51 protein-coding genes (1 of these 51 running past the window's edge) are annotated in these 56,489 nt (G+C 71.9%); 20 read left to right on the top strand and 31 right to left on the bottom strand.

The window, feature by feature from the left end; genetic code table 11:
- Positions 1–1,069 carry the 3' portion of a hypothetical protein gene (locus IO39_RS48220; RefSeq protein WP_043640505.1) on the top strand. The gene continues 581 nt to the left of window position 1, outside the view, so 1,069 of the gene's 1,650 nt are visible here — the last part of the coding sequence; its start codon lies beyond the left edge, outside the window; it ends in the stop codon at positions 1,067–1,069.
- A 123-nt stretch (positions 1,070–1,192) separates the two neighbouring features.
- Here the strand turns inward: IO39_RS48220 and IO39_RS48215 are convergent, their stop codons facing one another.
- Positions 1,193–1,921, bottom strand: coding sequence for a Mut7-C RNAse domain-containing protein (locus IO39_RS48215; protein WP_281200390.1), 729 nt, complete (start codon positions 1,919–1,921; stop codon positions 1,193–1,195).
- Positions 1,922–1,956: 35 nt separating this feature from the next.
- On the opposite strand from IO39_RS48215, the gene IO39_RS48210 reads away from it, so the two are divergent.
- Entirely contained in the window at positions 1,957–2,868 is a 912-nt protein-coding gene (locus IO39_RS48210) for a TAXI family TRAP transporter solute-binding subunit (RefSeq protein WP_043640501.1), read from the top strand.
- Here the strand turns inward: IO39_RS48210 and IO39_RS48205 are convergent.
- From IO39_RS48205 to IO39_RS48180, 6 genes are all read right to left on the bottom strand, one after another.
- Positions 2,847–4,187: a sensor histidine kinase gene (locus tag IO39_RS48205; protein WP_043640498.1), complete on the bottom strand. Its 1,341-nt coding sequence runs from the start codon at positions 4,185–4,187 to the stop codon at positions 2,847–2,849. The two genes, IO39_RS48210 and IO39_RS48205, sit on opposite strands and share 22 nt — an antisense overlap.
- Positions 4,184–4,849 carry a response regulator transcription factor gene (locus IO39_RS48200; protein ID WP_043640496.1) on the bottom strand — a complete coding sequence of 222 codons (666 nt, stop codon included), beginning with the start codon at positions 4,847–4,849 and terminating at the stop codon, positions 4,184–4,186. The genes IO39_RS48205 and IO39_RS48200 overlap by 4 nt, the downstream gene beginning before the upstream one ends.
- Before the next feature lie 9 nt (positions 4,850–4,858).
- A complete protein-coding gene (locus IO39_RS48195) occupies positions 4,859–6,175 on the bottom strand; it encodes an MFS transporter (protein ID WP_043640966.1) in 1,317 nt (438 codons plus the stop codon).
- Between the two features lie 272 nt (positions 6,176–6,447).
- Positions 6,448–8,595 (bottom strand): glycoside hydrolase family 6 protein, encoded by a 2,148-nt coding sequence (locus IO39_RS51745; protein WP_084774758.1) that lies wholly within the window; start codon positions 8,593–8,595, stop codon positions 6,448–6,450.
- A gap of 49 nt (positions 8,596–8,644) precedes the next feature.
- Complete coding sequence (locus tag IO39_RS48185) at positions 8,645–9,637, bottom strand: GNAT family N-acetyltransferase (protein ID WP_052424320.1); 993 nt, start codon at positions 9,635–9,637, stop codon at positions 8,645–8,647.
- Positions 9,638–9,750: 113 nt separating this feature from the next.
- Positions 9,751–9,996, bottom strand: coding sequence for a DUF2630 family protein (locus IO39_RS48180; protein ID WP_043640493.1), 246 nt, complete (start codon positions 9,994–9,996; stop codon positions 9,751–9,753).
- 38 nt (positions 9,997–10,034) lie between these two features.
- On the opposite strand from IO39_RS48180, the gene ddaH (IO39_RS48175) reads away from it, so the two are divergent.
- Both ddaH (IO39_RS48175) and leuA read left to right on the top strand, forming a co-directional pair.
- On the top strand, positions 10,035–10,781 hold the full coding sequence (ddaH, locus tag IO39_RS48175; RefSeq protein WP_043640490.1) for a dimethylargininase: 747 nt from the start codon (positions 10,035–10,037) through the stop codon (positions 10,779–10,781).
- 252 nt (positions 10,782–11,033) lie between these two features.
- Positions 11,034–12,740, top strand: a complete 1,707-nt coding sequence (leuA, locus tag IO39_RS48170) for a 2-isopropylmalate synthase (protein ID WP_043640488.1) — start codon at positions 11,034–11,036, stop codon at positions 12,738–12,740.
- A 90-nt stretch (positions 12,741–12,830) separates the two neighbouring features.
- Here leuA and IO39_RS55735 read toward each other — a convergent pair whose 3' ends face one another.
- Together IO39_RS55735 and IO39_RS48165 are read right to left on the bottom strand one after the other, a co-directional pair.
- Positions 12,831–13,001: a hypothetical protein gene (locus IO39_RS55735; RefSeq protein ID WP_157549913.1), complete on the bottom strand. Its 171-nt coding sequence runs from the start codon at positions 12,999–13,001 to the stop codon at positions 12,831–12,833.
- A 109-nt stretch (positions 13,002–13,110) separates the two neighbouring features.
- Positions 13,111–13,803 (bottom strand): TetR/AcrR family transcriptional regulator, encoded by a 693-nt coding sequence (locus IO39_RS48165; protein WP_043640486.1) that lies wholly within the window; start codon positions 13,801–13,803, stop codon positions 13,111–13,113.
- A gap of 124 nt (positions 13,804–13,927) precedes the next feature.
- On the opposite strand from IO39_RS48165, the gene IO39_RS48160 reads away from it, so the two are divergent.
- The 3 genes from IO39_RS48160 to IO39_RS48150 are packed head-to-tail and all read left to right on the top strand — an operon-like array spanning position 13,928 to position 16,125.
- Entirely contained in the window at positions 13,928–14,281 is a 354-nt protein-coding gene (locus tag IO39_RS48160; protein ID WP_043640483.1) for a YrdB family protein, read from the top strand.
- A gap of 3 nt (positions 14,282–14,284) precedes the next feature.
- On the top strand, positions 14,285–15,196 hold the full coding sequence (locus IO39_RS48155) for an NAD-dependent epimerase/dehydratase family protein (protein WP_043640480.1): 912 nt from the start codon (positions 14,285–14,287) through the stop codon (positions 15,194–15,196).
- Positions 15,193–16,125 carry a Gfo/Idh/MocA family protein gene (locus IO39_RS48150; RefSeq protein WP_043640477.1) on the top strand — a complete coding sequence of 311 codons (933 nt, stop codon included), beginning with the start codon at positions 15,193–15,195 and terminating at the stop codon, positions 16,123–16,125. The genes IO39_RS48155 and IO39_RS48150 overlap by 4 nt, the downstream gene beginning before the upstream one ends.
- Here IO39_RS48150 and IO39_RS48145 read toward each other — a convergent pair.
- The 4 genes from IO39_RS48145 to IO39_RS48130 form a co-directional block, all read right to left on the bottom strand.
- Positions 16,109–16,924, bottom strand: coding sequence for a trypsin-like serine peptidase (locus IO39_RS48145; protein ID WP_043640474.1), 816 nt, complete (start codon positions 16,922–16,924; stop codon positions 16,109–16,111). The genes IO39_RS48150 and IO39_RS48145 overlap by 17 nt on opposite strands.
- 66 nt (positions 16,925–16,990) lie before the next feature.
- Entirely contained in the window at positions 16,991–17,995 is a 1,005-nt protein-coding gene (locus tag IO39_RS48140) for an acetamidase/formamidase family protein (RefSeq protein ID WP_043640472.1), read from the bottom strand.
- A complete protein-coding gene (locus IO39_RS48135; protein ID WP_043640469.1) occupies positions 17,992–19,359 on the bottom strand; it encodes an APC family permease in 1,368 nt (455 codons plus the stop codon). The genes IO39_RS48140 and IO39_RS48135 overlap by 4 nt, the downstream gene beginning before the upstream one ends.
- A 51-nt stretch (positions 19,360–19,410) precedes the next feature.
- Entirely contained in the window at positions 19,411–20,490 is a 1,080-nt protein-coding gene (locus IO39_RS48130; protein WP_043640466.1) for a substrate-binding domain-containing protein, read from the bottom strand.
- Positions 20,491–20,538: 48 nt separating this feature from the next.
- On the opposite strand from IO39_RS48130, the gene IO39_RS48125 reads away from it, so the two are divergent.
- Positions 20,539–20,985: a MarR family winged helix-turn-helix transcriptional regulator gene (locus IO39_RS48125; RefSeq protein WP_043640464.1), complete on the top strand. Its 447-nt coding sequence runs from the start codon at positions 20,539–20,541 to the stop codon at positions 20,983–20,985.
- A gap of 77 nt (positions 20,986–21,062) precedes the next feature.
- On the opposite strand, the gene IO39_RS48120 is transcribed toward IO39_RS48125, so the two are convergent.
- Positions 21,063–21,266, bottom strand: a complete 204-nt coding sequence (locus IO39_RS48120) for a hypothetical protein (RefSeq protein ID WP_043640462.1) — start codon at positions 21,264–21,266, stop codon at positions 21,063–21,065.
- 169 nt (positions 21,267–21,435) lie between these two features.
- Positions 21,436–22,713: a Glu/Leu/Phe/Val family dehydrogenase gene (locus tag IO39_RS48115; RefSeq protein ID WP_084774754.1), complete on the bottom strand. Its 1,278-nt coding sequence runs from the start codon at positions 22,711–22,713 to the stop codon at positions 21,436–21,438.
- A gap of 213 nt (positions 22,714–22,926) precedes the next feature.
- On the opposite strand from IO39_RS48115, the gene IO39_RS48110 reads away from it, so the two are divergent.
- Positions 22,927–24,486 carry an alkaline phosphatase D family protein gene (locus IO39_RS48110; RefSeq protein ID WP_052424318.1) on the top strand — a complete coding sequence of 520 codons (1,560 nt, stop codon included), beginning with the start codon at positions 22,927–22,929 and terminating at the stop codon, positions 24,484–24,486.
- A 275-nt stretch (positions 24,487–24,761) separates the two neighbouring features.
- Here IO39_RS48110 and rocD read toward each other — a convergent pair whose 3' ends face one another.
- From rocD to IO39_RS48095, 3 genes are all read right to left on the bottom strand, one after another.
- The gene (rocD, locus tag IO39_RS48105; RefSeq protein WP_043640456.1) at positions 24,762–25,976 is read right to left on the bottom strand and encodes an ornithine--oxo-acid transaminase; all 1,215 of its coding nucleotides are present in this window, start codon (positions 25,974–25,976) and stop codon (positions 24,762–24,764) included.
- Between the two features lie 2 nt (positions 25,977–25,978).
- Entirely contained in the window at positions 25,979–26,776 is a 798-nt protein-coding gene (gene ddaH / locus IO39_RS48100; protein ID WP_084774796.1) for a dimethylargininase, read from the bottom strand.
- Between the two features lie 124 nt (positions 26,777–26,900).
- Positions 26,901–27,416, bottom strand: coding sequence for an Lrp/AsnC family transcriptional regulator (locus tag IO39_RS48095; RefSeq protein WP_084774751.1), 516 nt, complete (start codon positions 27,414–27,416; stop codon positions 26,901–26,903).
- A 94-nt stretch (positions 27,417–27,510) separates the two neighbouring features.
- On the opposite strand from IO39_RS48095, the gene IO39_RS59550 reads away from it, so the two are divergent.
- On the top strand, positions 27,511–29,862 hold the full coding sequence (locus IO39_RS59550) for a GH1 family beta-glucosidase (RefSeq protein WP_084774749.1): 2,352 nt from the start codon (positions 27,511–27,513) through the stop codon (positions 29,860–29,862).
- Positions 29,863–30,099: 237 nt separating this feature from the next.
- Here the strand turns inward: IO39_RS59550 and IO39_RS48085 are convergent, their stop codons facing one another.
- The 3 genes from IO39_RS48085 to IO39_RS59345 form a co-directional block, all read right to left on the bottom strand.
- Positions 30,100–31,488 (bottom strand): glycoside hydrolase family 16 protein, encoded by a 1,389-nt coding sequence (locus IO39_RS48085; RefSeq protein ID WP_043640451.1) that lies wholly within the window; start codon positions 31,486–31,488, stop codon positions 30,100–30,102.
- 229 nt (positions 31,489–31,717) lie between these two features.
- Positions 31,718–32,440 (bottom strand): DUF5941 domain-containing protein, encoded by a 723-nt coding sequence (locus IO39_RS59350; protein ID WP_043640449.1) that lies wholly within the window; start codon positions 32,438–32,440, stop codon positions 31,718–31,720.
- The gene (locus IO39_RS59345; RefSeq protein WP_043640446.1) at positions 32,437–33,978 is read right to left on the bottom strand and encodes a CDP-alcohol phosphatidyltransferase family protein; all 1,542 of its coding nucleotides are present in this window, start codon (positions 33,976–33,978) and stop codon (positions 32,437–32,439) included. Before IO39_RS59345 ends, IO39_RS59350 begins: the two co-directional genes overlap by 4 nt.
- A 151-nt stretch (positions 33,979–34,129) precedes the next feature.
- Between IO39_RS59345 and recO the strand changes: the two genes are divergently transcribed.
- Both recO and IO39_RS48065 read left to right on the top strand, forming a co-directional pair.
- A complete protein-coding gene (gene recO, locus IO39_RS48070) occupies positions 34,130–34,864 on the top strand; it encodes a DNA repair protein RecO (protein ID WP_043640444.1) in 735 nt (244 codons plus the stop codon).
- The gene (locus tag IO39_RS48065) at positions 34,807–35,634 is read left to right on the top strand and encodes an isoprenyl transferase (RefSeq protein ID WP_169789251.1); all 828 of its coding nucleotides are present in this window, start codon (positions 34,807–34,809) and stop codon (positions 35,632–35,634) included. The genes recO and IO39_RS48065 overlap by 58 nt, the downstream gene beginning before the upstream one ends.
- A gap of 97 nt (positions 35,635–35,731) precedes the next feature.
- Here IO39_RS48065 and IO39_RS48060 read toward each other — a convergent pair whose 3' ends face one another.
- Entirely contained in the window at positions 35,732–36,280 is a 549-nt protein-coding gene (locus IO39_RS48060) for a CGNR zinc finger domain-containing protein (protein ID WP_043640440.1), read from the bottom strand.
- 71 nt (positions 36,281–36,351) lie between these two features.
- Between IO39_RS48060 and IO39_RS48055 the strand changes: the two genes are divergently transcribed.
- Complete coding sequence (locus IO39_RS48055) at positions 36,352–37,254, top strand: DMT family transporter (protein WP_043640437.1); 903 nt, start codon at positions 36,352–36,354, stop codon at positions 37,252–37,254.
- 23 nt (positions 37,255–37,277) lie between these two features.
- Here IO39_RS48055 and IO39_RS48050 read toward each other — a convergent pair whose 3' ends face one another.
- From IO39_RS48050 to IO39_RS48010, 9 genes are all read right to left on the bottom strand, one after another.
- The gene (locus tag IO39_RS48050) at positions 37,278–37,661 is read right to left on the bottom strand and encodes a Fur family transcriptional regulator (protein WP_043640434.1); all 384 of its coding nucleotides are present in this window, start codon (positions 37,659–37,661) and stop codon (positions 37,278–37,280) included.
- Positions 37,658–38,530: a metal ABC transporter permease gene (locus IO39_RS48045; protein ID WP_084774794.1), complete on the bottom strand. Its 873-nt coding sequence runs from the start codon at positions 38,528–38,530 to the stop codon at positions 37,658–37,660. The genes IO39_RS48050 and IO39_RS48045 overlap by 4 nt, the downstream gene beginning before the upstream one ends.
- Complete coding sequence (locus IO39_RS48040) at positions 38,530–39,333, bottom strand: metal ABC transporter ATP-binding protein (RefSeq protein WP_052424351.1); 804 nt, start codon at positions 39,331–39,333, stop codon at positions 38,530–38,532. Before IO39_RS48040 ends, IO39_RS48045 begins: the two co-directional genes overlap by 1 nt.
- Positions 39,330–40,295 (bottom strand): metal ABC transporter substrate-binding protein, encoded by a 966-nt coding sequence (locus IO39_RS48035; RefSeq protein WP_052424315.1) that lies wholly within the window; start codon positions 40,293–40,295, stop codon positions 39,330–39,332. The genes IO39_RS48040 and IO39_RS48035 overlap by 4 nt, the downstream gene beginning before the upstream one ends.
- Positions 40,296–40,417: 122 nt before the next feature.
- Positions 40,418–41,290: a formate dehydrogenase accessory sulfurtransferase FdhD gene (fdhD, locus tag IO39_RS48030; RefSeq protein WP_052424314.1), complete on the bottom strand. Its 873-nt coding sequence runs from the start codon at positions 41,288–41,290 to the stop codon at positions 40,418–40,420.
- 74 nt (positions 41,291–41,364) lie between these two features.
- Positions 41,365–42,207 carry a 2Fe-2S iron-sulfur cluster-binding protein gene (locus IO39_RS48025; protein ID WP_043640428.1) on the bottom strand — a complete coding sequence of 281 codons (843 nt, stop codon included), beginning with the start codon at positions 42,205–42,207 and terminating at the stop codon, positions 41,365–41,367.
- The gene (locus IO39_RS48020) at positions 42,204–44,012 is read right to left on the bottom strand and encodes an NAD(P)H-dependent oxidoreductase subunit E (protein ID WP_043640424.1); all 1,809 of its coding nucleotides are present in this window, start codon (positions 44,010–44,012) and stop codon (positions 42,204–42,206) included. The genes IO39_RS48025 and IO39_RS48020 overlap by 4 nt, the downstream gene beginning before the upstream one ends.
- Before the next feature lie 4 nt (positions 44,013–44,016).
- Entirely contained in the window at positions 44,017–45,918 is a 1,902-nt protein-coding gene (locus IO39_RS48015) for a molybdopterin oxidoreductase family protein (RefSeq protein WP_043640421.1), read from the bottom strand.
- 38 nt (positions 45,919–45,956) lie between these two features.
- Positions 45,957–46,934 carry a 2-dehydropantoate 2-reductase gene (locus tag IO39_RS48010; RefSeq protein WP_043640417.1) on the bottom strand — a complete coding sequence of 326 codons (978 nt, stop codon included), beginning with the start codon at positions 46,932–46,934 and terminating at the stop codon, positions 45,957–45,959.
- Positions 46,935–47,010: 76 nt separating this feature from the next.
- Here IO39_RS48010 and IO39_RS48005 point away from each other — a divergent pair, with 76 nt between their 5' ends.
- From IO39_RS48005 to IO39_RS47975, 7 genes are all read left to right on the top strand, one after another.
- Positions 47,011–48,201 carry a molybdopterin molybdotransferase MoeA gene (locus tag IO39_RS48005; RefSeq protein ID WP_043640413.1) on the top strand — a complete coding sequence of 397 codons (1,191 nt, stop codon included), beginning with the start codon at positions 47,011–47,013 and terminating at the stop codon, positions 48,199–48,201.
- Positions 48,202–48,316: 115 nt separating this feature from the next.
- Complete coding sequence (locus tag IO39_RS48000) at positions 48,317–49,987, top strand: thiamine pyrophosphate-binding protein (protein WP_245642691.1); 1,671 nt, start codon at positions 48,317–48,319, stop codon at positions 49,985–49,987.
- 13 nt (positions 49,988–50,000) lie between these two features.
- A complete protein-coding gene (frc, locus tag IO39_RS47995; protein ID WP_043640408.1) occupies positions 50,001–51,224 on the top strand; it encodes a formyl-CoA transferase in 1,224 nt (407 codons plus the stop codon).
- Entirely contained in the window at positions 51,224–53,335 is a 2,112-nt protein-coding gene (locus IO39_RS47990) for an acetate--CoA ligase family protein (RefSeq protein ID WP_043640405.1), read from the top strand. Before frc ends, IO39_RS47990 begins: the two co-directional genes overlap by 1 nt.
- Positions 53,336–53,415: 80 nt before the next feature.
- Complete coding sequence (locus tag IO39_RS47985) at positions 53,416–54,906, top strand: Nramp family divalent metal transporter (protein ID WP_052424313.1); 1,491 nt, start codon at positions 53,416–53,418, stop codon at positions 54,904–54,906.
- Positions 54,906–55,409 (top strand): hypothetical protein, encoded by a 504-nt coding sequence (locus IO39_RS47980; RefSeq protein WP_043640402.1) that lies wholly within the window; start codon positions 54,906–54,908, stop codon positions 55,407–55,409. Before IO39_RS47985 ends, IO39_RS47980 begins: the two co-directional genes overlap by 1 nt.
- An 8-nt stretch (positions 55,410–55,417) precedes the next feature.
- On the top strand, positions 55,418–56,395 hold the full coding sequence (locus IO39_RS47975; RefSeq protein WP_043640946.1) for a TerC family protein: 978 nt from the start codon (positions 55,418–55,420) through the stop codon (positions 56,393–56,395).
- Positions 56,396–56,489 lie beyond the last annotated feature (94 nt).

Genomic DNA, 56,489 nt, shown 5'->3' with positions numbered 1-56,489 from the left:
CATGCTGGTCTACGACCTCGGCGACGGCGCCCCCGCGCTGCGGGGCACGATCGACGGCGACGAGTGGCGCATGGACCACCTGCGCGACCTCACCCTGAGCTCCGACGGCGGCACCCTGTTCAGCGCGGCCGGCACCCCCGGTCACTTCACCAGGTACGACACCAGGACCCTGGCGGCGACCGGCACCTACGGCGACGGCTGGGACGGGTACCCGTCCGCCGTGGCGCTCGGCTCGGACGGCGCGTACGTCGCGGCGGGACGCCAGTGGGGCAGCACCGACCTCACCCTCTACGACGCCGCGACGGGCGCGGAGCTGTTCGCGGCCGACCAGCCGGACGCCGAACTGCTCCCGGACGGCGTCGCGTTCTCCGGCACGGACGTCTTCGCGCTGCTGCGCAGCTCCACGGACCGGCTGCTGCTGTGGCGGGTGACGGGCGTCGCGCTACCGGCCACCAAGCTCACGGTGACGGCCCCCGCGGACGCGTACGTCGGCTCTCCGATCACCGTCGAGGGGCGGCTCACCCGCGCCGACGGCGAGGCGCTCGGGCTCAAGCCGCTCACGGTGATCCAGTACCTGCCCGGCTGGACGAAACTGCCGATCACCGGCGTGACGACGCGGCAGGACGGCACGTTCACCTTCCAGGACACGCCCGTCTTCGAGCTGCCGCCGTACATCGGCGAGGTGTTCTACTGGGTGTTCTGGGACGGCGACGACGGCCACCGCCGCAGCAGCGCCTCCGTCATGGTGACGGTCAAGCGCGAAGCCACGCTCACCCTGACAGGGCCGCAGTCCGGTGTCGCAGGCACGGCCGTGGAGCTGAGTGGCGCCCTGACGGCGGGCGGCAGGCCGCCCTCCCCGGGGTCCACGCTCACCGTACAGCGCACCCTGTACGTCAAGGGCACCAGCGGTAAGACCGTCAAGCTCCCGTCGGTGAGGGTGAACGCCGACGGCACGTACGCGTTCACCGACACGCCCGCCAACGCCGGCAGGTACAGCTACCTCGCGAGCTATGCGGGGGACGGCGGGACCGGACCGGCCCAGGCCACCCATCAGATCATCGTCAAGTAGATGACCATCCGGCCATCGGCGTCTACGCTGTGGCTCTTGGAAGCTCCCGGCCGCGGATCAAGGCGGCCGGGCCGCGCCGTTCGGCCGGCGGCGTCTACCGGAGCCGGTTCGCCGGTCGCGCTGTTACCCGGTTCTTGCCGTGGTTCCGGCCCAGGTTCGGGCCGACCGTACGATCTCCTCCAGGTGGCCGCTGTGGGCGCCGTGCCAGTAGACCTGGCCGCAGGAGGCGCAGCGGCCGTAGGCGTCGTAGTTGCGGCGGGTGCCGGCCTCCAGCACGGGCTCGACCTCGTCCTTCGTGACCGGCGCCAGGACGCCGTTGCAGGCCGTGCAGCGGGTCCACGGGCGCAGTGGCGGGGCGAAGCGCTCCAGGAGGTCGCGGAGCTGGTCGTCGGGGGCCGAGCCGCGCACGTACGCGCCCAGCCACAGCGCGCGGCGGCGCAGCAGGCCGCGGTCCTGCGTGAGCAGCACCCGCCGCTCCTCGTTGGCCTGCACCACCAGCGCCGGGTCGTCCATGTCGTTGTGGTAGGCGGTGTCGATGCCCAGCAGGCGCAGCCGCCGCGCCAGCGTGCCCAGGTGCACGTCCAGCAGGAAGCGCGGCTCGTGGGGGAGTTGCTGGGGCCGGGGGACGGGGTGCACGTCCACCACGTCGCCGGGAACGAGCTGGTACGAGGGCGGCACGCCCCGGCCGGCCACCACCATGGGGCCGACCTCGGTCAGCGGGACGCCGATCGACTCGACGTGGTGGCCCAGGGTGGAGGTGGTGCCGGCGGTCACGTCCTGCCACTCGTGGCGGCGGCCGGCGGGCAGGAACATCCGCAGTTCGGGGGCGATGCGCAGGCGGGCGGTCGTCACATCGTCCATTCTGTTCCACCGGCTAACGTGAATTCATGTCGATATCCCGCCGTTCCCTGCTCGGGGCGATCGCCGTGGCGGCGATGTCCGGGTGCTCACAGGGGGATGACGGGCGGCGGGAGCTGCGACTGGCGACGGGGCTGGCGGGCGGGCCGTACCGGCCGCTGGGCGACCGGCTGGCCGAGGAGCTGCGGCGCGCCGGGGTGCGGACGCGGGTGATGGGGACCGCCGCGAGCGTGCAGAACCTCACCATGATGACCGACGGGCGCGCCGACGCGGGCTTCGCGCTGGCCGACAGCGCCGCCGACGCCGTACGCGTGCGCCACCAGCCCGTCACCGCGCTGGCCCGGATGTACATGAACTACGTGCACCTGGTCGTCCCCGCGACCTCGGGCGTCACCGAGGTGCGGCAGCTGTCGGGGCGGGCCGTGTCCATCGGCGTGGAGGGGTCGGGCACCGCGGTCACCGCCACGCGGGTGCTGGCCGCCGCCGGGCTGGAGCGCCCGCCCCGGGCCGTCCGGCTCAACCTGGACACCTCCGTCGAGGCGCTGCTGCGCGGGCGGATCGAGGCGTTCTTCTGGTCGGGCGGCGTGCCCACGCCCGCGCTGGCCGCCCGTGACGACCTCCGGCTGCTGCCGCTGGAGCCGCTGGTGCCGGTGCTGCGGCGCGCGTACGGGCCCGTCTACGAGCACGCCTCCGTGCCCGCGGGCGCCTACGGCGGCGCCACCTCCGTGCCGACCGTGGGCACCCCCAGCTACCTGATGTGCCGGGCCTCGCTGCCGGACGACCTGGCGTACACGATCACCGAGACCCTCTTCCTCGCCCGCGACCGTCTCCAGGCCCCGTCGGCCCCCGGCGGCCGGCTGGACGAGCGCTACGCCATCGGCACCGGCACCGTCCCCCTGCACCCGGGCGCCGCCCGCTACTACCGGTCGGTGTACGGCTGATGCGGTAGCTGGAGTTCCACGACCAGGCCGTGGGGCTCGGCGGGGAGCAGGCGCAGCGTGGCGCCGCACGATCGGGCCAGTTCGGTGGCGATGGCCAGGCCCAGGCCGCTGCCCGGGACGTTGGCGTGTGCGCCCGAGCGCCAGAAGCGGCTCAGGGCTTCAGCGCGTTCCTCCTCGGACAGCCCGGGGCCGTCGTCGGCGACCCGCAGCACCCCGTCATCCAGGGTGACGGTGACGGTGCCGTCCGGGGGGACGAACTTCTGGGCGTTGTCGAGGGCGATGTCGGCGATCCTGGCCGCGGCCTCCGGCACGACGGACTTCTCGGGAATGTCGGTGACCAGGTGGAGGTGCTTGGCGGCGTACACCTCGGTCCACGCCGCCAGCCGGGGCCCCAGCTCGACCTCTCGGCTCTCGACGCCCGCCCCCGCCTCCACCCTGGCCAGCGCCAGCAGGTCCTCCACCAGCAGCGTCAGCCGGTCCAGCTCCGCCATCGCCTCCTCGAACTCGGCCGTGCCCTCGCCGCGCAGATGCGGCTCCAGGTTCTCCAGCCGCAGCCCGAGCACCGTCAGCGGGGTGCGCAGCTCGTGCGAGGCGTCGGCCACGAACGCCCGCTGCCGCTCCATCGCCCCCGCCACCGCGTCGGCCATCGCGTTGAAGCGCTCCTCCAGCCGCCGCAGCTCCGAGGGCCCCACCCCGGGATGCGCCCGCGCGTCCAGCCGGCCCCGCGCGATCTCCCGCGTCGTGCGGTCCAGCTCGGTGACCGGCCGCAGGATCCAGCGGGCCAGCCTCCTGGCCGCGACCACCGAGGAGGCCAGCGCGGCCAGCGCCCCGAGTGCCACCGCGGCCCACACCAGCGTCACGTCCAGCCGCGCCCGGTCGGCCGGCGCCTGCAGCAGCACCACGCCGGACAGCTGCGCGTCCCGGCCGGCCGGCTCGGCCAGCAGCACCGTGGCCGGGCCGAACGGGGTGATCGTGGGCAGGTCCTCGGTCGTGCGGCCCGACAGGGCCAGGCGCAGCGCGTCGCGCTCGTCGGCCTCGAACCGGCCGGCGGTGAACAGCACCGAGCCGTCGCGGTCACGGACGCGGACGGCGGCGCCGTACAGGTCGGCGTAGCGGTTGATCTCGGCGACCAGCCCCGTGCGGTCGTCGTCGCGCGCCGCCTGGTCGGCCAGCTCCGCGAAGCGGGTGGCGTCGGCGCGGCGGTCGAGGAGCAGCCGGTTGGTCCGGTGGGAGGCGTAGGCCAGGCCCAGCGGCACCGCCAGCGCCGCCACCAGGAACACGATCAGCGTCGTGAACGTGACCACCAGCCGGGAGTTCACGCCGTCGAGCCCAGCCGGTAACCGGTCCCGCGCAGCGTCTCCACCAGGCCCGGCCGCCCGGTCTTGGAGCGCAGGTTGGCCACGTGCACGTCCAGCGAGCGCGAGGCCGACAGCAGCGGGTCGCCCCACACCTCGTCGAGGATCTCCTCCCTGCCGCGCACCACGCCGGGCTCGCGCGCCAGCAGCGCCAGCAGGTCGAACTCGCGCCGGGTCAGCGTCACCGGCTCGCCCGCCACCGTGACCTGCCTGCCCTCCAGGTCGATGCGGACGTCTCCGACGGTCACCACGTCGTCGCGCGGCGGGCGCGGGCGGGTGCCGCGCCGCACCACCGCCTCCATGCGCGCCATCAGCTCGACCGTACGGAACGGCTTGACCAGGTAGTCGTCGGCTCCCGACCGCAGGCCGCGCAGCACCTCGCGCTCCTCGGTACGGGCCGTCACCACGATCAGCGGCACCGCCGAGACCCGCCGCAGCCGGCGCAGCGCGTCGAGCCCGTCCATGTCGGGCAGCCCCAGGTCGAGCAGGACGAAGTCGACGCCCCCCGCCAGGCGGAGCGCGTCGACGGCCAGCCCCGCCCGGAGGACCTGATGGCCGTGCCGGGCCAGGGCGGTGGTCAGGGCGGAGGCGAGCCGATCGTCGTCCTCGACCAGGAGAACCCGCATACGCCCAGGTTAGACGCGGGAGACCGGCGCGTTCTCCATCGCCTGCTCGGCCCGGGAGAGGGCGGCGTCCCTGGTCTCCCGCATGGTCAGGTAGACGACGAGGGACACGGCGGCGCAGCCGGAGACGTACCAGAAGAAGCCGGACTCGATGCCGCTGTCCTTGAACCACAGCGCCACGTACTCGGCGGTGCCGCCGAACAGGGCGTTGGCGATGGCGTAGGGGAGCGCCACGCCGAGGGCGCGCACGTTCGTCGGGAACAGCTCGGCCTTGACCACCGCGTTGATCGAGGTGTAGCCCGTGACGATGACCAGGCCGATCAGCGAGAGCACCAGCGCGCCGCCGAAGCCCTGCGCGCCGCCGAGCGCCGTCATCAGCGGCACCGTGCTCAGCATCGACCCGATCCCGAACGTGATCAGCAGCGGCCTGCGCCCGATCCGGTCCGACAGCCCGCCCGCCAGCGGCTGCAGGCACATGAAGATGAACAGCGCGCAGAAGCTCACCAGCGTCGCGGTCTCCTTGGCCAGGCCGGCGGTGTTGGAGAGGTACTTGGTGAGGTAGGTGGTGTAGGTGTAGTACGCGACCGTGCCGCCCATCGTCAGCGCGATGACCAGCAGCGCCTCCTTCTTGTGGGCGAGCAGCTCCCTGATCGTGCCGCGCTCGCCGGACTGCCCGGCCTCCCGCTCCTCCTCGTCGTACGCCTCCGTCTCCAGGAGGTTGCGCCGCAGGTAGAACACGACCGCGGCGGCCGCCGCGCCCACCACGAACGGGATGCGCCAGCCGTAGGAGCTCAGGGCCTCCCTGGACATCGTGTTCTGCAGGATGATCTGCAGGCCGAGGCCGACGAGCTGGCCGGCGGTCATGGAGACGTACTGGAAGCTGGAGGCGAAGCCGCGCCGGCCCCGCGGGGTGGCCTCGGTGAGGTACGTGGCGCTGGCCGCGTACTCGCCGCCCACCGACAGGCCCTGCAGCAGGCGGGCCACGACCAGCACCAGCGCGCCGAAGTAGCCGACCGACTCGTACGTCGGCGCGATCGCGATCAGCAGCGCGCTGGCCGACATCAGGGTGACGGTGAGCGTGAGCGCCGCCTTGCGGCCCTTCCTGTCGGCGTAGCGGCCGAGCAGCCAGCCGCCCAGCGGGCGCATGAAGAAGCCGACGGCGAAGATGGCCGCGGTGTTGAGCAGCTTGGCCGTGTCGTTCCCCTCAGGGAAGAAGGAGGCGGCGAAATAGACGGCGAAACTGCTGTAGACGAACCAGTCGTACCACTCGACCAGATTGCCGACAGAGCCGCCGAGCACGGCCTTCCACGGCACGCGTGCCTTGCTCACGGAGCTCACGGACGAACCTCCTGGGGGGCTTCTGAGGGAGTCATTGCTGGTCAGAGCCTTATGCCGGAAGGTTGTTCGGACAAGGGAGCCGGGCCCAGATCTAACGTCCGCTTAACATGAGTTCTTTACGCCCCTTTAACGCGGGCGCAACCTGCGCGGGGTCGGCGCAGGTTCAGCGGCAGGGGCGGCACAGGGCCGGCACAGGGCCGGCACAGGGCCGGCGCAGGGCCGCCGCAGGGCCGCCGCAGGGCCGGCGCAGGGGCAGCGCGGGGTCAGCGCAGGGGCGGGACGGCGTTCTTCGCCCGTTCGAGCGCCAGCTCGCCCCACCACTCGCCGCTCGGCGGGGAGACCACGCCGCGCTCGGGGTCCTGCTCGCCGTCCGTGCCCCGCCGGCAGCGGCCGTTGGACGTGCCCGCGCGCGAGATCCACAGGTAGGCGTCGGCCAGCTCCTCGCCCGTCTCGGTCGTGGGCCGGTCGCCGACGCCCCGGCCCGGCGGGTTGCACCAGGTCTGCGGGTCCTCGTAGTGCTTGTCCGGGGCCCAGGAGCCCCGGCCGTTCCTACTGGTGTCGACCACGAAGTGCGGCATGGCCGCCGGGTCCACGCCGGCGTCCTGCGGGCACTCCTTCCCGCCCGTGGCCAGCCGGACGGCGATGCAGGCCGACAGCGCCTTGCCGTACTCGACGCTCTTGTCCGTGCGCTGGTAGCCGCCGGTGTTGACGAAGAACCCGTCGGCCTGCTCGATCCCGGCGTCGATCAGCCGCCCGGCCATGATCTCGGTGCCCGGCCAGTAGTCCTGGCTGCCGTCGAGGTAGACGGCCGTGTTCGGGTTGGCCTTGAGGGTGCGCACGGCCTGGCGGACGTCCTGGTAACGCTGTTGCGGCGAGCCCGGCCCGTCGCACTGCTCGGTGCCCGGCACCCTGACCAGGCTGCCCGGCTCCAGGATGACCACCGCGGGGGAGTCGCCGATCTGGCGGGCCACGCCGGCGACCCACTTCTGGTACGCGGGCATGGCCTCGGCGGTCGTGGGGTGGCACTCGTTGCCCGGCATGAAGCTCAGCAGGAAGACGGGGACCCCGCCCGCCTGCTCGGCCGCCGTGACCGTGCCGGCCACCTTCGCCCTGACCTCCGGCTGGTTGAGGCGGATGGCGTAGGGGACGCGGGCCAGCCTGCGCATCAGCTCGGCGTCCTGCGGGCGGTCGTCCTGCCAGAGGCTCGCCTGGCGGGCGGCGCCGGGCTCCTCGGGGGCGTAGAAGGTGACGCCGGGCCCGGCCCGCAGCGGGTTGCCGGTGGGCCGCGCGGAGCCGCGGGCGGTGGGGCTGCCGGCGGCCTGCTCCGCCGTTTCCGAGGGGCGGGCGCCGGTGGCCGGGCGGTCGTCGCGCAGGGCCACGGCGGCGGAGACGCCGGCCACCGCGACGAGCGCGGCGGCGGTGGCGGCCACCAGCCCGCGCCTGCGCCGTCCTGAAGACGAGGGCGCCTCTGGCGACGGCCCGTCCGTGGCCGGGGTCCGGCCGGGAGCGGCTCCCGTGGCCGGGGCGTGACCCTTGGGGAAGGCCGGGCCCGGGCCGCTCGGGGTGCCCGGGCCGCTCGGGGCGCTCGTGCCGGGGACGCTCGCACCGCCGGGGACGCTCGTGCCCCCCGCGCTCAGGCGGTCCATCAGGTCCTGGGCCGTCGGGCGGCCGGCCGGCTCCTTGGCCAGGGCCGCGGCCACCAGGTCGCGCAGCGGGCCGGACAGGCCGCGCAGGTCGGGCGGGTCGTTGACGATGCGCATGAGGACCGTGGGCACCGGCCCCGTGCCGAACGGCGGCGCGCCCCCGGCGGCGAAGGCGAGGGTGCCGCCCCACGAGAAGATGTCGGAGGCCGGGCCGACGGGGCCGCCCGCCACCTGCTCGGGCGACATGTAGACGGGCGTCCCCATGATCTCGCTGCTCATCTCCGCGTCGGCGAGCTGCGCGATGCCGAAGTCGATGACCTTGGGGCCCACCTGCGACAGCAGCACGTTGGACGGCTTGAGGTCACGGTGCACGACCCCGGCCCCGTGGATGGCGCGCAGGGCCATCGCCATCGCCGCCGCCAGGCCGTCCAGGGCCGAGCCCCGCAGCGGCCCGCCGGTCTCCACGGCGTCCCTGAGGCTGGGGCCCTCGACGTATTCGGTGACCAGGTAGGCGAGGTCCCCGACCACGTCGGCGTCCAGCACGGGAGCGGTGCAGAAGCGGGCGACCCGCTGGGCGGCGGCCACCTCGCGGGCGAAGCGCCACCGGAAGTCCGCCCGCGCGCCCAGCCTGGCGTGGATCAGCTTGACGGCCACCCGCGCCCCGTCGGGCGCCTGAGCCAGGTAGACGACCCCCATGCCGCCCTCGCCCAGCCGGCCGAGCAGGGTGTACGGCCCCACCTGCCGCGGATCCCCGTCTCTCAAGGTCATAGATCGTCAGGTTAACCCGCGAGCGCCGGATGCTGAATGGCCGTGGAGTTCACAGTGTGAGCCGCCACTCGTGCCACTCGTCGAAGAGCTCGAAGCCCATGGCCTCGTTGATGGCGAGCATGGGGGAGTTGGAGGTGGCGTTCCAGGTGATGACGCGTTCGACGTGGGGCTCCCGCTCCCGCAGCCAGAACAGGTTGGCCAGCTTGAGCAGCAGGCCCAGGCGGCGGCCCCGGTGCTCGCGCAGCACCGTCGTGTCACCCTGGCCGGCCCAGCCGTCGGAGCGGGCGGCGTCGAGCACGATGCGCGTGTAACCGGCGGGCGCGCCGTCGGAGTCGCGGCGGGCGATCGTGGTGTAGCAGGTCTGGCCGCCGGCGGGGATGCGCTCCTCGCGCACACGCAGGCGCTCGACGCTGAAGTCGGCCGCCTCGACGCCGCCGTCGCGCGGCGCGTCGTTCATGCCGCCCATGAGCGTGGCCAGGTCGGGCAGCAGCTCGGGGCCGGCCGGGCCGATCCAGCGCTCCAGGCTGTAGCCCTCGACCCGGGGCGTCAGGCGCTCCAGCGCCGCCCAGTCGGCCTTGCGCAGGTCGAGCGTGCGGCGCGCCTCGACGAGCGCCACCGTCATGCCGTGCGCGCGGGCGAAGCGGGCGCCGGCGCCGGTGGCGGGGGTCTCGGTGAGCAGGAGCGTGCGGCCGTGCGCGCGCACGCGGTCGAGCGCGTGCTCGAACAGCGCGCCGCCCAGCCCGCGGCCGCGGTGCTCGGGGCGTACGACGAGGGGGAAGACCCACGCCATGTGGCGGTTGTCGAGCCGGGAGAGCGACAGGGCGTAGCCGCCGGCCACCTTGCCGCCCTCGACCATCGCCCACGCCTCGGCACGCGCGCCGGGGGTGTTGAGGTAGATGTCGCGGCGGAACTGGGCGGCGGTCAGCCGGGGGCCGGCGTCGTCGGTGTGGCCGGACGCGTACGCGGTGTACAGGCCCGCCGACAGCTCGTCCTCCACGAGGTCGTCCGGCCGGTCGGCGATGGCGATGGGCTCGATCCGCATGTCCCCAGACAAGCGCATGCCCCCCGGCCTGGGCGAACGATTTTCCGCCTGCCGGCAGCTCCCGGCTCAGGTCCTCCTGCCGGCAGCTCCCCGCCTCTGGCCTTCCCGTCTTCCTACTGCCGGTAGTTCTCCACCTCGCCCGCCGGGCGGGCGGCCGCGCCGTCGGGGTCCTCGCCCGCGTTGCGCCGGGCCCGGCGCTGCCTGAGCAGGTCCCAGCACTGGTCGAGGGCCGTCTCCAGCTCCTTGATGCGCGCGTGCTCCTCGTCGGAGGTCACCTCGCCGGCGTAGAGCCGGTTGCGCAGATCGTGCTCCTCGGTGACCAGAGCACTGATCCTGGTCAGAATCTCGTCGTCCCGCATGCCCAAGACTCTAACCACTGCGTGATAGAACACGCCCTATGCCTGGTATCGCGCTGGTAAGGAAGCCCGGTCCGCGGATCGCCGAGGGCATCGTGACGCACATCGAGCGGCGGCCCGTGGACCACGAGCGGGCGGCCGTCCAGCACGACGCCTACGTGGCGGCGCTCGCCGCGGCCGGCTGGCGCCCGGTGTACGTGCCGCGCGCCGACGACCTGCCCGACGCGCCCTTCGTGGAGGACACCGTGGTGGTGTCGGGGCGGCTGGCCGTGCTGACCAGGCCGGGCGCGCCGGAGCGGCGGCCGGAGGTGGAGTCGGTGGCGCGGGTCGTGCGCGAGCTGGGCCTGAACTCGGTCAGGATCGCGCCGCCGGGCACGCTCGACGGGGGCGACGTGCTGCAGGTCGGCCCCACCGTGTACGTCGGCAGGTCCGCGCGCACCAACGACGACGGGATCACGCAGCTCACGGCCCTGCTGCCCGAGCGCGAGGTGGTGCCCGTGGGGCTGGGCGGCGTGCTGCACCTGAAGTCGGCGGTGACCGCGCTGCCCGACGGGACCTTCATCGGCGACCCCGCCCGTGCGGACCTGCCGGGGATGCTGGTGCCGGAGGAGGAGCCGGGCGCGCACGTGGTGCCGCTGGGCGGCGACCGGCTCCTGCTGGCCGCGTCGGCCCCGAAGACCGCCGCGATGCTCGAAAAGCGCGGCTATCTGGTGACGCGGGTGGATATTTCGGAGTACGAGCGGCTGGAAGGATGCGTGACCTGCCTCAGCGTCCTCGTCCCCGACTGATCTCCGGCCGGGCTCGACCGGTCCCTGATGGATCTCGCCGGTGCGGCAGGTTCCGCTCCCCGACGACGCCTTCTCAGGATCTGAGATCCGGGGCGGCGCATGGCGAGACGTCTGGTAGCGTGCATGACATGCTGTGCGGGCTCCTTCTTAGCTGCCGCGGCGGGGGCCTCTAAGGCCGGCTCCCTCGCCGCGGAGCCAGTCCTGCGCGTCGGCCGCTTCTTCTGAATGACCGACCGACGAGGAGCACCTGACATGACCGCTCAGCAGCCCAGCCGCATGCCGATCCACCGCTATCAGGCGTTCGAGCCCATCCGGCTGACCGACCGCACCTGGCCCGACCGGGTGATCACCAAGGCGCCCCGATGGTGCGCCGTCGACCTGCGCGACGGCAACCAGGCGTTGATCGACCCGATGGACTCCCACCGCAAGCTCCAGATGTTCGAGCTGCTGGTGCGCATGGGCTACAAGGAGATCGAGGTAGGCTTTCCCGCCGCCTCGCAGACCGACTTCGACTTCGTGCGGCAGATCATCGAAGAGGGCCGCGTCCCCGACGACGTGATCATCCAGGTGCTGACCCAGGCCAGGCCCGAGCTGATCGAGCGCACCTTCGAGTCCCTCCGGGGCGCCAAGCAGGCCATCGTGCACCTGTACAACTCGACCTCCACCCTCCAGCGCCGCGTCGTGTTCGGCCAGGACAAGGAGGGCGTCACCGCCATCGCGGTCGAGGGCGCCAAGCTGGTCAAGAAGCTGGCCGACGCCAGTGACGTGGACGTGTTCTTCGAGTACTCCCCCGAGTCGTTCACCGGCACCGAGCTGGAATACGCGGTCGAGGTGTGCGACGCGGTCAACGAGGTGTGGCAGCCCACGCCCGACCGCAAGGTGATCATCAACCTGCCCGCCACGGTCGAGATGGCCACCCCCAACGTCTACGCCGACCAGATCGAGTGGATGCACCGCAACCTCAAGCACCGCGACTCGATCGTGCTGTCGCTGCACCCGCACAACGACCGCGGCAGCGCCGTGGCCGCCGCCGAGCTGGGCTACATGGCCGGCGCCGACCGCATCGAGGGCTGCCTGTTCGGCAACGGCGAGCGCACTGGCAACGTCTGCCTGGTCACGCTGGGCATGAACCTGTTCTCCCAGGGCGTCGACCCCGAGATCGACTTCAGTGACATCGACGAGATCCGCCGCGTCACCGAATACTGCAACCAGCTGCCCGTGCACCCGCGCCACCCGTGGGGCGGCGAGCTGGTCTACACCGCCTTCTCCGGCTCCCACCAGGACGCCATCAAGAAGGGCTTCGAGCACCTGGAGCGCGACGCGGCCGAGGCCGGCGTGCCGGTGGACGAGTTCACCTGGGCGGTCCCCTACCTGCCGATCGACCCGAAGGACATCGGCCGCACCTACGAGGCCGTCATCCGGGTCAACAGCCAGTCGGGCAAGGGCGGCGTCGCCTACATCATGAAGGCCGACCACCAGCTCGACCTGCCGCGCCGGCTGCAAATCGAGTTCTCCAAGGTCGTGCAGGCGCGCACCGACAGCGAGGGCGGCGAGATCAGCCCGGCCGCGATGTTCGAGATCTTCCGCGACGAATACCTGCCCAACCCGGCCAACCGCTGGGGCCGCCTCAGCCTGCTGGCCCACCGGCACGAGTCCACGGTGGACGACAAAGACCGCATCAGCGCCGACGTGCGCCTCGACGGGGAGATCCGCGAGATCTCGGGCACGGGCAACGGCCCGATCTCGGCCTTCGTCGACGCCATCGCCGGGGTCGACATCCAGGCGCGGGTCCTCGACTACGTGGAGCACGCGATGAGCGCGGGCAGCGACGCCAAGGCGGCCTCCTACCTGGAGTGCGAGGTCGACGGCCAGGTGCTGTGGGGTGTGGGCATCGACGCCAACACCACGACGGCCTCGCTGAAGGCCATCATCTCCGCCGTCAACCGCGCCTCGCGCTGACATCACCGCGGTCAACCGCGCCTCGCGCTGACCACCACGACGGCCTCGGCCGCGTTCCCGTCGCACACGGGAACGCGGCCGAGTCGCCGTTCAGGCCACTCTTCGGGCAGGCGCTCGGGCCGGGGTCGCGTCGAGCAGGATGGCCGCCACCGCCAGCGACCTGCCCGCGGCCCGCACGGCGGGGGCCAGCGGGGGAGAGCCCGCCGCGATCAGCGGCAGGATCAGCGCCATGAGGATGGGCACGAGGAAGCCGCCCGCCATGGCGTCGCCGGGCGGCCCGGCGGGCCGGCCCAGGCAGCAGCGCCACGTCCGTGAAGCGCCCGAGCTCCTGTGATCTACGCGCCATGTATGCAGTAAAACTTAGTAAGTCTCACTGAACAAGTCCGATCGTCCGCGCCATCACCCGCATGGAGTGCCCGAAGACCGCGCCCCGGTCCCGCACCGAGTTGTTGAACTGGCCGAACACCTCGAAGCTCACCCACCCGTACAGCGCGGTCCACGACGTCACGCTCCGCCAGATGACCTCGTCGGGCACTCCGGGCATGAGCTCGCGGAAGCCGGCCGCCTCCGCCGCCAGCTCCGCGGGGGGCGCGCCGTCCGGCGGGCGCACCGCGCCGGCCTGCCAGGCGTCGGAGACGATGCGGCCCAGCACGGTCACGTCGCGCACCCGGGCCGCGATCGTGTCCTGCGGGGCCTGGTAGCCGGGCACGGGGGAGCCGTAGATGAGCGCGTACTCGTGCGGGTGCGCCACCGCCCAGTCGCGCACCGCGTGACAGGCCGCCAGCCACCGCCCCGTGTAGTCGTCGCGCGGGGTGGCCGCGTCGGCCTCCTCGACGGCCGCGCCGAGCGCGTCGTAGCCGTCGATGATCAGCGTGGTGAGCAGGTCGTCCCGGCTCGGGAAGTAGCGGTAGACGGCCGAGGAGACCATGCCCATCTCCCGCGCCACGGCCCGCAGCGACAGGCCGCCGGCCCCCTCCGTGGCCAGTTGCCGGCGGGCGATGTCGGTGATCTCTCTGGTCAGCTCGGCTCTGACGCGTTCTCTTGCGGTTCGGCTGGCTGTCATGTGCAGGAGATTATCAGAGCAGTGGATGGAAACGAGAGCACTGCTCTTGACGAGCGCTGCTCTCTTGCGAGAGCATTGCTCTCGCAAGAGAACGCGAGACCCGCCCGACCCCGAGGAGCCCGCCATGCTCACCCTGGCCAAGAACGCCAACGCCCTGCTGATGTTCGTGCTGGAGCTGGGCGTGCTGTTCTCCGTCGGCTACTGGGGATTCACGCTGGCCTCCGGCTGGACGGTCCGGTTGCTGGCCGGGCTCGGCGGCCCGGCGCTGTTCGTGACCGCCTGGGCGCTGTTCGGGGCGGGTGGCGGCGCGAATGCCACGTTCCCGCTCACCGGCCTGGGCCGCGCCGCGCTGGAGATCCTCTGGTTCGGCGGCGGCGCCCTGGCACTCTACGCCTCGGGACTGACCACCACCGCCGCCGTGTTCTCTACGTTGTTCGTCGTCAACGCGGTCCTCCGCATGGTCTGGAACGAGGTCTGATCCATGGGCAAGCACGTCGTCGTCGGCTCCGGCCAGGTCGGGTCACACGTCGCCGCCAGGCTCGTCGCCCGGGGGCACGAGGTCGTCGTCGTGACCCGGTCGGGCGGCGGCCCCGAGGGCGCGGTCAAGGTGGCCGCCGACATCTCCGACCCCGCCCGGCTGGCCGAGGCCGCCCGCGGGGCCGAGGTCCTCTACAACTGCGTCAACCCGCCCTATCACCGCTGGCCGGCCGACTGGCCGCCGCTGGCCGCCTCGTTCCTGGCCGCCGCCGAGTCGAGCGGCGCCGTGTACGTGATGCTCGGCAACCTCTACCCGTACGGCCCGGTCCGGGGCCCGATGACCGAGGACCTCCCGTTCGCCCCCAGCAGCCCCAAGGCCCGGGTGCGCGCCACGATGTGGACCGACGCCCTGGCCGCCCACCAGGCGGGCCGGATCAGGGTCACCGAGGTGCGCGCCTCCGACTTCTTCGGCCCCGGCGCCAGCGACCAGTCCTACCTGGGCGAGCGATTCCTCGCGCCGCTCAGGGCGGGCAAGGCGATCCCGCTGGTCTGGCCCGCCGACGTGCCGCACACCTGGTCCTACCTGCCCGACGTGGCCGAGGCGATGATCGTGGCCGGGGGCGACGAGCGGGCCTGGGGCCGGCCCTGGCACGTGCCCTCCCCCGAGCCGCTGACCTTCCGCCAGGTGGGCGAGCGCCTGGCCGCGCTGCTCGGCCGCCCCGCGCCCCGGCTGGCCGTGACGCCGTGGCCGCTGGTCAGGCTCGCGGGGTTGTTCTCGCCCCTGGCCGGTGAGCTGCGGCACATCCGCTACCAGTTCACCGAGCCGTTCGTGCTCGACTCCTCGGCGTTCCGGCGCGCGTTCGGCGTCGCGCCTACCCCGATCGACGAGGCGCTCAAGGCTACGCTCGACGGATGAAGACAGCCATGATCGGCCTGGGTGACATCGCGGAGAAGGCCTACCTTCCCGTGCTCGCCGCCCAGCCCGCTCTCGATCTGCACCTGTGCACCCGCAACGAGGCCAGGCTCGACCGGCTCGGCGACGCCTACCGCATCGGCGCCCGGTACACGAGCGTGGACGACGTGATCAAGGCCGGGATCGACGCGGCGCTCGTGCACGCGGCCACCGACGCCCACCCGGAGATCGTCGGGAAGCTGCTCGACGCCGGCATCCACGTCTACGTGGACAAGCCCATCGCCTACACCCTGGCCGAGTCGGAACACCTCGTGAGCCTGGCGCGGGCCAGGGACAGATCCCTCATGGTGGGCTTCAACCGGCGGCACGCCCCCGGCTACGCGGGCCTGGCCGCCCATCCCCGGCACCTCGTCATCATGGAGAAGAACCGCCACAACCTGCCCGACAACCCGCGCAGGGCGGTCTTCGACGACTTCATCCACGTCGCCGACACCCTCAGGTTCCTCGCCCCCGGCGAGATCACCGACACCACGATCAGGACACGCGTCCGCGACGGCCTCATCGAGCACATCGTCCTGGAGCTGTCGGGCGACGGCTTCACCGCCATCGGCGTCATGAACCGGATGAGCGGCGCCAGCGAGGAGACCTGCCAGGCCATGGGCGCGGGCGCCAAGCGGCGCGTGGTCAACCTCGGCGACGTCATCGACTACCAGGGCGGGGAGACGCTCGTCCGGCGGCCCGACTGGGTGACGGTGGCCCGGCAGCGCGGCATCGAGCAGGTCTGCCTGGAGTTCCTGGCCGCCGTGCGCGAGGGCCGCCGCCTCGATGCCGCCGACGCCCTGGCCACCCACGCCCTGTGCGAGGAGATCGTCCGTACGGCGGGGGAGGAGCCCGGCCCGGCCGAGGGGGAGGGCGTCAGCCGGTCGGGTTGAGCAGCATCGCCCGGTCGGCCTTGGCGAACATGCGCTCGAACGGCTTTCCCCCCAGCCGGGTCAGCACCGTGAACCCCTTCGCGTCGCCCAGCGGGCTGGAGGAGGACACCACGCCCGCCACCGCGCCGCCGTACAACGCGGGGCCGCCGCTGCCGCCCGCGGCGGCGTGGCAGTTGCGGGTGACCATCAGCCCCGGCCCCTCGGAGACGCCCTCGACCGCGTCGCCCAGGCAGCGGTACAGCTTCGTGCCCGGGTAGCCCCGGCCCGCCGGATAGCCCAGCAGCTCCAGGCCGCGCAGCTCGGTGCCCCTCGTGGTGCTCATCGTGGTCAGGCCGCGGCCGGTGACGGCCTCCAGCGGGCGCCCCCTGCGCACGACGCCGACCAGGCCCACGTCGTACGGCAGCAGCTCCGACGAGTACGGCCTGGTCCGCCAGCGGGCCGGCACCCAGGTGCGCACGACCGGCCACACGCCCAGCCGTGGCCGCCCCCGGTCGTAGCCCGGCAGGAAGGCCAGGTGCTCCAGGAGGCGGCCGTCGCGATAGAGGCAGTGCGCGGCCGTCAGCACCAGGCTGCGGCTGCGCGAGCCGATCACCGTGCCCCCGCACAACACGTCCGTCTTGGCGACCGGGTCGCGGCCGAGCAGCACCCCCGTCAGCCGCTGCGGCCCCGTGTAGGGGCGCGGGACCGGCGCGTAGCCCAGGCGGTCGCCGTCGGGGGTCAGCACACGGGGGATCGGGACGTTACGTTGCGACACCTCGGTGACGGCGGCTGGATCGAGCAGGACCAGAGACAGCACCAACCTGAGCACCCTCCCACCATAAGGCGAAGATGATCAGTGCTCTGACCTGCGACATCAATGTTTACCCTAACTTGTGTAGGCCGAACCCAGGGCCCTCAGCCGGGCGTGCGCGTCCTCGTAGACCCCCGTCGCCCCCAGATACGCCTTGGGCAGCTTGGCGACCATCGTGTAGTTGGTGTCGCACACGTTCCCGACCGGCGCCTGGCCCGCCTGGCTGACGAGCTGGTAGGCGTCGAGCGTGTCCAGGCCGGTGAGCTCGGAGGTCCAGGTGACCAGGTCGTGCTGGCTGATCCGGTACGCGTCCTCCAGCGGCCTGGCCGACCCCGTGGACATCAGGTGCAGGTCGTCCTCCAGGCGCGGCCACGGCGTGGCCACCCCCTTGATCAGCTCGACGGCGACCACGGTGTTCATGGCCGACTCGACGGCCGTGCCGCACACCTCGCCGTGCCCCTGGAGGCCGTGGCCGTCGCCGACGGCGAACAGGCCGCCCTCGACGTTGACGCCCAGGTAGACGGTGACGCCCGCGCGCAGCTCGGGGGTGTCCATGTTGCCGCCGTGCGCGTCGGGGGTGATCGTCATGCGGGCCTCGTTCGCGCCGGGGGCCACGCCGACCGTGCCGTGCATGGGGTCGAGCGGCAGTTCGACGCTGAAGTCGCTGTTGCGGGCGTGGTAGACGGCCACGTTCCGGTCCAGGTCGATGTCGTAGCGCCAGACGCGCTCCTCCAGCGGCGGCTGCAGCATGGCCGTGGTGTGGGTGCCGGTCAGCGCGCCGAAGTGCGGGAACGTGGTGGAGACCGCCCAGTCCCTGGCCGGGGTGATGCTGACGAAGTGCAGGGCCAGCGTGTCGCCCGGCTCGGCGCCCTCCACGTGGAAGGGGCCGGTCACGGGGTTCAGGTAGGGGAACTCGCACACCCGGGAGGGCAGGTCGTCCACCGTCCTGACCCGGCCGCCGAAGCAGTCCTCGGTGTAGAGCTCCAGGATCGTGCCCGGCCGCACCTTGGCGACCGGCGCGCGACCGCCGAAGGTGTAGCTCAGCTCCTCCGGCTCCGGACGATACGAGACGACGTTCACTTGACCTCCGTTGGCAGTGCGGGCCTGCGGCCCAGCAGGTACGAGGCGCCGAGGACGAGCAGGCCGAGAGCCAGCCAGACGCCGCCCACCCACTGGGCCGCGACGTTCTGGTTGATGACGACGGCCACCAGCACGCCGAAGCCTATGACGGGCGCGATCAGGTGGGCCCAGTAGTCCCGGCTGCGCTGCTTGACCAGGTAGTGCACGACCACGGCGATGTGCAGCAGCAGGAAGGCGCTCATGGCGCCGAAGTTGACCAGCGAGGCCAGCTCGCCGATGCCGTTCTCCCTGGTGCTCATGTAGACGCCGAGCACCAGCGAGATGCCGGCGACCGCCAGGGTGGCGTTGACCGGCACCCGGCGTCTGGCGTCCACGACCGACAGGAAGCGGGGCAGCTGGCGGTCGCGGGCCATCGCGAACAGCAGCCGCGAGGTGGCCGCCTGCGCGACCAGCGAGTTGGCGAAGCCCCAGGCGATGGCGGTGGCCACGGCGGTGAGCACCGACAGCCACGGCCCGCCGGCGAAGGCGGCCGTGTCGTAGAACGCGCTGCCGGCGGCGTCGCCCTCGGCGATCAGCTTGGCGCGGTCGGGGGTGAGCAGCGCCGCCACCCACGTCTGCACCACGAAGAGCACGGCCGCCACGCCGAGCGCGGCCACCATGGAACGGCCGAGCCGGCGGGCGTCCTCGCGGTTCTCCTCGGCCAGCGTGGAGATGCCGTCGAAGCCGAGGAACGACAGCACGGCCACCGACGCCGCCGCGAACACCACGCTCCAGGTGAAGGAGGAGGAGTCGAAGAGCGGGGTGAGCACGCCGGCCTGCGCCTTGCCCTGGGCCAGCGCGACGCCGCCGACCACGAGGAAGATCGCCAGCACGGCCAGCTCGGCCACCAGCATGATGCGGGTGATCCGGGCCGTCATCTGGATGCCCAGGTAGTTGACCACGGTGTTGAGCAGGACGAAGATCACCAGCCAGCCCCAGATGGGGATCGCCGGCAGGAACGAGTTCATGGCCGCGCTGGCCACCAGGTAGAGCAGCGAGGGCACCAGCACGTAGTCCAGCAGGATCGCCCAGCCGGCCAGGAAGCCGACCGGGGGCGCGATGCCGCGCCCGGCGTAGGTGTAGACCGATCCGGCCATCGGGAAGGCGCGGGCCATCTGCGCGTACGACAGCGCCGTGAACGCCATGGCGACCAGCCCGATGAGGTAGGCCAGCGCCACCATCCCGTGCGAGGTGGCGAAGACGTTGCCGAAGATCCCGAAGGGTGCGATCGGCACCATGAAGATCAGGCCATAGATCATCAGATCGGCGAAGCCCAGGGAGCGCTGGAGCTCCTGGCGGTAGCCGAACTGCTCGATCGTGCTCATTACGGCTCCTAGATGCTTGGGGGGCGATTGGCACCTTAGAGCCAAAGCTTTCTAGTGAAAAGGTTTCTCCAGAAAGAAGTCCAGGCCGTCGGCCCTGCCGAGGTGGACGGGGTGGCGTACCTGCCGATCGAGCAGGGTGAGCCGGCCGCGCCCGCTCGTGATCGTGGTGCCGTCGGCGACCGCGTCGAGCGCGGGCACCGCCAGCGAGCCCGCCCGCGCGCACAGGGCGGCCAGCATGGCCACGGCCTCGTAGCAGCCGTGGCCGTGGGCGTTGAGCATGGGGGCGTCGGGGCCGAACCTGGCGGTGTAGCGCTGCGCGAAGCCGAGGCCTGCGTCGGTCGGCAGGCCGCGGAAGTAGCCCATCGACGCGTACAGCCCGCCGGTGGCGTCGCCGCCGATGCCCAGCAGGCCGTGCTCCTCCAGCGCGCCGCACAGCCGCGCCGCGCCCAGCCCCGCCTGCGCGTACGCCCGGTTGAACGCCACCAGGTCGCTGCCGATCAGCGTGAGCAGGATGGCGTCGGGCCGGGCGGCGGCCACCCGGTCCAGCCAGCGCACCGCCTCGCCGTGCCTGACCAGGCCCTCGCCCACCACCTCGGCCCCGGCCGCGCGCAGCCGCCGCCGGGCGCCGGCGTGCACCAGGCGGGGCCAGATGTAGTCGTTGCCCAGCAGGTACCAGCGGCGGGCGCGGCGCGGGCCCGCCAGCCACTCGATGCCCGGCGCGAGCTGCCGGTCGGGGGTCTCGCCCAGGAAGTAGACGCCGGGCGCGCGGCCCCCGCCCTCGTAAGGCGGCGCGTAGACGAACGGCACCCGCCCCGCGATCGCCGCCACCACCGCCACCCGCACGTCGCTGGCGTGCGCGCCGGCCACGGCCTCGATCGTGCCCGACCTGACCAGCTCGCCCACCTCGGCCGCGACCCGCCCCGCCGGCCGGCCGCCGTCGACGAGGACCAGCTCGACCGGCCGGCCCAGCATGCCGCCCGCGGCGTTGACCTCCTCGGCGGCCAGCACGGCGCAGTTGATCGCGCACGGGCCCATCAGGCCGAGCACCCCCGACACGGGGACGATCAGGCCGATCCTGATCGAGCCCGAAGGGAGGAGCCGCGCTTCGAGAGGATCGACGGTCGCCGCCACGCCGACGAGTATCCTCCCCTTGAGCTCCCAGATGAAAGGACCGTCTTCATGACCGCTTCTGGGCTGGGGTCCTCACTCGCCTATCTGCTGAGCCGCGCGGAGCGCAGCGTCAATCGGGGGCTGGCGGCCGTGCTCGCCGGGGAGGACGTCACGGTCGAGCAGTGGCGCATCATGCGGGCGCTGGCCGACGGCCGGGGGGAGTCGATGGGCGAGCTGGCCGAGGCCGTGCTGATGCCGCACCCCACGCTGACCAAGGCCGTCGACCGGCTCATCGACCGGGCGCTGGTCTACCGGGGGCCGTCGAAGGGGGACCGGCGGCGGGTCGCGGTGTTCGTCTCGGGGCGGGGGGCCGAGCTGCTGTCCCGGGTGGACGGGGCGGTGGCCGAGCAGCAGGCGATGATCGCGCTGGCGTTCGGGCAGGAGCGCACGGGGCAGCTCATGCGCGACCTGGAGAGCCTCGTCGAGGCCCTCGACCACGCCGAACTGCCCACCTGACCCACCCCCGCCTGGTCTCCGGAACGACTGCCTGGTCTCCGGAACGGCTGCATGGGGGCGGCGGGGGAGGCCGGTGGTCAGCCCCGGTCGCGTTTCGTGGCGGTGTCCACCCAGATCAGCACGGCCACGCCGGCCACGGCGACGCCCAGGTAGCCCGGCAGGGGCAGGTCCACCAGCCGGTGCAGGAAACCCCAATGGCTGTCGAACCACATCCGGCCGACGAAACCCATGACGCCCTGGATGATCGCGATCACGCAGACGATGTTGATGAGAGCCTTCATGGCTCCACGATCGCGGCACGGGCCCGCCCCCGGCATCGAACCTTGGGCGGGCCCCGCGCTACTTAAGTCGCGACTCGCTCGGCGCCGAAGCCGCCGCCGGAGCCGCCGCCGGAGCCGCCGCCGGAGCCGCCGCCGGAGCCGCCGCCGGAGCGGCGCTCCGGGCGGTCGCTCACGGGTAGAGGCCGCGCATCTGGTGCGCCTCGGCGACCCGGCCCACGCCGATGACGTGCGCCGCCTGCCGGAGCGTCAGGCCGCGCTCGGCGGCCAGCGAGGCGACCTCGGAGAAGGCGCCCAGCATGAGGTCGCGCAGCTTCAGCTCGACCTCGGCGGAGCTCCAGGAGTAGGCCTGCATGTTCTGCACCCACTCCAGGTAGGACACGACCACCCCGCCCGCGTTGGCCAGGATGTCGGGCACGACCGTGGCGCCGTTGGCGGCGAGGATCTCGTCGGCCTCGGGCGTGGTCGGGCCGTTGGCGCCCTCGACGACCAGGCGGGCGCGCACCCGGGGCGCGTTGGCCTCGGTGATCACGCCTTCGAGCGCGGCCGGGACCAGGATGTCCACGTCGAGCTCGAACAGGTCGTCGTGGGACATCGCGTCGGCCTGGTGGAAGCCCCGCACGCCGCCGGTCTCGGCCGCGTAGGCGCGCAGCCGGGCGACGTCGAGCCCGCCCGGGGCGTGCACCGCCCCGGTGATGTCGGACACCGCCACGACCCTGCACCCGGCGTCGGACAGGTATTGCGCGGCGAGCGCGCCCACCTTGCCGAAGCCCTGCACGGCCACGGTCACGCCCTCGGGCGAGCGGCCGAGCGCGGCCAGCGCCGCGATCTGCACGCCGCGCGAGGTCGCCCCCGCGCGCCCGAGCGAGCCGCCCAGCGTCATCGGCTTGCCGGTGACCACGCCGGGCACCGAGTAGCCGGCGTTGACGCTGTAGGTGTCCATGATCCAGGCCATGGTCTGCTCGTCGGTGCCGACGTCGGGGGCCGGGATGTCCTTCTCCGGGCCGATCAGCGGCAGGATCTCGTTGACGTAGCGGCGGGTCAGCCGCTCCAGCTCGCGGGTGGTCAGCGCGGTCGGGTCCACGGCCACGCCGCCCTTGGCGCCGCCGTACGGGATGCCGACCAGGGCGCACTTCCACGTCATCCACATGGCCAGCGCGGTGACCTCGTGGATGTCGGTGGCCGAGTGGAACCGGAGCCCGCCCTTGGCGGGGCCGCGCGAGACGTTGTGCTGGACGCGGAAGCCCTGGACGACGTCGAGCCGGCCGTCCTCGCGCCGCACCGGGACCGAGACGGTCAGCGAGCGGCGCGGCGTGGCCAGCATCGTGCGGAGCCCGTCGTCGAGCCCGAGATGCTCGGCGGCCCGGTCGAGTTGGTGGAGAGCGGAGTCGAGGGCCTGGCGGCCCGGGGTGATCAGGGCCGGCGTCTTTGACGGCACCATGATGCTCATGGAAGGAAGTCCTCCTGTTGTGACACCCTATTGACGGAAAAAGCGCCGTTGCTTTCCCGATTTGGGCGTTGTTGTCACGATCATCCTAGAGCGGGGCGTTTGACGTTGCCTAGTTTTGGTAGAAATCCAAGCCGGTGATCGGATGCTGTGGACCGTGCCACTCTGGCAGGCTTGCGCGCGTGAGTGTGCCGGAACGTCGAAACAGGGGGTGGAATGCCCGCACTCGTGGTGGGGCCCATGCTGCGATATGTCGACTCTGTCAGTGCCTCGATCTGGGTGGAGACCGCCGAACCCTGCACGGTCGCCATAGAGGCGGACGGCAGGACTTACCGGTCGCCTACCTTCACCGTGCACGGGCACCACTACGCGATCGTGGACCTCGTTGAGTTGTCCCAGGATATCGCGTCGTATTCGGTGAAGCTCGACGGGGAGCAGGTATGGCCCCTGGCGGGTCGCCCGCCGAGCCGGATCAGGCTGCTGCCCGCCGACGGGGTGCGCCGGCTGGCCTTCGGCTCGTGCCGCGCCAGCGTGCCGCACGACGCCGCGCACGTACGCACCTACGGCGACGACGTCCTGCGCGCCTACGGCGAGTCGCTGGCCCAGGCCGGCGACGACGAGTGGCCCGACCTGCTGCTGCTCCTCGGCGACCAGGTCTACGCCGACAACCCCTCGCCCGAGATGCTCGACTACATCCGCTCGCGCCGGAGCACCGAGCCGCAGGGGGAGATCGCCGACTTCGAGGAGTACGCCGAGCTCTACCGCCGGGCCTGGACCGACGAGGAGATCCGCTGGCTGCTGTCCACCGTGCCGACCGCGATGATCTTCGACGACCACGACCTGCGCGACGACTGGAACACCTCCCAGCCCTGGCGCGAGCAGATGGCCAGAACGTCGTGGTGGCGGCACAGGGTGGTGTCGGGGCTGGGGGCGTACTGGATCTACCAGCACCTCGGCAACCTCTCGCCCGCCGAGCGCGCCGAGGACCCGCTGCTGGCCAAGCTGATGGCCGGCGACGGCGGCGCGGCGCTCGACGCCTTCGCCGAGAAGGCCGACACCGAGCCGAGCAGCAACCGCTGGAGTTACGCCCGCGACTTCGGCGCCACCCGCCTGATCATGGTGGACACCCGCTGCGCCCGGCAGCTCACCCCCGGCGACCGGCGCATGCTCGACCCGGGGGAGTGGGCCTGGCTGGAGGAGCAGGTGACGCGGCCCGCCGACCGGCTCATCATCGGCTCGTCGATCCCGTTCCTGCTGCCCGAGGGCGTGCACGGCGTGCAGAACTGGAACGAGGCCCTGTGCGACGGCAAGTGGGGGCCCCTGGTGCGGCGGTGGTCGGAGACGTTCCGCCAGGCCATCGACCTGGAGCACTGGGCGGCCTTCCGGCGCTCGTTCGACGACCTGGCCAGGATGCTGATCGGGCTGGGCAAGCCGGTGCTGATCCTGTCGGGCGACGTGCACTACTCCTACCTGGCCAAGGCCGACAGGGGGCCGCTCTACCAGATCGTCTGCTCGCCGATCCGCAACCCGCTCAGCCGCATGCTGCGCTGGGCCAACGTCTTCACGCAGTTCTCGATCGCCACGCTCGTGGGCGGGCTGCTGGCGCGGCTGGCCGGCATCCCGCGCCCGCCGTTCCGCTGGCGGGTCACCAAGGGGCCGTGGTTCCAGAACGCGCTGGCCACCCTCACCCTGCCGGACGACCGGGTCACCTGGTACGGCTCCACCGGCGAGGTGGTCGAGCCGATCGACTCCGTCTCCCTGCGCCAGGCCCCGTGAGGCGGCTCCCGGGTCCCGGCCGGCACCGGGTCCCGGGACCCGGCTGACAACCGGGGCCGCGGGTTCCGGATGACCACGGCGAGGGCCGGGCGTGGAGGCCGGGGAGATTGTGGAGGTTGTGGAGGTTGTGGAGATCGGGGGTCCGGTCGGCCACGGAGACGGCCGGCCGGGCGTCGTGACGGCGGCCGGCCGGTGAACCGGAGGAGCGTCTCCCTGGACAGGGCCCGGCCACGTGCGGCGGGTGGGCCCTCCCGGGCGGAGCCGTAAAGGCTGGGTTATTTGTTCTTCAGCTCGTAAACCGCGTCGGCGAGCTGGTCGATCGCCCAGAGGAGGTCCTCCTCGGAGATGACGATCGGCGGGGCGAGGCGGATCGTCGAGCCGTGCGTGTCCTTCGCCAGCACCCCCCGCTTCATCAGCGCCTTCGACACCTCCCGCCCCGTGCCCAGCGCCGGGTCGATGTCCACGCCCGCCCAGAGCCCGCGCCCGCGCACCTCCACGACCCCCTTGCCGATCAGCTCGCGCAGCCGCGTGTGCAGGACCTCGCCCAGCTTGGCGGCCCTGGCCTGGAACTCGCCGGTGTTGAGGATCTCGATGACCGCGTTCGCCACCGCGCACGCCAGCGGGTTGCCGCCGAACGTCGACCCGTGCTGCCCCGGGTGGATGATGCCCAGCACGTCACGGTCGGCCGCGATGGCCGAGACCGGCACGACCCCGCCGCCCAGCGCCTTGCCCAGGACGTAGATGTCGGGCACGACCCCTTCGTGGTCGCAGGCGAACGTCTGCCCCGTGCGCCCCAGCCCCGACTGCACCTCGTCGGCCACCATGAGGATGCCCTCGGCCGAGCACAGCTCCCTGATGTCGCCCAGGTAGCCGTCCGGCGGCACCAGCACGCCCGCCTCGCCCTGGATCGGCTCGACCAGCACCGCGACCGTGTTGGCGTCGACCGCCGCCCTGATCGCCTCGATGGAGCCGTAGGGGACCAGGCGGAAGCCCGGGGTGTACGGGCCGAAGTTGTCGTGCGCCTCCGGGTCGGTGGAGAAGCTGACGATCGTGGTGGTGCGGCCGTGGAAGTTGCCCTCCATCACGATGATGTTGGCCTGGTCGGGCTCGACGCCCTTGACCTCGTAGCCCCACTTGCGCGCCACCTTGATGGCGGTCTCGACGGCCTCGGCGCCGGTGTTCATGGGCAGGACCAGGTCCTTGCCGGTCAGGTCGCCCAGGCCCGTGCAGAACTGCGCGAACTGGTCGTGGTAGAAGGCGCGGCTGGTCAGCGTGAGCCGTTCGAGCTGGTCCTTCGCCGCCTGGATGATCTTCGGGTTGCCGTGGCCGAAGTTGAGCGAGGAGTAGCCGGACAGGCAGTCCAGATACCGCTTGCCGTCCACGTCGGTGACCCAGGCGCCGTGCGCCTCGTGGATCACCACGGGCAGTGGATGGTAGTTGTGGGCGCCTCGGCGCTCGCTCACTTCGATCAGCTCTGCGCTGGTGGTCATGATCAGTTCTCCCCCCTGATCTCCAGTGTGCAGCACTTGGGCCCCCCACCGGCCTTACGCAGCTCCGACAGGTCGACCGGGATGACCTCGTACCCGCGTCGCTTGAGCTCCAACTGCAGGCCGGCCGCCTCGGCGTTGATGACCACGCTCGTGCCGTCGCTGACCGCGTTCAGCCCCAGCACCTCGGCGTCCTCGGCGCTCGCCAGCACCGCGTCGGGGAACATGCGCCGCAGCACCGCGAGGCTGCCCGGCGAGAAGGCGCCGGGGTAGTAGGCGACGTTGCGCCCGTCGAGCGGGAACAGCGCCGTGTCGAGGTGGTAGAAGCGCGGGTCCACCAGCGTCAGCGAGATCACCGGGCGGCCCAGGTATTCCTGCGCCTCCTGGTGGGCGACCACGTCGGTGCGGAAGCCGGTGCCGGCCAGGATGACCTCGTCGAGCGTGAGGAAGTCGCCCTCGCCCTCGTTGACGTGGGCCGGCTCCAGCGCCGGGTAGCCGCGCTCGGTGAACCAGCGCAGGTAGGCCGGGCCCTCGGGGCCGCGCTCGGGGTGCGCGAAGCGGGCGCCGTAGACCCGCCCGCCCACGACCAGCGCGCCGTTCGCGGCGAAGACCATGTCGGGCAGGCCCTCGATCGGGTCGATGAGGTCCACCTTGTGCCCGAGCTCCTCGTACGCCGACTTCAGGCCCTCCCACTGCCGGACCGCCACGTCGCGGTCCGCGCCGGCCTCGGGGTGCATCCACGGATTGATGGCGTACTCGACCGCGAAGTAGTCCGGACGGCACATGAGGAAGTGTTTGGGCATGCAGCGCTCCATCGGATTTCAGGCAGGGGAGACCCCTTCGGCGGGGTCGCTGACAGCCTAAGAATCCACGTTTGCGCAGGCCAAGGGGTTGACATTGCGTCTTGGCGCGGGTCTGTTGCGTCTTTCAGCCCGTCGCGGGGGTTTCGTTGCGCGGGCCCGCGTAAGGCGCGCCCGGAGCCGCCGGAGCGGGCACGGCGGCCCCCGGCGGGGTGTCCACGAGCCGCGACAGCACGATCGCGCTCTTGGTGCGCACCACGAACGCCATCGCGGCGATGCGCTCGATGACCCGCTCGACGTGGCGCACGTCGGTCGCCCTGATGTGCAGCAGCGCGTCCGCCTCGCCCGTGATCGTGGCCGCCGCCACCACCTCGGGGAACTTGGACACCGCCAGCGCGATGTCCGACGGCTTGGTCTTGCCCTGGCAGAACAGCTCGACGTACGCCTCCGTCGTCCAGCCGAGCGCCTGCGGCGCCACCCGGGCGCTGAACCCCGTGATCGCCCCCGTCTCGCGCAGCCGGTCCACGCGCCGTTTGACCGCCGACGCGCTCAGCCCCACCTGCTGGCCGATCTCCGCGTAGGTCTGGCGGGCGTCCTCGACGAGCGCCGCGATGATGTCACGATCGAGCCGGTCCAGTTCCACGCGCTCTGTATACCGCCTGGCCAGGCTGGCGCGCGACGAGTGGCGCGCGGGAGACTGGGCAGCCCCGACCGTGACGTGAAAGGCATCCGCCAGAATGAGCACCGCGAGTTTCCCCCGCGATTTCGTGTGGGGGGTTTCCACGTCGGCTTTCCAGATCGAGGGGGCCACGGCCGCCGACGGCCGCCGTCCGTCCATTTGGGACACCTTTTCCGCGGACCGGGCGGAGGCGTGCGACCACTATCACCGATATGCCGAGGACGTACGGTTGATGAAGGACCTGGGAATGGCCGCCTACCGGTTCTCGGTGAGCTGGGCGCGGGTTTTCCCGGAGGGGCGCGGCGCGCCGAACCCCGCCGGTCTCGACTTCTACGACCGGCTGGTGGACGAGCTGGCCGCGGCGGGCATCACCCCGTACGCCACCCTTTACCACTGGGACCTGCCGCAGGCGCTGGAGGACCGCGGCGGCTGGCCGGCCCGTGACACGGCGCTGCGGTTCGCCGAGTACGCCGCCGCCGTGCACGAGCGGATCGGCGACCGGGTGGACACGTGGTTCACGCTGAACGAGCCGTGGGTGGCGGCGTTCCTGGGCTACGGCTCCGGCATCCACGCGCCCGGCCGCAAGTCGCCCGCGGACGCCTTCCGCAGCGCCCACCACATGCTGCTGGCCCACGGACTGGCCGCCCGGGCGCTGCGCGCGGGCGGGGCCGACCGGGTCGGCGCGGTGCTCAACCTGTCGCCCGTCATGACGCCCGCCCAGGTCAGCGACTTCGGCCGGCGGCTGTCGGAGGAGGACGCCGCCGCCGTGGCCCGGATCGACACGCTGGTCAACCGGCAGTTCCTGGAGCCCATGCTGCGCGGCTCCTACCCCGGCGAGCTGCTGGAGATCGTCGAGCGCCACGGCGGCCTCGGCCACGTCGCCGACGGCGACCTGGAGACCATCGCGCAGCCGCTCGACCTGCTGGGCGTCAACTACTACACCCCGCTCGTCGTGCAGGCGCAGCCGAGCGAGCCCGCCGACCCCGCCTATCCGGGCAGCACCGGAATCCTGTTCTGCACGGTGCCCACGGCGGTCACCGCCATGGGCTGGCCGATCGTGCCCAGCGGCCTTTCCCTGCTGCTCGGCCGCATTTCCCGCGAATATCCCGACCTCGATCTGATGATCACCGAGAACGGCGCCGATTTCGTGGACATGGTGACCGGCGACGGAATTCACGACGTGGACCGCATCAGTTTCATCGAGGAGCACCTGCGCGCGCTGCGCGCGGCCATCGCGGACGGCGCCCGGGTCCGCGGATATCTCGTCTGGACGCTGCTCGACAATCTCGAATGGGCCGACGGCTACCAGCGCAAGTTCGGCCTCGTGCACGTCGACTTCGCCACCCAGCGGCGGCGGCCGAAGGACAGCGCGCTGTGGTACCGCGACGTCATCCGCCGCAACGGCCTGGTGGAGACGCGCCCCAAACGGCCCACCCTGGAGACGGTGGCCGCCCGCGCGGGGGTGTCCAGGGCCACGGTCTCGCGCGTGGTCAACGGCGAGTCGTCGGTGAGCCCCGAGGTGCGCGAGTCGGTGATGCGGGCCGTCAACGAGCTCGGCTACGTCCCCAACCTGGCCGCGCGCAGCCTGGTCACCCGGCGCACGAACGCGGTCGCCCTGGTGCTGTCCGTGCCCCGGCAGGGCGGCGACGCGCTGACGGCCGCCGTGGTGCAGTACGTCACCAGCCTGCTGGAGGGCGCGGGCAAGCAGATCACGCTCATGCTCGCCGACACGGCCGAGAGCCACCGGCGCATCGTCGCGCACGTCGAGGCGCGGCTGGTGGACGGGGTCGTGCTGCTGCCGCCCGACCGGGCCGACACGCTGGCCGAGCGGCTCTCCCGCACCGGGGTGCCGGTCGTGCTGCTGGGCAAGCCGGCGATCGCGTCGCTGGTGCCGTACGTGGACGCCGACAACGCCGGCGGCGCCGCGGCGGCCACCGAGCACCTGCTGGCCGGCGGGCGGCGCCGCATCGGCATGGTCTGCGGGCCGATGGAGCTGGTCACCATGCAGGACCGGCTGGCCGGTTACCGGGCGGCGCTGCGGCGCGCGGGCCTGCGGCCGCTGCTGGCCCCGGCCGACGACCTGACCCGCGCCTCCGGCGCCGCGGCCACGCGCCGGCTCCTGGGTGACGAGCCGGCGCTGGACGCCGTCTTCGCCGCCACCGACCAGCTCGCCATCGGGGCGCTGAGTGCGGCGCGGGAGGCGGGCCGGCGGGTGCCGGCGGACCTGGCGGTCGTCGGCTTCGACGACATCGACGCCGCCTCGGCCACCACGCCCGGCCTGACCACCGTCCGCGTCCCGGCCGCCGACCAGGCGCTCGCGCTGGCCCGGCTGCTGCTGTCCCGCCTGGAGGGCGGCCACACGACCTCCGTCGTGGTGCCGGCCAGGCTCGTCGTCAGGGAGTCCGCCTGACCGGCCCGCCGCCCTGGCCCGTGCGGCCCGATCCCGGCCTGCGCGGTCGGAGCCGCCGCCGGAACAGGGCGCTCGGAACGCCTGCCCGACCTCGGTCATCCTGTCGCTCCCCTGCCGGCGGCGGTCCTACCCGATCGGTGTTCACCGATCGGGCCGCACCAGGGGGTCATCCCCGATCAGGCCTCAGCCGGGTGGTCTCCCCCGGGCAGGGAAGACCGCCCGAGGGAGACCCGGTGATCAGGAGGTGGTGAAGGTGAACCAGTTGACGTTGACGAAGTCGGCCGGCTGGCCGGAGGAGAAGGTCAGGTACACCGTGTGCGTGCCCGTCACCCCCGAGATGTTCGCCGGCACCGTGCGCCAGCTCTGCCAGCCGCCCGTGTTGGAGATCGCGAAGTCGCCGATCGGCGCGGCCGTCGGGCTGTCCAGGCGCACCTGCACCAGCCCGCCGACCCCGGCCGCCGCGCCCGAGGCCACGCGCGCCCGGAACTGCGTGGCGGGCGTCGAGCCGAAGTCGACCCCGTCGTAACGCAGCCAGTCACCGTTGGCGATGGCCCCGACGTTCTGGCCGCCGCCCGAGTCGGTGGTGTTCTCGACGAAGGTGCCCGACTGGGCCTGGTAGCGCTCGGCCTGGATGGTCGAGCGGGCGTCCACGCCGCCGGGAGGCGTGGTCGGGTCGGGGCCGCCGCCGTTGCTCTGCCAGACGGCCACGTAGTCGACCACCATCGGCCGGCCGGGCACGGTGGCCGCGGTCGGCGTCTGGCCGGCCAGCGCGTTGGGGAACGCCCCGCCCATCGCCACGTTGAGCAGCAGGAAGTAGCCGGCGTGGCCGGTCATGTTGTTCCAGGTGGTGGCGTCGAACTGCGACTGGTTCACGCCGTGGAACTGCTGGCCGTCGACGTACCAGCGCAGCTGGTTGGGGCTGACGCTGCGGTCCCACTCGAAGCGGTAGGTGTGGAAGGCGGACTGGCAGGTCGAGCCGGGGCAGGCGCGGCTGGCGCCGAGCCCGGTGGTCTCGTTGCAGGGCCCGCCGGGGTTGACGCCGCAGTGCAGCACGCCCCAGACGGAGTTGATGCCGTTGACGTTCTCCATGATGTCGAACTCGCCGATGGCCGGCCAGTTCCAGTAGTTCCCCCGGTAGGGCGCGCCGAGCGCCCAGAACGCCGGCCAGTAGCCGAGCGCGGCGTTGCCGGTCACGTTCGGCATCTGCAGGCGGCTCTCGATGCGCAGGACGCGGCCGTCGGCGGGCTTGAAGTCGGCCCGCCTGGTCTCGATGCGCGCCGAGGTCCATTCACCAGAGGAGCTGCGCAGGGGCGTGATGCGCAGGTTGCCGGAGCCGTCGAGGCTGAGGTTGGCGGTGCTGGAGGTGTAGTTCTGGACCTCGCCGGTGCCCCAGTTGGCGGGGCCTCCCGGGTACGAGTGCCCGGTGTCGATGATCCAGTTGGCCGACGAGGGGAGGGTGTTGGCGCCGCCGTTGAAGTCGTCGGACCAGACGAGGGACCAGCCCGAGGGCGTCGGCGGCACGGACGCGGAGGCGCTGACGGCCGTCTGCACGAGCAGGCCGCTGAGCGCCGCGAGCGCCGCGGCCACGGCCGCCAGGCGGCGCCGGCGCCGGATCGGTGTTGTCATACTCGCTCCATGGGGGGTACGGGAACGCCGCGGAGAGAGCGCTCTCTCGAAGATCTGAACACACCGTTTACCCGCTGTCAATGAACCCAACAGCGGGGTCGGCCAGGATGTGAGCACCATCTTGGAGAGCGCTCTCGACCAGGCGCGCCGCAGGGGAGCGAGCCCGCCTCGAAGACGACGAACGGCGCCGCACAGCAGTGCGGCGCCGTTCGGTGAGCAGTGGCGGAGGTCAGCCCTTCTCGGCCTCGCCGGTGGCCTGCTCCATGGCGTCCTCGGGAGAGGCTTCCAGGTCCTGCTCGGCGTCGGCGCCGGCCTGGGCGGACGCCTTGTCCAGGCGCACCCAGCTCGTCACGCTCTCCACCGCGAACAGCACGAACAGGTAAGCCGTCAGCACCGCGAGCACCGGCGTCAGGATGCCCAGCGCGGCCCCGACCCCGATGATCAGCAGCCGCAGCTCCCACCCGAGCCCCGCGTGGAAGACCCAGGCGGGCGGCCAGATGCTCTGCCGGGTCCGGTAGACGGTGTCGTAGGTGTGGTAGCCCACGACGTAGACCAGCACGAACAGCAGCCACTTCGGCGCCCCGGCCGCCAGGCCGATCGCGATGATGCTGAAGAACTCCGCGGCGCGCAGCAGCGGCGGGGTGAGCCAGTCGAAGCGGCCCAGGTGGTCGCGCGGCGTCGTGGGCAGCACGAGCAGCAGCACGATCGCCACGGGCAGGAGGAGGATGGGGCCGCCCTGCTCCAGCAGCCCCGCGACCGTGACACCGACCACGGCGAGCAGGGCCACGAGCGTGCCGGGCACGGGGGGCAGGCCGGCGCCGATCTTGCCGGACAGGGCGTGGGCGAGCGGACCGTCGTCGCGGTAGGCGACCAGGCGGGCGGTCTGGATGCGGCGGCGCTCCTCGTCGGGGTCCGGCGTGGGGCTGGCCATGGCCTGCGGTTGGGTGATCATACGAGCGACCTCATGAGGCGTCCGGTGAGGGTGTAGGCGGCGGCGACGGAGCCCCAGATCACGAGGGTGATGAAGGTGATCCGGGCGTCGAAGAGGGCGGCGGTGATCGCGATGGCCGCGAAGCGCTCGCCGATGGGGAAGACGATCATCTTACGCGCCCAGTGGACGACACGGTACTTGCCGGCCTTCGTCCACATCTTCAGCAGACCACGCAGGCCCTGGCTGCGCTCCGCCTTGCGGGCGGTCAGCTTCTGGCGCAGCTCCCGGTCGTCGGGGGCGTTGAGCGGGACGGTGGGAAGGGGGGACGGGGGCTTGCGGCGGTTGGCGACGCCGAAGGAGAAGTCGAGCAGGTGACGTACGGACTGCAGGCTCAGCGCGGCCAGCGCCAGGATCCAGATCTCGTCGCCGTTGCCCGAGACCACCCAGCCGACGGCGAGACCCGCGAAGACCACGTATTCCTTGAACCGGTCGAACGTGGCGTCGAGCCACGCGCCCAGCACGCCGAACTTGCGGGCGTAGCGGGCGACCTGCCCGTCCACGCAGTCGAAGACGAAGGCGAAGTAGATCAGGACGCCGCCCAGCACCATCCAGGGCCGGTCGCCGGTGGCGAAGCAGGCGGCCGCGGCCACGCCGAGCGTGATCGAGATCAGCGTCACCTGGTTGGGCGTCAGGCCGCGCCGGGCGGCCCAGCGGGCGATGTAGCGGGAGTAGGTGGAGACGAAGAACGTGGTGAAGAAGCCGTCGGCGCCCTTGACCGCGTTGTTGAGCCTGGCGCGGTCCTCGTTCATGCCGGCCATCTCGGCGCCGGCCTCGTTGACCTCCTCCTGCGTGGTGACCCGGCGGTAGAACAGGTCGCGGCGGCCCCGGAGGCCGACCGACACGCCGTTGCGCACCAGGCCGAACACGATGAGCTGCGTCAGGTCGTCGTCGGCGCCGAACGTGTGGGCCAGGTCGGCCAGGTCGCGGCAGGTCTGGGCGAGCACCGGCGCGTTGCGCGCGCTGATGTGCAGCGGCCCGAGCACGACCGCGTTGGGCCTGGTCACGCCGTGGGAGGCGGTGCCGACCGAGACGATGCGGGACTTGCCGACGCGCACGCGCACGGGCAGGCCCTCGACGCGGTTGTGGCCGATCTCGGGGTCGGCCTCGTCGATCGGGATGCGGTCTTCGAGGGCGTTGTCCTCGGGACCGTTCTCCTCCTGGCCGTTGTCCTCCGTCACCCCCACGCGCGGCTCTTTCGCGACGAGCGCCAGCGCACCGCGCTTGGACTTGGTGATCTGGTAGATCAGCTCGTCGTGGATGACCGAGTTCTCCGGGATGATGAACAGGCTCTCCGTTGCGGACTCGGCGACGTCGGCCAGGGCGCGCAGGGCGGCGGCCACGTCGTGCGACGGGATCGTGGCGAACCGCGGATCCATCGAGGTGAGCTGGTCGCGCAGCCGTTCGGACACGGTCGGATTGCCGGAAAGCGCGGCCAGCCTCAGGCCGGTCGGAGAGATGTCGGGGCCGGGCGAGGCGCCCAGCAGGACCACGCGGGTCATGACTCCCTTTCGAGGCGGTAGCGGGGGGTTGAACAACGGGTAATGCGGGGACAGGCGTCAAAGTCTAGTGAGACTGGCGCAAAGCCGCGTCACCCGAGCATGCCCGTAACGTCCAGTCTGCCGGTATAGAGGGCGGCCGTAAGATGTTCGAGTGAGTCTCTACCGTGACGAAGGCGTGGTCCTGCGCACTCAGAAGCTCGGGGAGGCCGACCGCATCGTCACCATTCTGGCCAAGCGAACGGGCAAGATCAGAGCGGTGGCGAAGGGCGTCCGCCGCACGACCTCGCGCTTCGGGGCCAGGCTGGAGCCGTTCACGCACGTCGACCTGCAACTGCACACCGGCCGCACGCTCGACGTCGTCACGCAGGCGGAGACGATCAGGCCCTACGGAGAGGCGCTGGCCGCCGACTACCCGCGCTACACCGCCGGCAGCGCGATGCTGGAGACGGCCGACCGGCTGACGCACGGGGAGAAGGAGCCGGCGCTGCGGCAGTTCCTGCTGCTGGTGGGCGGGCTGCGCACGCTCGCCGACCGCGGTCACGAGGCCAGGCTGGTCCTCGACGCCTACTTCCTGCGCTCCCTGGCCGTGGCCGGCTACGCCCCGGCCCTGGAGGCGTGCGCGAAGTGCCGGGCCCCGGCGATCAGGGCGTTCGCCATCGTCGCGGGCGGCGTGGTGTGCGGGGGGTGCAAACCGGCCGGCTCGGCCGTGCCCGCCGCCGAGACGATCGGGCTCATGACGGCGCTGCTGCGCGGCGACTGGGCCGCCGCGGACGCCTCGGAGTCGCGCCATCGCAGCGAGTGCAGCGGCCTGGTCGCCGCTTATCTGCAATGGCACCTCGAACACGGAATACGCTCTCTCCGACACGTCGAAAGGGAGCCCGCGTGAACGTACGTCCCCCGTCCCCGCACCCGTCGGGGGCGACCCCGCCGCCCATTCCGCGCGATTTGGTGCCGCGGCACGTCGCCATCGTCATGGACGGCAACGGCCGCTGGGCCAAGGCCCGCGGCCTGCCCCGCACCGAGGGGCACAAGGCCGGTGAGTCGTCGCTGTTCGACGTCATCGAGGGGGCCCTTGAGCTGGGCATCCCCTATCTGAGCGCCTACGCGTTCTCGACGGAGAACTGGAAGCGCTCGCCCGACGAGGTGCGCTTCCTGATGGGCTTCAACCGCGACGTGATCAGGCGGCGCCGCGACGAGCTCAACGCCATGGGCGTGCGCGTGCGCTGGGCGGGCCGGCCGGGCCGGTTGTGGAAGAGCGTCATCTCCGAGCTGCAGACGGCCGAGGAGATGACGGTCTCCAACCGGAAGCTGACGTTGCAGTTCTGCGTCAATTACGGCGGCCAGGCCGAGATCGTCGACGCGGCGGTCAAGCTGGCGCAGGACATCGCGGCCGGGCGGGTCAAGCCCTCCAAGGTCAGCGAGAAGGTGTTCGCCCGCTACCTCGACGAGCCGGAGATCCCGCCGGTCGACCTGTTCCTGCGCTCGTCGGGGGAGCAGCGCTTCTCCAACTTCCTGCTGTGGCAGTCGGCCTACGCCGAGATGGTCTTCCTCGACCGCCTGTGGCCCGACTTCGACCGGCGTGACCTGTGGGAGGCGTGCGAGATCTACGCCAAGCGCGACCGCCGCTACGGCGGCGCCGTCCCCAACCAGGTCTGACCCGGCGGCCGCAGGGCCGCGCGGGGTCAGGCAGCGGCGAGGGGCGCGGGGTCAGGCGCGGGTCAGGCAACGGCGAGGGGCGCGGGTCAGGCGGGGGTCAGGCGCGGCGGCGGGCCCGGTAGGCGGCCACGTGCATGCGGTTGCCGCAGGTGCGGCTGTCGCAGTAGACGCGGGAGCGGTTGCGCGACTCGTCCACGAAGACGCGCTTGCAGTCGGGGGCCGAGCAGGTGCGCAGGCGTTCGGCCTCGCCCTCCACCAGCAGGTGGGCCAGCGCCACGCCGCAGTCGGCGGCGACGTGCTCGGCCAGGGTCGCGTCGGCGGCGAAGTAGTGGACGTGCAGCGGGTGGCCGTCGTGCTCGGTCAGGCGGGGCGTGATGCGGGTGTCGGCCAGCAGCGCGTTGAGGGTGCGCACGGCCGTCGGCTGGTCGGGGGCGGTGAAGACGCGGTGGAACGCCTCGCGGACCATGCGCACCTGGCCCAGGTCGCGCGGCGTCAGGGTGCCGACGCCGCTGATGCTGCGGGACTCCACGAACGCCTGGAGTTCGGGCAGGCCCGCCAGGCCCTCTTCGCCGCCGGTCGACGGCGAAGTGTTGACCAGTTCGACAACGGTGGCCAGAGAATGCACCATGTCATGGCCAAAGGGCATGTTGACTCCTGTCCGCGCCGGGTTCTAGCGTGGTCGCAGCGTATCTCCTGAACGGGACTGGGGGGGTTCCCATGAGTGGACATCGCCGTATCGTCCTGATCGCGATCGTCGGTGCTCTCATCATCTCCACCTCCGCCCCCCTGGTCCGGTTGTCAGGTGTATCGCCGGCGACGTCGGCGTTGTTCCGGTGCGCGTACGCCGTCCCGCCCATGCTGATCCTGGCCTGGCTGGAGCGGCGCAGGCTGGGGCCGCTGCCACGCAGGGCGCTCCTGGCGGCCTGGGCGGCCGGGGTGGTGTTCGCGCTCGACCTGTTGTTCTGGCACCACGCCATCGACTACGTGGGCGCGGGCCTGGCCACCGTGCTGGGCAACCTTCAGGTGTTCATCGTGGCGTTCGCCGCCTGGGGGCTGTTCGGGGAGCGGCCGTCCAGGCAACTGGTGATCGGCACGCCGGTCGTGTTCGCCGGGGTGGTGCTGATCTCGGGGGTGTTCGACAGCGCGGCCTACGGGAGCGACCCCATGATGGGGGTGCTCGCGGGGATCGCCACGTCCCTGTCGTACGCGGCGTTCCTGCTGCTGATGAAGGGCGGCTCCGACCGGGCGGCGGGGCCGCTGGCGCACGCGACCGTGGTGGCCACGCTCTGCATCGCGCTGCTCAGCCCGCTGTTCGGCGGCGCGGACTTCGTGCCCGAGTGGCCGGCGCACGGCTGGCTGGTGCTGCTGGCGCTGGGGCCGCAGCTGCTGGGCTGGTCGCTGATCACGTATTCGCTGCCGCGCCAGCCCGCCGCGCTCACCGCGCTGCTGCTGCTGATCCAGCCCCTGTCGACCGTGGTGATCTCCACGGCCGCGCTCGGCGAGCGGCCCTCGCCGCTGCAGCTCGCCGGCTGCGCGGTGGTCGTGCTGGGCGTGTTGTACGGCTCCCGCCGCCCCACCCCGGCTCCCGAGCCCGAACCGCAGCGGATCGCGGCCCACTGAGCCCCCTGACGCCTCGGGGCCCCTCAGCCCGCCGGGGCCGAGCAGGACGCGCAGGTGCCGAAGACCTCGACGGTGTGGGTGATCTCGGTGAAGCCGTGCTCGCTGCCCACCGCCTCGGCCCACCGCTCGACGGTCGGCCCCGCCACCTCCACCGTGTGGCCGCAGCGGCGGCACACCAGGTGGTGGTGATGGGTGTCGGTCGCGCACGCGCGGTAGACGGACTCGCCCTCGTCGGTGCGCAGCACGTCGACCGCGCCCTTGTCGGCCAGCGCCTGCAGCGCCCGGTAGACGGTGGTCAGCCCGATCTTCGCGCCGTGCAGGCGCATCTCGGCATAGACGTCCTGCGCGCTGCGGAACCCCTCGCTCCTGCGCAGGGTGTCGTGCACGGCATCGCGCCTCGTCGTCATGCGACCTCCTCGACGCGCAGCTTTGGGCGCTCGCTCAATGTCGACTCCTGAGTACGGCCTCGCCGTACGAATTTACCGACACCGAGGGCCAGGACGAAGCCGGCGAGCGCAAGAAGCACGATAGCGGCCCCGGGCGGCACCCGGGAGGAGTAGGTGGAGGCGAGCAGCCCGCCCACGGAGGCGAGCACGCCGAAGACCATGGCCAGCGCCATCGTGGTGCGGAAGCCGCGGGTGAGCTGCTGGCTGGTCGCCACCGGGATCACCATCAGCGCGCTGACCAGCAGCAGGCCCACCACCCGCATGGCGATGACCACGGTGAGCGCGGCGGTGACGGCGATGAGCAGGCTCAGGAAGCGCACCGGCAGGCCGCTGGCCCTGGCCATCTCCTCGTCCTGGCAGAGCACGAACAGCTCCCTGCCGAAGATCACCACGACCGCGAGCACGGCGGCGGCCAGCGCGGCGATGACCCAGATGTCCTCGACGGTGACGCTGGCGATGGCGCCGAACAGGTAGGAGTTGAGCTTGGCGTTGCTGCCGCCGGGCGCGATGCCCATGAGCAGCACGCCGCCCGCGATGCCCCCGTAGAACAGCAGCGCCAGCGCCACGTCGCCGCTGGTGCGCCCGCGCGCCCGGACCAGTTCGATGGCCACCGCGCCGGCGATGGAGACCAGCACGGCGGTGAGCACGGGCGTGGTGCCGGTCAGGAAGCCCAGCGCCACGCCGGTCAGCGCCACGTGGCCGATGCCGTCGCCCAGCAGCGACAGCCGCCGCTGCACGATGAACGTGCCCACGGCGGGCGCGCAGAGCCCCACCAGCAGCGCCGCGACGAGCGCGAGCTGGAAGAGCTCCTCCTGAAGAAGTTCGAAGATCACCTTGGTTCCCCCTGCCACCCGGTGAGCGGGCCCGCGGCGGGCCCGGCGACCGGCCCCGCGACGGGCTCCGGCGCGTGCGGGTGCTGGTGCTCGTGTCCCGGCCGGGCGCAGTCGCCCTCCGGGCGCGGCGGCCGGCCGTCGTGGGCCACCAGGCCCTCGCGGATCACCACGCCGCGGGTGATGATCGGCTCCAGCGGGCCCAGCTCGTGCGCGACCAGCACCACGGTCTTGCCCGCGGCCACCAGCCCGGCCAGCGTGTCGGCCAGGAGCCGCTGGGTCTCGGCGTCCACGCCGGCGGTGGGCTCGTCCATCACGTACGTGTCCGGCTCCCCGGCCAGGGCGCGGGCGATGAGCACCCGCTGCTGCTGCCCCCCTGACAGCGACTGGACGGGGTCGCCGGCCCGGTCGGCCAGCCGGACGGCCTCCAGCGCGGCGGCCACGGCCGCGCGGTCGGCCGCGCTGGTCCTGCGCAGCCTGCTCTGCCTGGCGATGCGGCCCGAGGCGACGACCTCGCGCACGGTGGCGGGCACGCCGCCGCCGACCTGGAGCCGCTGCGGCACGTAGCCGATGCGCCACCAGTCACGGAACTTGCCGGGCGGCGTGCCGTACACCAGGGTGCGGCCGCCGGTCAGCGGCGTGAGGCCGAGCAGGGTGCGCACCAGCGTGGACTTGCCCGAGCCGTTGGTGCCCAGCAGGGCGACGACCTCCCCGGGACAGATGGTCAGGTCGATCCCCCGAAGGACGGGTTTGCCATCGAAGGAGACCCGGCCGTCGGTCATCGCGAAGGCCGTTTCGCTCATGCCGTACACCCCAGTGCTGTTTGTAGGGTTTTGAGGTTATCGCGCATGGCGGACAGGTAGTCGCCGGAGGGCTTGCTCTCCAGCGGGTCGAGCACCGCCGTCTTGGCGCCGACCTGGCCCGCGAGCACCTCGGCCACCTTCGGGCTGACCAGCGTCTCGGTGAAGATCGTGGTGACGCCCTCGGCCTTGGCCAGCTTGGCCACCTCCGACAGGCGGGTGGGCGACGGCTCGGTCTCGGGGTCGAGCGTGATGCCGACCTGCTTGAGCCGGTAGCGGTCGGCCAGGTAGCCGAACGCCTCGTGCGCGGTGACCAGGGTCTTGGTCTTGCACGCGCTCAGCCCCTTGGTGAACTCCTGGTCGAGGGCGCCGAGCGTGGCGGCCGTCCTGGCGGCGCGGTCCTTGTAGCCCTGGGCGTGCGCGGGGTCGGCGGCGGCCAGGCGCTCGCCGAGCTTGGTGGCGACGGTGGCCAGGCGGGAGGGGTCGAGCCACAGGTGCGGGTCGTAGGAGACCTCCTCGTGCGCGTGCTCCTCCCCGGCGTGCTCCTCCCCGGCGTGCTCGCCCTCCTCCTCGTGGGCGTGCTCGCCCGCCGGGATGGTCGTCACGGCGGTGGCGGCGTCGAAGCTCTTGCCGGGCTCCACGGCGTCGTCCACGGCCGGCTGGATGCCCTTGATGTAGACGGTGAGCGCGGCGTCCTTGAGCTCGGTGACCTGCTGGATGCTCAGCTCCACGTCGTGCGGCTCCACGCCGGGCGCGGTCAGGCCGGTCACCTGCGCGTCGGATCCCCCGACCTGCTCGCTCAGCCACTGCAGCGGGTAGAAGGCCGCGACCACCTCGGGCTTGGCGCCGGAACCGGAAGCGGCGGGCGTGGTCTCGGCGGACCCGGAGCCGCAGGCGGCGGTGGTGAGCAGGGCGGCTGCGGCCAGCAGGCCGGCAGCATACGGCCGGGAAAATCCTGACATCATGTGAGTCAGTATGCGTCGAAATGAAAACGGTTGTCAAAATGCGGTCGCCCGGCCGGCCCAGCTGGGGTAGTGGGATGCCGCCGGCGGCTGGGGGCCAGGCGCGCCGCGCGGCATCCCGTTCATCACCCCGGTGATCGTGCGACGGCAGAGCCGTTGCCGGCGCCCGAGGTGACGCCTTCGCCGGCGCTCAGCCGCCGCTCTCCCGTGTAGACGTTCATCGAGTTCCCGCGCAGGAACCCGATCAGCGTCAGCCCCTCCTCGGCGGCCAGCTCGACCGCGAGCGAGGACGGCGCGGAGACGGCGGCGAGCACCGGCACGCCACCCATGACCGCCTTCTGCACCAGCTCGAACGAGGCCCTGCCCGAGACCATCAGCACGGTCTCGCGCAGCGGCAGCCGTCCGGCGCGCAGCGCCCAGCCGAGCAGCTTGTCCACGGCGTTGTGGCGGCCGACGTCCTCGCGCACGCACAGCGGCTCGCCGGCGGGCGTGAACAGGCCGGCCGCGTGCAGGCCCCCGGTCCTGTCGAAGACCCGCTGGGCCGCGCGCAGGCGGCCCGGCAGGCTCGCGACGGTGGACTGCGCCAGCTCGGCCCGGTCGGCGCCGGCCCGCCAGCGCGCCACCGTGCGCACGGCCTCCAGCGACGCCTTGCCGCAGACGCCGCACGAGGAGGTGGTGTAGAAGTTGCGCGGCTCGGGGGCCGGCACCCCCGGCGCGAGCCGCACGTCGAGGACGTTGTAGGTGTTCTGCCCGTCCACGGTCGCGCCGGCGCAGTAGCGGATCGTCTCGATCTCGTCCGCCGCGCCGACGGCCCCCTCGCTGACCAGGAACCCGGCCGCCAGGTCGAAGTCGTCGCCCGGCGTGCGCATGGTCACGGTCAGCGGGGTGCCGTTGAGCCGGATCTCCAGCGGCTCCTCGGCGGCCAGCGCGTCGATCGCGCGCGTCCTGGCGGCGTCGTTCACCCGCAGGATGCGCCTCTTGACGGTGACCCTAGACATGGGCGGGGCCCCTGGAGACACGGTCGGGGAGCCTGGAGACACGGCCGGGGAGCCTGGGGACACGGGCGGGGAGCCTAGACATAGCCGTACCCGAAGCGGCCCTTCACGCAGAGGTTGCCCTTCGTGACGGGGTTGTCGTGCGGCGAGGTCACCTTGACGATCTTGTTGTCCTGCACGTGCAGGGTCAGGTTGCAGCCGACCCCGCAGTAGCTGCAGATCGTCGTGGTCTCGGTCTGCTTCGACTCGTCCCAGGTGCCCTCGGCCCGCATGTCGAACTCGGTCTTGAACGACAGCGCGCCCGTCGGGCAGACCTCGACGCAGTTGCCGCAGTAGACGCAGGCCGAGTCGGTGAGCGGGGCGTCGAACTCCGTGGAGATCGTCGCGTCGAAGCCCCGGCCCGCGACCGCGATGGCGAAGGTGTTCTGCCACTGCTCGCCGCAGGCGTCCACGCACTTGTAGCACAGGATGCACTTGGCATAGTCGCGCACGTAGAGGTCGTTGTCCACCTTGGCGGGCTGCGCGACCGTGGCCGCGTCGTCGCCGAACCGCTCGGGGTCGGCGCCGTACTCCGCCGTCCACTCGGCCGCGCGCGGCGTCGTGGACAGGTCGGTCGAGGAGCCGAGCAGCTCCAGCACGACCTTGCGGCTCTGCCTGGCCCGCTCGGTGTCCGTGCCGACCTTCATGCCGGCCTCCGCCTTCCTGGAGCAGGCGGGGGCCAGCGTCCTGGCGCCCTCCACCTCCACGACGCAGACGCGGCAGGCGTTCTTCGGGGTGAGCGTGTCGCCGTAGCAGAGGGTCGGGACGTCCTTGCCCGCCGCCTGGCAGGCGTCGAGGATCGTCGAGCCCTCCGGCACCCGCACGGCCTCACCGTCGATCTGGACGTCGATGAGCCGGCGGGGTGGCTGGAGCGGGATCATCTGTTGAACACTCCCAGGCGGTCGATGGCCGATTCGACGGCGTTCCAGGCGGTCTGCCCGAGGCCGCAGATGGAGGCGTCGCGCATGGTCTGTCCGACCTCGCGCAACAGCACCAGGTCGCTGTCGTCGACCCGGCGCGAGAGGCGGTGCAGGGCCTCCTCCTGGCGGACGGTGCCCACCCGGCAGGGCACGCACTGGCCGCAGGACTCGTCGCGGAAGAACTCCGCGATGCGCAGCAGCAGCCTGCGCAGGTCCACGGTGTCGTCGATGACGAGCACCACGCCGGAGCCGAGCGTCGCGCCCGCGTTCCTGGTGCCCTCGAAGGTGAGCGGGATGTCCAGCTCGGTGACGAACGCGCCGGCCGCGCCGCCGAGCAGCACCGCCCTGGTCGTGCCGGTCGTGCCCGTCATGTCGAGCAGCTCGCGCAGCGTCGTGCCGAACGTCAGCTCGTACACGCCGGGCCGCTCGACCGCGCCCGAGACGCAGAACAGCTTGGGCTCGGCCGCCGCGTACGCCTGCGCGCCGCGCTCCAGGATCGGCAGCACGTTCACCAGCGTCTCGACGTTGTTGACCACGGTCGGCTTGCCGAACAGGCCCTTCTCCACGGGGAACGGCGGCTTGCTGCGCGGCTCGCCGCGCTGCCCCTCGATGGAGTTGAAGATCGCGGTCTCCTCGCCGCAGATGTAGGCGCCCGCGCCCCTGCGCAGCTCGATGTCGAACGACAGCCCCTTGCCGAGGATGTCGTCGCCGAGCAGCCCCCGGGAGCGGGCGGTCGCGATCGCGTGCTGGAGCCGCGCGGTCGCCCGCGGGTACTCGCCCCTGATGTAGAGGTAGCCCTTGGCGCAGCCGGTGGCGTAGGCGGCGATGGTCATGGCCTCGACCAGCGCGTACGGGTCGCCCTCCATCACCACCCGGTCCTTGAACGTGCCCGGCTCGCTCTCGTCGGCGTTGCACACCAGGTAGTGCGGGTGGTCGGGCTGGCGGGCGGCGGCCTCCCACTTGCGGCCGGTGGGGAAGGCCGCGCCGCCCCTGCCGACCAGCCCCGACTCCAGCACCTCGCGGATCACCCCGGCGGGGCCGAGCTCGAAGGCCCGGCGCAGCGCGGTGTAGCCGCCGGCCGCCCGGTAGTCGTCCAGGCTGGCCGGGTCGACGACGCCGATCCGGCGCAGCAGGACCAGGCCGGGCTCTCCGGCCTGCGGCACGGCCTCCTTGACGGGGGTTTCGCCGGCCACCTCCAGGCTCGGCGCGTGCCCGTTGGCCCGGGGGGCCGCCCCGGTGATGGTGGTGATCGTCTCGGGGGTGGCGGGGGCGTACACCTCCGCGCGGTGCGGCTGCCCGGCCTCCAGCGCGAGGGCCGCCGGGGCGCGCTCGCACATGCCCAGGCAGGGGCTCTCGTGCCAGTCCTTGCCGGGCGGCCCGAAGCGCTCCTCGACGCGGTCGCGCACGACCTGCGCGCCCCTGGCCTGGCAGGCCAGGTCGGTGCAGACGTGCAGCACCCGCTGGGGCCGGGGCTCCAGGGAGAACAGGGAGTAGAACGTGGCCACCCCGTACGCCTCGGCGGGCGGGATCGTCAGGCGGCGGCAGATGTACTCCAGCGCCCCCTCGCTGATCCACCCGATCCGGTCGTTGACCGCGTGCAGCGCGGGCAGCAGCAGGTCGCGGGCCTCCTCGGCGCGGGCGGCCATCCGCAGGTCCAGCTCGGTGCGCGCGCCGCCCTCCCAGGCCGTGGCCGGCGGGCCGAGCAGGTCGTCGACGGCCGCGCGCTCCTCTTGCGACGGCTGCGCGCCGCGGAATCTCAGATCCATCCGTTCACCCGGCCTTGACGAGCTTCTCGACGCGTACGGCGGCGGCCTTGAACTCGGCCGTGCCCGCGATCGGGCAGGTGGCCTCGATCGTCAGGGCGTTGGTGTCGACCTCGTCGGGGAAGTGGAAGGTCATGAACACCAGCCCGGGCCGCAGCCCGGGATCGATGTAGACGGGCGCGGTCACCGTGCCGCGCCGCGAGCTGATCCGCACTTCCTCGCCGGCGACCACGCCGAGCTTCTCGGCGTCCTCGGGGCACATCTCGATCGTCTCGCCGCGCCGCAGCGGCGAGGCGAAGCCGGAGGACTGCACCCCCGTGTTGTACGAGTCCAGCCGCCGCCCGGTCGTCAGCCGCAGCGGATACTCCTCGTCCAGCAGGTCCACCGGCGGCGAGTGCCGCAGCACCGCGAACGGCGCCGGCGTGCCGCGCTTGGCCGGGTCGCTCTCCCAGAGCCTGCCGTGCAGGTACGGCGGCTCCAGCGAGTCCTCCGACGGGCACGGCCACTGGATGCCCTGCAGCTCGGCCAGCCGCTCGTAGGTCATGCCCCGGTGCTGCGGCGACAGGGCGCGCAGCTCGTTCCAGACCTCCTCGGCGCCGTCGTAGTGCCAGTCGTGGCCCATCCGGCGGGCGATCTCGCACATGATCCAGATGTCGTCACGGGCCTCGCCCGGCGGCTCCAGGGCCTTGCGCACCCGCTGGACGCGCCGCTCGCTGTTGGTGAACGTGCCGTCCGCCTCGCACCAGGCGGCGCTGGCCGGCAGCACCACGTCGGCCATCTGCGCGGTCTTGGTGAGGAAGATGTCCTGCACGACGAGGTGATCGAGCATGGACAGGCGCTTGATGCAGGCCAGCGAGTCGGCCTCGGACTGCACCGGGTTCTCGCCGATCATGTAGCAGGCGGTCACCTCGCCCTCGGCCATCCCCTCCAGCATCTGGGTGAGGTTGCGGCCGTAGCTGGGCTGGATGGGGCGGCCCCACACGCTCTCGAACCGCTCGCGGATCTGCGGGTCGAGGAGGTCCTGGAAGCCGGGCAGGCGGTTGGGGATGGCGCCCATGTCGCCGCCGCCCTGCACGTTGTTCTGGCCGCGCAGCGGCGACAGGCCCGAGCCGTAGCGGCCGACGTGGCCGGTCAGCAGGGCCAGGTTGATCAGCGCCCGCACGTTGTCGGTCGCGTTGTGGTGCTCGGTGATGCCCAGCGTCCAGCACAGCTGGGCCCGGTCGGCGCGGGCGTAGGCGTGGGCCAGCTCGCGGATGGCCTCGGCCGGCACGCCGGTGACCTGCTCGGCCGCGGTCAGCGTCCACGGCTCGACGCACTGCCGAAACTCCTCGAAGCCGACCGTGGCCCGCTCGATGAACGCCTCGTTGTGCAGCCCCGCGTGGATGATCTCGCGGGCCACGGCGTGGGCGAGGGGGATGTCGGTGCCCACGTTGAGGCCCAGCCAGAGGTCGGCCCACTGGGCGGTGCCGGTGCGGCGCGGGTCGACCGCGAACATCCTGGCGCCCTTGCGGATGCCCTTGAGGACGTGCTGGAAGAAGATGGGGTGGGCGTTGCGGGCCGCCGAGCCCCACATCACTATGACGTCGGTGTCCTCGACCTCCTGATAGGACGAGGTGCCACCGCCGCTGCCGAACACCGCCGACAGGCCCGCGACGCTCGGTGCGTGGCAGGTGCGGTTGCAGGAGTCCACGTTGTTGGTGCCGATCACCACGCGGGTGAACTTCTGCCCGATGTAGTTCATCTCGTTGGTGGAGCGGGCGCACGACAGCATCGCGAAGCTGTCGGGGCCGTGCCGCTCGATGTTGCGGCGGAAGCCCTCCGCGGCTCGCTCCAGCGCCTCCTCCCACGACGCCTTGCGCAGCACGCCGTTCTCGCGTACCAGTGGATGGGTCAGGCGGTCATAGCTCATGATCCCTCCATTCAGTATACAATCTACGGTATTCCGAGCTAGACCGCGCGGACAAGGTTCTCGTTCAGCAGGTCGCTCACCGCGTGGATCGCACGCAGCGTGGGCACCTCGGCGCCGGTCAGGTCGGCCAGCTCGACCACCGCGGCCAGCAGCACGTCGAGCTCCAGCGGCTTGCCCTTCTCCAGGTCCTGGAGAGTGGACGTCTTGTGCTCGCCCGCCTTCTCCGCGCCGCGCAGGCGGCGCTCGATGGAGATCCCCGGATCGCAGCCCACCCGCCTGGCCACGTCCACCGTCTCCCGCATCATGGCCACGACCAGCTCCCTGGCGGCGTCGTGGCGGCAGATGCCGGCCATGGTCGCCCTGGCCAGCGCGCTGATCGGGTTGAAGGCGATGTTTCCCATGAGTTTGATCCAGACGTCCCGGCGGAGGTCGCGCTCCACCGGGCACTTCAGCCCGCCCTCGACGGCGGCCCGGCTGAAGGAGGCGCACCGCTCGGTCAGCTGGCCGTTGGGCTCGCCGATGCTGAAGCGGGTGCCTTCGAGGTGGCGGATCACGCCCGGCTCCTCGATCTCCGTGGCGGCGTAGACGACGCATCCGATGGCGCGCTCCAGGGGCAGCGCGGCCGTCACCGCGCCCCCCGGATCGACGCTCTCGATGCGGTAGCCCTCGTAGGGGCCCTTGAGTCCGTGGAAGTACCACCACGGGATGCCGTTCTGCGCGGCGATGATGCTGGTGGAACCGTGCAGCAGCGGCTTGATCATGGGGCCCGCGGAGGCGTAGCTGTTCGCCTTGAGGCCCAGGAAGACGTGGTCCACCGGGCCGACCTGGTTCGGGTCGTCGGTGGCATGGGGATGGGCGGTGAAGTCGCCCCTGGGGGTGAGCACCCGCACACCGGCGCGGCGAATCGCCTGGAGGTGCGCGCCTCTCGCGATGAGGTGCACCTCGACTCCCGCCCTGTGGAGGGCGGCCCCCACGTATGCGCCGATGGCGCCGGCGCCAAGAACAGCGACCTTCATGCTGCGCTCTCCGTTCTCGCGTCGGATCGTGTATTCCGTATACAGTATGGAAAAACGTGGGTCAAGGAGTGTGCCGATGACCGTTCTGCGGCATGGATCAGTGGTGGAAGCGATCTCCTGGGGCTCCGCGCGGGCCCGCGCGGCCGGGGCGGCCCGCCCGTTGCGCCCCTCGTCAGTGCCTCTGCCGGAGGCCCTCGGATGCCGGCTGGCCGGGCCCCTGCGGGCCCTGGCGGCGGTGCCGGGGGTGGACGTCTCGGCGATGGACGGATACGCGGTGGCCGGCCCGGGGCCGTGGCGGCTCGTGGGGCGCGTCCTGGCCGGCGGGGCGCCGCACGCCGGGCCGCTGGGCGCGGGGGAGGCGGTCGAGATCGCCACCGGCGCGCCCGTGCCGGACGGGGCCGAGGCGGTGCTGCCGTACGAGCGGGCCGAGCCGGCCGGGGAGTGGGTGGCGGGCGCGTTCGAGAAGGGCCGGCACATCAGGCGGCGCGGCGAGGACATCCCCGAGGGGACGTTCGTGCTGGGGGCGGGCGCGGTGGTGACGCCGGTCGTGCTCGGCCTGGCCGCCGCCCTCGGCCACGACACCCTGCCGGTACGGCCCCGCCCCCGCGTGACGGTGCTGGTCACCGGGGACGAGGTCGTGCACGAGGGGCTGCCGGGGCCGGGGCGGGTCCGCGACGCGATCGGCCCGTTCCTGCCCGGCCTGGTGGACTGGGCGGGCGGCCGCGTCACCGGCACGCTCCGCCTCCCCGACGGTCCCGAGCCGCTGCGCGCGGCGCTCGCCGGGCCATCCCTGGAGGCGGTGGATGACGTGATCGTGGTGTGCGGGGCGTCGTCCAAGGGGCCGGCCGACCATCTGCGAGCGGTGCTCGACGAGCTGGGCGCCGACGTGCTGATCGACGGCGTGGCGGTGCGCCCGGGGCACCCCCAGCTCCTGGCCCGCCTGCCCGGCGGGGGGCTGGTCGTGGGCCTGCCGGGCAACCCGTTCGCGGCCCTGGCCGCCGCGCTCACGCTGCTCGCGCCCATCCTGCGCGAGCTGACCGGCACCCCCGCGGCCAAGGAGACGAGCGCCCTGGCCGGGCCGGTGCGCACGCACCCCCGCGACACCCGGCTGGTGCCGGTCAGGAGGTCGGCCAGGGGCGCGGTCCCCGTGGGGCACGACCGGCCGGGCTCGTTGTGGGGAGCGGCGCTGGCGGAGGCCCTGGCGGTGGTGCCGCCGGGGTGGCGCGGGGAGCAGGTCGAGCTGATCGAGTTGCCCGCTGGGGGCTAGACAGGCCGATCGCAACAGAGTAACCATTGCGTTCATACGGTATGCAGTATGCGGAAGACAGCGCAGAAAACAGTGCAGACGACAGTGCGCTCAGTCGCCGGGAAAGGGTGGCATGATGTCGGAAACGATCTCTGGCGGTCATCTCGTAGCCAAGGCGCTCAAAGCCGAGGGCGTGGACGTGATCTACACGCTCTGCGGCGGCCACATCATCGATATCTACGACGGCTGCGTCGATGAGGGCATCGAGGTCATCGACGTACGCCACGAGCAGGTGGCCGCCCACGCGGCCGACGGTTACGCCCGCATCACCGGCAAACCCGGCTGCGCGGTCGTCACCGCGGGCCCGGGCACGACCGACGCGGTGACCGGCGTGGCCAACGCCTTCCGCGCCGAGAGCCCGATGCTGCTGATCGGCGGGCAGGGCGCGCTGAGCCAGCACAAGATGGGCTCGCTGCAGGACCTGCCCCACGTGGACATGATGACCCCGATCACCAAGTTCGCGGCCACGGTGCCCAGCACGGAACGGGTGGCCGACATCGTGTCGATGGCCTTCCGCGAGTGCTACCACGGCGCTCCCGGGCCGTCGTTCCTGGAGATCCCGCGTGACGTGCTCGACGCGAAGGTGCCGCTGGAGAAGGCGCGCCTCCCCAAGGCGGGCCACTACCGGGCCTCGACCCGGCAGCAGGGCGACCCCGAGGCGATCGAGCGCCTGGCCGACCTGCTGGCCCACGCCGAGAAGCCGTGCATCCTGCTCGGCAGCCAGGTCTGGACGTGCCGGGCGACCGACGCGGCCATCGACTTCGTCCGGTCGCTGAACGTGCCGGCGTACATGAACGGCTCGGGGCGCGGCACGCTGCCGCCGGGCGACCCGCACCACTTCCAGCTCAGCCGCAGGTACGCCTTCACCGAGGCGGACCTCATCATCATCGTCGGCACCCCGTTCGACTTCCGGATGGGCTACGGCAAGCGCCTGTCGCCGACGGCCAAGGTCGTGCAGATCGACCTCGACTACCGCACTGTCGGGAAAAATCGGGACATCGACCTGGGGATCGTGGGCGACGCCGGCCTCATCCTCTCGGCGGCGGCCCAGGCCGCCAGCGGCCGCGTGGAGAACGGCGCGGCCCGCCGCAAGGAGTGGCTGGAGGAGCTGCGCAACGTCGAGACCCAGGCGTACGAGAAGCGCCTGCCCCGCCAGCTCTCCGGCGCCCAGCCGATCGACCCCTACCGCCTCGTCCACGAGATCAACGAGTTCCTGACCGAGGACACGATCTACATCGGCGACGGCGGCGACATCGTCACCTTCTCCGGCCAGGTCGTGCAGCCCAAGTCGCCCGGCCACTGGATGGACCCGGGCCCGCTGGGCACGCTCGGCGTCGGCATGGCCTTCGCGATGGCGGCCAAGCAGGCGCGGCGCGACAAGGAGGTGCTCTGCCTGTTCGGCGACGGCGCCTTCAGCCTCACCGGCTGGGACTTCGAGACCATGGTCCGCTTCGACCTGCCGTTCATCGGCGTCATCGGCAACAACTCCTCGATGAACCAGATCAGGTACGGCCAGGCCGCCAAGTACGGCCAGGACCGCGCCCGCGTCGGCAACACCCTCGGCGACATCCGCTACGGCGAGTTCGCCAAGCTCCTGGGCGGCTACGGCGAGGAGGTCCGCGACCCCGCCGAGATCCGCCCGGCGCTGGAGCGGGCCCGCGAGTCGGGCAAGCCCTCGCTGATCAACGTCTGGGTCGACCCAGAGGTGTACGCCCCCGGAACCATGAACCAGACCATGTACAAGTAGGGGAAACGCAGAGATGAAGGCTCTCGAAGGTGTCCGCGTCCTCGACATGACCCATGTCCAGTCCGGCCCGTCGGCCACCCAGCTCCTCGCGTGGCTGGGCGCCGACGTGGTCAAGCTGGAGGCCCCCACCGGCGACATCACCCGGCAGCAGCTCCGCGACCTGCCGGACGTCGACAGCCTCTACTTCACGATGCTCAACTGCAACAAGCGCAGCATCACGCTGAACATGAAGAGCGAGCGCGGCAAGGAGATCTTCACCGAGCTGGTGAAGAGCGCCGACATCCTGGTGGAGAACTTCGGTCCCGGCGCGGTGGACCGCATGGGCTTCCCCTGGGAGCGGCTCCAGGAGCTCAACCCCCGCCTCATCTACGCCTCCATCAAGGGCTTCGGCCCGGGCAGATACGCCAGGTTCAAGGCGTACGAGGTGATCGCCCAGGCCATGGGCGGCTCGATGAGCACCACGGGCTTCGAGGAGGGCCCGCCGCTGGCCACCGGCGCGCAGATCGGCGACTCGGGCACCGGCATCCACGCGGTGGCCGGCATCCTGGCCGCCCTCTACCAGCGCGAGCACTCCGGGCGCGGGCAGCGCGTACAGGTGGCCATGCAGCACGCCGTGCTGAACCTGTGCCGCGTCAAGCTGCGCGACCAGCAGCGCCTGGCGCACGGGCCGCTGCGCGAGTACCCGAACAAGACGTTCGGCGACGAGGTGCCGCGCTCGGGCAACGCCAGCGGCGGCGGCCAGCCGGGCTGGGCGGTGCGCTGCGCGCCCGGCGGGCCGAACGACTACATCTACGTCATCGTCCAGCCGGTCGGCTGGAAGCCGATCGCGACCATCATCGGCCGCCCCGAGCTGGCCGAGGACCCCGAGTGGGCGACGCCGGAGGCGCGGCTGCCCAAGCTGGACAAGATGTTCCAGCTCATCGAGGAGTGGACGATCCGGCACGACAAGTGGGCGGTGCTCGACCGGCTCAACGCCGAGAACATCCCGTGCGGGCCGATCCTGTCCACCAAGGAGCTGGTGGAGGACGAGAGCCTGCGCGAGGAGGGCATCGTCGTCAAGGTCGACCATCCGACGCGCGGCGAGTTCGTGACCGTGGGCAGCCCGCTGCAGCTGTCCGACTCGCCGGTGGACGTGCGCACCCCGCCGCTGCTCGGCGAGCACAACCAGGAGATCTACGGCGAGCTCGGCGTGAGCGCCGACGAGCTGGCCGCACTCAGGACGAACGGAGTCATCTAGTGGCCAGGGAAGTCATCGAGAAGGCGCTCGCCGAGGGCCGCACCGCCCTGACGGCCCCGGAGGGCCGCGAGCTGTGCCAGGCGTACGGCATCGCCACCCCCGGCGAGGGCCTGGCAGGCTCGGCCGACGAGGCGGCGCGGCTGGCGGGGGAGATCGGGCTGCCGGTCGTGCTGAAGATCGTCTCGCCCGACATCCTGCACAAGACCGACGCCGGCGGCGTGCTGGTCGGCCTGAAGAGCGAGGAGGAGGTGCGGCGGGGCTACGAGACGATCCTGGCCAACGCCCGCGCCTACGACCCGCAGGCCCGGATCGACGGCGTCCAGGTGCAGCAGCTCGTCGGCGGCGGGCACGAGGTGATCGTCGGCGCGGTCACCGATCCCACCTTCGGCAAGGTGGTCGCGTTCGGCCTGGGCGGGGTCCTGGTCGAAGTACTTAAAGACGTGACCTTCCGGCTTGCCCCGGTTTCGGGTGATGATGCGCTTGGGATGCTGGACGACATCAGAGCGGCCGAGGTTCTGCGTGGTGCCCGTGGGGCCGAGCCGGCGAACAGGCAGGCACTCGCGGCGCTGATCGAGCGCGTCGGCAGGCTCGTCACCGACATCCCCGAGATCGTCGAGGTGGACCTCAACCCCGTCTTCGCCGACGCCAACGGCGCGATCGCCGCCGACGTGCGCATCCTCATCGGGCAGCCGGCCCCCGAGGTCGAGCGGCTGCCGCGCGAGGAGATCCTGCGGCAGATGAACCGGCTGTTCAAACCGCGCTCGGTCGCCGTCATCGGCGCCTCCGCCGAGGACGGCAAGATCGGCAACTCGGTCATGAAGAACCTCATCAACGGCGGCTACCAGGGGCAGATCCACCCGATCAACCCCAAGGCCGACGAGATCATGGGGCGCAAGGCGTACAAGAGCGTCGCGGACGTGCCGGGCGACGTGGACGTGGCCGTGTTCGCCATCCCCGCCAAGTTCGTCGCCGCCGCGCTGGAGGAGGCCGGCGAGAAGGGCGTGGCCGGGGCCGTCATGATCCCGTCGGGGTTCGCCGAGACCGGGAACGTCGAGGGCCAGAAGGAGATCGTCGAGATCGCCCGCCGGCACGGCGTGCGCATGCTCGGCCCCAACATCTACGGCTACTACTACACGCCGGAGAACCTCTGCGCCACCTTCTGCACCCCCTACGACGTGCGCGGCAGCGTGGCGCTGACCTCCCAGAGCGGCGGCATCGGCATGGCCATCCTCGGCTTCAGCCGCACCACCAAGATGGGCGTCTCCGCCATCGTCGGCGTCGGCAACAAGGCCGACGTGGACGAGGACGACCTGCTGACCTTCTTCGAGCAGGACGACAACACCAAGGCCGTGGCCATGCACCTGGAGGACCTCAAGGACGGGCGCGGCTTCGTCGAGGCGGCCCGCCGGGTCGTCAAGGAGAAGCCGGTCATCGTGCTCAAGGCCGGCCGCACCGCGATGGGCGCGCGGGCCGCCGGCTCGCACACCGGCGCGCTGGCCGGCGACGACAAGGTCTACGACGACATCCTGCGCCAGGCCGGGGTGGTGCGCGCGCCCGGGCTCAACGACATGCTGGAGTACGCCCGCGCGCTGCCGATCCTGCCCGCCCCCAAGGGCGAGAACGTCGTCATCATCACCGGCGCCGGCGGCTCGGGCGTGCTGCTGTCCGACGCCATCGTGGACGCCGGGCTGACCCTCATGGACATCCCCGACGACCTGGACGCGGCGTTCCGCGCCTACATCCCGCCGTTCGGCGCGGCGGGCAACCCCATCGACATCACCGGCGGCGAACCCCCCTCGACCTACGAGAACACGGTCCGCCTGGGCCTGCGCGACGAGCGCATCCACGCGCTCGTGCTGGGCTACTGGCACACGATCGTGACGCCGCCGATGGTCTTCGCCGAGCTCATCGCCCGCGTGGTGGGCGAGGAGCGGGCGAAGGGCAACGTCAAGCCGGTCGTGGCCTCACTGGCCGGCGACACCGAGGTTGAGGAGGCCAGCGAGTACCTGTTCGAGCATGGCGTGGTCGCGTACCCGTACACGACGGAGAAGCCCGTGGCGGTCCTGGGTGCGAAGTACCGCTGGGCCAGGGCGGCCGGGCTGCTGGGCTAAGAGCCGAGCCACAGCAGCGCCAGGCGAGGGGGCATTTCGGGGCGCAGAGGAAGGCAACAACCCCTCCAGGAGGTCCGTAGGTGGACACATCGAACACACCACCGGCGACGGCCACGCCGCCGGTCGAGGATCAACGAGTATGGAAAGCGGGCCGGCTCGAGCCGATGCCCATCAGGAAGCTCCCCGACGCGCCTCCCTCGGTGCACCTCATCGGGCCGACGGTCTTCCTGGTCGCGCTCGGCGTGGGCATGGGCGAGTCGTACATGTGGCCCCGGCTGGTGCTGCTGTTCGGGCCCGAGATCAGGTGGCTGTTCCTGATCGGCGTCACCCTGCAGGCCGTGGTGATGCTGGAGATGGCGCGCTACGCCATGGCCACGGGGGAGAGCATCTTCTCCGGCGCGGCCCGGGTGTTCAAGCCGCTGATGTGGTTCTTCTTCATCGTGGCGATCGCCGTCTACATCTGGCCGGGCCACCTGTCGGCGGGAGCGGCGGCGTTCGAGGAGATCACCGGAATACCCTGGGTGGTGACCGCGGTCGCCGGGTTGATCCTCGTCGGCGTGATCTTCACCCTCGCCAAGGTGATCTACAACCTGCTGGAGAACGTGCTCTCCCTGCTCATCGGGGCGCTCGTGCTGGGCACCGCCGTGGTCGCGGCCATGGTCGGCACCTGGGGCGACGTGGTCACCACGATCTCCGGCATGTTCTCCTTCGGCTACCTGCCGGCGGAGGCCATGACGGCCGCCTGGTTCCCCGTCATCGTCGGCGCCTGCGCCTTCGCCGGCCCCTCGGGCATGCAGCAGATGTGGTACACGCTGCACCTGCGTGACTCCGGGGCCGGCATGGGCGTGCACCAGCCGAAGATCCGCGGGCTGCGCCACGCGGGCGAGGAAGAGGAGGTGCCCAACCGCGGGTTCATGTTCGACACCTCCGACCCGGCCGAGATGGCCAAGTGGAAGGGCTGGCGGCGCTGGGTCACGTTCGACGCGCTGCTGCTGTTCTGGGGCATCACGATGCTGGTCACGATCTCCTTCACGGTGATCGCGCAGTCGGCGGTGCGGATCGACCCGGCCGTGCGGACGGCCATCCAGGGCGACGACCGGGAGGTGGCGCTGACCGCGATGTCCAACGCCGTCTCCGCGGCGGGCAGCTCGGTTCTCGGGGTCGTGTTCCTCGGGTTCATCGCGCTGATCGGCCTGAACGCCACCCTCGGCCTGTTCGACTCGTTCTCGCGCGGCCAGGCCGACATGACCTTCCACTTCGTCCCCGGGGCGAAGAAGCTGGGCATGTCGAAGCTGTACGCGATCTTCCTGTGGGGCGTGATCATCTTCGGGATCCTGATCCTGCTGTTCGGACCCGCCGAAGGGCCCAGCGGGATCCTCGACACGCTCGCGTTCCTGTCCACGTTCGCCATGGGCGCGTACTGCGTGACCCTGCTCCTGGTGAACAACCGCATGCTGCCCAAGCCGATCAGGCCGAAGTGGTGGTCGAACGCGATCATCGGCTTCGGCGCGCTCTTCTACCTCGGCATGCTCTTCTACAGCCTGTTCGCCTACGGCGTGGTCGTGGGCTGATGACGGGACGGCACAGCCTCGAACTCGCCCTGCCAGGGGCGTCCATCGGAGCCGTCGCCGGAGCCATGGCCGGTGGGCTGACCCTGCTCGCGGGGCAGCCCACCGGGATGGCGGGGCTCGCGGCACTGGCGCTCGCCGCGCCGCTGGCCCTCTTCGGCGGCCTGTACGGCATGCTGCTCGGCCACGGCGTCTTCCGTCCCGGGACCTTCGGGCCGGTCGGCCTGTACTGGATGGCGGCCTTCCCGGTGTCCCGGCTCGCCCAGGAACTGCTGGCCCCGACGGGCGCGCTCGTCGAAGGGGTGCCGGCGTTCCTGGCGTACCAGGCGATGATCGCCCTGGGCTTCGGGATCGGGTTCCTGTGGATGCACGAGCGGCTCATGCCGCACTGGCTCGTACGCCGGGCCGACGGCAACCCGCTCGCCAGGGAGCTGCTCGGCACGTACCTCCGCTTCGCCGAGATGATGCGCACACGCAAGAGTGCCAGGAAGGGGGCGCGGAGATGACGCCGGCGATGGAACTGCCGCTCTGGGTCTGGCTGGCCACCATCGGGGGCTTCTGCCTGGTGCTGGCGCTGGACTTCTGGCTCGTGGCCCGCAACCCGCACGAACCCAGCTTCAAGGAGTGCGTGGGCTGGGTCTCGTTCTACGTGAGCCTGGCCGTGATCTTCGGCGTCGGACTGCTCCTGCTGTCCGGGCCCGCGCACGGCGGGGAGTTCTTCGCCGGGTGGATCACTGAGTACTCCCTCAGCGTGGACAACCTCTTCGTCTTCCTGCTGATCATGAGCAGGTTCCAGGTGCCGCGGCAGTACCGGCAGAAGGTGCTGCTCATCGGCATCATCCTGGCGCTGGTCATGCGCGGCGCCTTCATCGCGGCCGGCGCCGAGGCCGTGGCCAGGTTCGACTGGCTCTTCTACGTGTTCGGCGCCTTCCTCGTCTACACCGCGTGGAAGCTGATCGGGCACGAGGACGAGGAGGCGGAGTTCTCCGAGAACCTCGCCCTGCGCACGGTACGCCGGGTGCTCCCGACCACGGACACCTATCACGGGGCCCGGCTCACCGTGCACCTCGGCCGCAGGATGGTCACCCCGATGCTGATCGTGATGATCGCCATCGGGACCACCGACCTGCTGTTCGCGCTCGACTCGATCCCGGCCATCTTCGGCCTGACCAAGGAGCCCTACCTGGTCTTCACCGCCAACGCCTTCGCCCTCATGGGGCTGCGCCAGCTCTTCTTCCTGATCGGCGGCCTGCTCGACAGGCTCGTCTACCTGAGCAAGGGGCTGTCGGTGGTGCTGGCGTTCATCGGGGTGAAGCTGATCCTGGAGGCCCTGCACCACGACGGGGTCTCGTGGGCGCCGGAGATCCCGATCCTGGTGTCCCTGGGGGTCATCATCGGCACTCTCGCCGTCACCACGGTGCTCAGTCTCGTGAAGTCGGCCCGCGACGCCAAGAAGACGAAGGCGGTGGAGCCGGAGACCGTGGAACGCTAGCCCCGTTTTCCGCACGTGAGTGATCTTCAGCGGAGGTCTCGTGGGTCGATGTTGAGGAGATCCAGGAGATGGAGTTGGAGGTCGGTGGGTTGCG

It is taken from the genome of Nonomuraea candida, assembly GCF_000725485.1.
In the GTDB taxonomy this organism is placed as follows: Bacteria; Actinomycetota; Actinomycetes; order Streptosporangiales; family Streptosporangiaceae; genus Nonomuraea; species Nonomuraea candida.
This window is presented reverse-complemented; position numbering and strand designations above follow the sequence as displayed.

Bases quoted from the DNA above. Each gene is read 5' to 3' on its own strand.
- IO39_RS48210 (WP_043640501.1), top strand. From the start codon at position 1,957: ATGTCGATATCCCGCCGTTCCCTGCTCGGGGCGATCGCCGTGGCGGCG.
- IO39_RS48200 (WP_043640496.1), bottom strand. From the start codon at position 4,849: ATGCGGGTTCTCCTGGTCGAGGACGACGATCGGCTCGCCTCCGCCCTG.
- IO39_RS51745 (WP_084774758.1), bottom strand. From the start codon at position 8,595: ATGACCTTGAGAGACGGGGATCCGCGGCAGGTGGGGCCGTACACCCTG.
- IO39_RS48185 (WP_052424320.1), bottom strand. From the start codon at position 9,637: ATGCGGATCGAGCCCATCGCCATCGCCGACCGGCCGGACGACCTCGTG.
- IO39_RS48180 (WP_043640493.1), bottom strand. From the start codon at position 9,996: ATGCGGGACGACGAGATTCTGACCAGGATCAGTGCTCTGGTCACCGAG.
- ddaH (WP_043640490.1), top strand. From the start codon at position 10,035: ATGCCTGGTATCGCGCTGGTAAGGAAGCCCGGTCCGCGGATCGCCGAG.
- leuA (WP_043640488.1), top strand. From the start codon at position 11,034: ATGACCGCTCAGCAGCCCAGCCGCATGCCGATCCACCGCTATCAGGCG.
- IO39_RS55735 (WP_157549913.1), bottom strand. From the start codon at position 13,001: ATGGCGGGCGGCTTCCTCGTGCCCATCCTCATGGCGCTGATCCTGCCG.
- IO39_RS48165 (WP_043640486.1), bottom strand. From the start codon at position 13,803: ATGACAGCCAGCCGAACCGCAAGAGAACGCGTCAGAGCCGAGCTGACC.
- IO39_RS48160 (WP_043640483.1), top strand. From the start codon at position 13,928: ATGCTCACCCTGGCCAAGAACGCCAACGCCCTGCTGATGTTCGTGCTG.
- IO39_RS48155 (WP_043640480.1), top strand. From the start codon at position 14,285: ATGGGCAAGCACGTCGTCGTCGGCTCCGGCCAGGTCGGGTCACACGTC.
- IO39_RS48150 (WP_043640477.1), top strand. From the start codon at position 15,193: ATGAAGACAGCCATGATCGGCCTGGGTGACATCGCGGAGAAGGCCTAC.
- IO39_RS48135 (WP_043640469.1), bottom strand. From the start codon at position 19,359: ATGAGCACGATCGAGCAGTTCGGCTACCGCCAGGAGCTCCAGCGCTCC.
- IO39_RS48125 (WP_043640464.1), top strand. From the start codon at position 20,539: ATGACCGCTTCTGGGCTGGGGTCCTCACTCGCCTATCTGCTGAGCCGC.
- IO39_RS48120 (WP_043640462.1), bottom strand. From the start codon at position 21,266: ATGAAGGCTCTCATCAACATCGTCTGCGTGATCGCGATCATCCAGGGC.
- IO39_RS48115 (WP_084774754.1), bottom strand. From the start codon at position 22,713: ATGAGCATCATGGTGCCGTCAAAGACGCCGGCCCTGATCACCCCGGGC.
- IO39_RS48110 (WP_052424318.1), top strand. From the start codon at position 22,927: ATGCCCGCACTCGTGGTGGGGCCCATGCTGCGATATGTCGACTCTGTC.
- rocD (WP_043640456.1), bottom strand. From the start codon at position 25,976: ATGACCACCAGCGCAGAGCTGATCGAAGTGAGCGAGCGCCGAGGCGCC.
- ddaH (WP_084774796.1), bottom strand. From the start codon at position 26,776: ATGCCCAAACACTTCCTCATGTGCCGTCCGGACTACTTCGCGGTCGAG.
- IO39_RS59550 (WP_084774749.1), top strand. From the start codon at position 27,511: ATGAGCACCGCGAGTTTCCCCCGCGATTTCGTGTGGGGGGTTTCCACG.
- IO39_RS48085 (WP_043640451.1), bottom strand. From the start codon at position 31,488: ATGACAACACCGATCCGGCGCCGGCGCCGCCTGGCGGCCGTGGCCGCG.
- IO39_RS59350 (WP_043640449.1), bottom strand. From the start codon at position 32,440: ATGATCACCCAACCGCAGGCCATGGCCAGCCCCACGCCGGACCCCGAC.
- IO39_RS59345 (WP_043640446.1), bottom strand. From the start codon at position 33,978: ATGACCCGCGTGGTCCTGCTGGGCGCCTCGCCCGGCCCCGACATCTCT.
- IO39_RS48065 (WP_169789251.1), top strand. From the start codon at position 34,807: ATGGCACCTCGAACACGGAATACGCTCTCTCCGACACGTCGAAAGGGA.
- IO39_RS48060 (WP_043640440.1), bottom strand. From the start codon at position 36,280: ATGCCCTTTGGCCATGACATGGTGCATTCTCTGGCCACCGTTGTCGAA.
- IO39_RS48055 (WP_043640437.1), top strand. From the start codon at position 36,352: ATGAGTGGACATCGCCGTATCGTCCTGATCGCGATCGTCGGTGCTCTC.
- IO39_RS48050 (WP_043640434.1), bottom strand. From the start codon at position 37,661: ATGACGACGAGGCGCGATGCCGTGCACGACACCCTGCGCAGGAGCGAG.
- IO39_RS48040 (WP_052424351.1), bottom strand. From the start codon at position 39,333: ATGAGCGAAACGGCCTTCGCGATGACCGACGGCCGGGTCTCCTTCGAT.
- IO39_RS48035 (WP_052424315.1), bottom strand. From the start codon at position 40,295: ATGATGTCAGGATTTTCCCGGCCGTATGCTGCCGGCCTGCTGGCCGCA.
- fdhD (WP_052424314.1), bottom strand. From the start codon at position 41,290: ATGTCTAGGGTCACCGTCAAGAGGCGCATCCTGCGGGTGAACGACGCC.
- IO39_RS48025 (WP_043640428.1), bottom strand. From the start codon at position 42,207: ATGATCCCGCTCCAGCCACCCCGCCGGCTCATCGACGTCCAGATCGAC.
- IO39_RS48020 (WP_043640424.1), bottom strand. From the start codon at position 44,012: ATGGATCTGAGATTCCGCGGCGCGCAGCCGTCGCAAGAGGAGCGCGCG.
- IO39_RS48015 (WP_043640421.1), bottom strand. From the start codon at position 45,918: ATGAGCTATGACCGCCTGACCCATCCACTGGTACGCGAGAACGGCGTG.
- IO39_RS48010 (WP_043640417.1), bottom strand. From the start codon at position 46,934: ATGAAGGTCGCTGTTCTTGGCGCCGGCGCCATCGGCGCATACGTGGGG.
- IO39_RS48005 (WP_043640413.1), top strand. From the start codon at position 47,011: ATGACCGTTCTGCGGCATGGATCAGTGGTGGAAGCGATCTCCTGGGGC.
- IO39_RS48000 (WP_245642691.1), top strand. From the start codon at position 48,317: ATGTCGGAAACGATCTCTGGCGGTCATCTCGTAGCCAAGGCGCTCAAA.
- frc (WP_043640408.1), top strand. From the start codon at position 50,001: ATGAAGGCTCTCGAAGGTGTCCGCGTCCTCGACATGACCCATGTCCAG.
- IO39_RS47980 (WP_043640402.1), top strand. From the start codon at position 54,906: ATGACGGGACGGCACAGCCTCGAACTCGCCCTGCCAGGGGCGTCCATC.
- IO39_RS47975 (WP_043640946.1), top strand. From the start codon at position 55,418: ATGGAACTGCCGCTCTGGGTCTGGCTGGCCACCATCGGGGGCTTCTGC.